The sequence below is a fragment of the Mycobacterium sp. PO1 genome (genome assembly GCF_017312405.1).
GTDB lineage: Bacteria > Actinomycetota > Actinomycetes > Mycobacteriales > Mycobacteriaceae > Mycobacterium.
Genome location: NZ_BLTG01000074.1, coordinates 1 through 56,836 on the forward strand (window position 1 = coordinate 1; position 56,836 = coordinate 56,836).

53 protein-coding genes, 1 tRNA gene and 1 pseudogene (1 of these 55 cut by a window edge) are annotated in these 56,836 nt (G+C 68.8%); 28 read left to right on the top strand and 27 right to left on the bottom strand.

The window, feature by feature from the left end:
• Positions 1-191 precede the first annotated feature (191 nt).
• The 4 genes from J3476_RS21410 to J3476_RS21425 all read right to left on the bottom strand — a co-directional run bounded on the left by J3476_RS21410 (position 192) and on the right by J3476_RS21425 (position 4,157).
• Positions 192-698 carry a methylated-DNA--[protein]-cysteine S-methyltransferase gene (locus J3476_RS21410; protein ID WP_207068368.1) on the bottom strand — a complete coding sequence of 169 codons (507 nt, stop codon included), beginning with the start codon at positions 696-698 and terminating at the stop codon, positions 192-194.
• Positions 695-2,185, bottom strand: coding sequence for a DNA-3-methyladenine glycosylase 2 family protein (locus J3476_RS21415; RefSeq protein WP_207068369.1), 1,491 nt, complete (start codon positions 2,183-2,185; stop codon positions 695-697). The genes J3476_RS21410 and J3476_RS21415 overlap by 4 nt, the downstream gene beginning before the upstream one ends.
• 97 nt (positions 2,186-2,282) lie before the next feature.
• Positions 2,283-3,074: an SDR family oxidoreductase gene (locus tag J3476_RS21420; protein WP_207068370.1), complete on the bottom strand. Its 792-nt coding sequence runs from the start codon at positions 3,072-3,074 to the stop codon at positions 2,283-2,285.
• Between the two features lie 69 nt (positions 3,075-3,143).
• The gene (locus tag J3476_RS21425; RefSeq protein ID WP_207068371.1) at positions 3,144-4,157 is read right to left on the bottom strand and encodes an extracellular solute-binding protein; all 1,014 of its coding nucleotides are present in this window, start codon (positions 4,155-4,157) and stop codon (positions 3,144-3,146) included.
• 250 nt (positions 4,158-4,407) lie between these two features.
• Here J3476_RS21425 and glsA point away from each other — a divergent pair, with 250 nt between their 5' ends.
• Positions 4,408-5,700, top strand: a complete 1,293-nt coding sequence (gene glsA / locus J3476_RS21430; protein ID WP_207068372.1) for a glutaminase A — start codon at positions 4,408-4,410, stop codon at positions 5,698-5,700.
• 2 nt (positions 5,701-5,702) lie between these two features.
• Here glsA and J3476_RS21435 read toward each other — a convergent pair whose 3' ends face one another.
• From J3476_RS21435 to J3476_RS21455, 5 genes are all read right to left on the bottom strand, one after another.
• Entirely contained in the window at positions 5,703-6,632 is a 930-nt protein-coding gene (locus tag J3476_RS21435) for a LysR family transcriptional regulator (RefSeq protein WP_207068373.1), read from the bottom strand.
• A gap of 63 nt (positions 6,633-6,695) precedes the next feature.
• The gene (locus J3476_RS21440) at positions 6,696-9,080 is read right to left on the bottom strand and encodes a CoA transferase (RefSeq protein WP_207068374.1); all 2,385 of its coding nucleotides are present in this window, start codon (positions 9,078-9,080) and stop codon (positions 6,696-6,698) included.
• 5 nt (positions 9,081-9,085) lie between these two features.
• A complete protein-coding gene (locus J3476_RS21445) occupies positions 9,086-10,288 on the bottom strand; it encodes an acyl-CoA dehydrogenase family protein (protein WP_207068375.1) in 1,203 nt (400 codons plus the stop codon).
• Between the two features lies 1 nt (position 10,289).
• On the bottom strand, positions 10,290-11,384 hold the full coding sequence (locus tag J3476_RS21450) for an acyl-CoA dehydrogenase family protein (protein ID WP_207068376.1): 1,095 nt from the start codon (positions 11,382-11,384) through the stop codon (positions 10,290-10,292).
• Between the two features lie 124 nt (positions 11,385-11,508).
• The gene (locus J3476_RS21455; protein WP_207068377.1) at positions 11,509-13,119 is read right to left on the bottom strand and encodes an adenylate/guanylate cyclase domain-containing protein; all 1,611 of its coding nucleotides are present in this window, start codon (positions 13,117-13,119) and stop codon (positions 11,509-11,511) included.
• Between the two features lie 45 nt (positions 13,120-13,164).
• Between J3476_RS21455 and nucS the strand changes: the two genes are divergently transcribed.
• Entirely contained in the window at positions 13,165-13,836 is a 672-nt protein-coding gene (gene nucS / locus J3476_RS21460) for an endonuclease NucS (RefSeq protein ID WP_207068378.1), read from the top strand.
• Positions 13,836-14,150 (top strand): hypothetical protein, encoded by a 315-nt coding sequence (locus J3476_RS21465; RefSeq protein ID WP_286183470.1) that lies wholly within the window; start codon positions 13,836-13,838, stop codon positions 14,148-14,150. The genes nucS and J3476_RS21465 overlap by 1 nt, the downstream gene beginning before the upstream one ends.
• A 42-nt stretch (positions 14,151-14,192) precedes the next feature.
• Here J3476_RS21465 and mce read toward each other — a convergent pair whose 3' ends face one another.
• A complete protein-coding gene (mce, locus tag J3476_RS21470) occupies positions 14,193-14,666 on the bottom strand; it encodes a methylmalonyl-CoA epimerase (RefSeq protein ID WP_207068379.1) in 474 nt (157 codons plus the stop codon).
• Positions 14,667-14,759: 93 nt separating this feature from the next.
• Between mce and J3476_RS21475 the strand changes: the two genes are divergently transcribed.
• The 3 genes from J3476_RS21475 (at position 14,760) to J3476_RS21485 (ending at position 17,316) form a co-directional block, all read left to right on the top strand.
• Complete coding sequence (locus J3476_RS21475; RefSeq protein ID WP_207068380.1) at positions 14,760-15,953, top strand: acetyl-CoA C-acetyltransferase; 1,194 nt, start codon at positions 14,760-14,762, stop codon at positions 15,951-15,953.
• A gap of 63 nt (positions 15,954-16,016) precedes the next feature.
• Positions 16,017-16,400, top strand: a complete 384-nt coding sequence (locus tag J3476_RS21480; RefSeq protein WP_207068381.1) for a DUF3817 domain-containing protein — start codon at positions 16,017-16,019, stop codon at positions 16,398-16,400.
• A 13-nt stretch (positions 16,401-16,413) separates the two neighbouring features.
• Complete coding sequence (locus tag J3476_RS21485; RefSeq protein WP_207068382.1) at positions 16,414-17,316, top strand: tetratricopeptide repeat protein; 903 nt, start codon at positions 16,414-16,416, stop codon at positions 17,314-17,316.
• A 41-nt stretch (positions 17,317-17,357) separates the two neighbouring features.
• Here J3476_RS21485 and glgB read toward each other — a convergent pair whose 3' ends face one another.
• Together glgB and J3476_RS21495 are read right to left on the bottom strand one after the other, a co-directional pair.
• Positions 17,358-19,580: a 1,4-alpha-glucan branching protein GlgB gene (glgB, locus tag J3476_RS21490; RefSeq protein ID WP_207068383.1), complete on the bottom strand. Its 2,223-nt coding sequence runs from the start codon at positions 19,578-19,580 to the stop codon at positions 17,358-17,360.
• A 4-nt stretch (positions 19,581-19,584) separates the two neighbouring features.
• Positions 19,585-21,672 (bottom strand): alpha-1,4-glucan--maltose-1-phosphate maltosyltransferase, encoded by a 2,088-nt coding sequence (locus tag J3476_RS21495; protein ID WP_207068384.1) that lies wholly within the window; start codon positions 21,670-21,672, stop codon positions 19,585-19,587.
• Positions 21,673-21,917: 245 nt separating this feature from the next.
• On the opposite strand from J3476_RS21495, the gene glgP reads away from it, so the two are divergent.
• Both glgP and J3476_RS21505 read left to right on the top strand, forming a co-directional pair.
• Positions 21,918-24,557: an alpha-glucan family phosphorylase gene (gene glgP, locus J3476_RS21500; protein WP_207068385.1), complete on the top strand. Its 2,640-nt coding sequence runs from the start codon at positions 21,918-21,920 to the stop codon at positions 24,555-24,557.
• Positions 24,554-25,399 carry a virginiamycin B lyase gene (locus tag J3476_RS21505; protein ID WP_207068386.1) on the top strand — a complete coding sequence of 282 codons (846 nt, stop codon included), beginning with the start codon at positions 24,554-24,556 and terminating at the stop codon, positions 25,397-25,399. Before glgP ends, J3476_RS21505 begins: the two co-directional genes overlap by 4 nt.
• Here the strand turns inward: J3476_RS21505 and J3476_RS21510 are convergent.
• From J3476_RS21510 to J3476_RS21520, 3 genes are all read right to left on the bottom strand, one after another.
• Positions 25,396-26,841 (bottom strand): peptidase, encoded by a 1,446-nt coding sequence (locus J3476_RS21510; protein ID WP_207068387.1) that lies wholly within the window; start codon positions 26,839-26,841, stop codon positions 25,396-25,398. The genes J3476_RS21505 and J3476_RS21510 overlap by 4 nt on opposite strands.
• 102 nt (positions 26,842-26,943) lie before the next feature.
• On the bottom strand, positions 26,944-29,073 hold the full coding sequence (locus J3476_RS21515) for an ATP-dependent DNA helicase (RefSeq protein WP_207068388.1): 2,130 nt from the start codon (positions 29,071-29,073) through the stop codon (positions 26,944-26,946).
• 4 nt (positions 29,074-29,077) lie between these two features.
• The gene (locus J3476_RS21520) at positions 29,078-30,502 is read right to left on the bottom strand and encodes a nicotinate phosphoribosyltransferase (protein ID WP_207068389.1); all 1,425 of its coding nucleotides are present in this window, start codon (positions 30,500-30,502) and stop codon (positions 29,078-29,080) included.
• Here J3476_RS21520 and clpS point away from each other — a divergent pair.
• From clpS to rdgB, 11 genes are read left to right on the top strand one after another with little or no spacing between them, the layout of a single operon-like run.
• On the top strand, positions 30,501-30,803 hold the full coding sequence (gene clpS / locus J3476_RS21525) for an ATP-dependent Clp protease adapter ClpS (protein WP_207068390.1): 303 nt from the start codon (positions 30,501-30,503) through the stop codon (positions 30,801-30,803). The genes J3476_RS21520 and clpS overlap by 2 nt on opposite strands.
• A gap of 7 nt (positions 30,804-30,810) precedes the next feature.
• Positions 30,811-31,398, top strand: coding sequence for a DUF2017 domain-containing protein (locus J3476_RS21530; RefSeq protein ID WP_207068391.1), 588 nt, complete (start codon positions 30,811-30,813; stop codon positions 31,396-31,398).
• Complete coding sequence (locus tag J3476_RS21535; RefSeq protein ID WP_207068392.1) at positions 31,395-32,417, top strand: P1 family peptidase; 1,023 nt, start codon at positions 31,395-31,397, stop codon at positions 32,415-32,417. Before J3476_RS21530 ends, J3476_RS21535 begins: the two co-directional genes overlap by 4 nt.
• A gap of 42 nt (positions 32,418-32,459) precedes the next feature.
• Positions 32,460-32,873 carry a Mov34/MPN/PAD-1 family protein gene (locus J3476_RS21540; RefSeq protein WP_207068393.1) on the top strand — a complete coding sequence of 138 codons (414 nt, stop codon included), beginning with the start codon at positions 32,460-32,462 and terminating at the stop codon, positions 32,871-32,873.
• A gap of 25 nt (positions 32,874-32,898) precedes the next feature.
• Positions 32,899-33,180, top strand: coding sequence for a MoaD/ThiS family protein (locus tag J3476_RS21545; protein WP_152518047.1), 282 nt, complete (start codon positions 32,899-32,901; stop codon positions 33,178-33,180).
• 11 nt (positions 33,181-33,191) lie between these two features.
• On the top strand, positions 33,192-34,175 hold the full coding sequence (locus tag J3476_RS21550) for a cysteine synthase (RefSeq protein ID WP_207068394.1): 984 nt from the start codon (positions 33,192-33,194) through the stop codon (positions 34,173-34,175).
• Complete coding sequence (locus J3476_RS21555; protein ID WP_179967530.1) at positions 34,166-34,849, top strand: rhomboid family intramembrane serine protease; 684 nt, start codon at positions 34,166-34,168, stop codon at positions 34,847-34,849. The genes J3476_RS21550 and J3476_RS21555 overlap by 10 nt, the downstream gene beginning before the upstream one ends.
• Complete coding sequence (gene murI / locus J3476_RS21560; protein WP_207068395.1) at positions 34,846-35,691, top strand: glutamate racemase; 846 nt, start codon at positions 34,846-34,848, stop codon at positions 35,689-35,691. The genes J3476_RS21555 and murI overlap by 4 nt, the downstream gene beginning before the upstream one ends.
• Positions 35,692-35,749: 58 nt before the next feature.
• Complete coding sequence (locus J3476_RS21565; RefSeq protein WP_152518043.1) at positions 35,750-36,523, top strand: cyclic nucleotide-degrading phosphodiesterase; 774 nt, start codon at positions 35,750-35,752, stop codon at positions 36,521-36,523.
• A gap of 33 nt (positions 36,524-36,556) precedes the next feature.
• On the top strand, positions 36,557-37,339 hold the full coding sequence (rph, locus tag J3476_RS21570; protein ID WP_207068396.1) for a ribonuclease PH: 783 nt from the start codon (positions 36,557-36,559) through the stop codon (positions 37,337-37,339).
• Positions 37,340-37,344: 5 nt separating this feature from the next.
• Complete coding sequence (gene rdgB, locus J3476_RS21575; protein ID WP_322486654.1) at positions 37,345-37,956, top strand: RdgB/HAM1 family non-canonical purine NTP pyrophosphatase; 612 nt, start codon at positions 37,345-37,347, stop codon at positions 37,954-37,956.
• Here the strand turns inward: rdgB and J3476_RS21580 are convergent.
• The 3 genes and pseudogenes from J3476_RS21580 to J3476_RS21590 all read right to left on the bottom strand — a co-directional run.
• A pseudogene (locus J3476_RS21580) lies at positions 37,950-39,113 on the bottom strand (acyltransferase family protein); the annotation flags it as partial. The gene rdgB and the pseudogene J3476_RS21580 sit on opposite strands and share 7 nt — an antisense overlap.
• Before the next feature lie 29 nt (positions 39,114-39,142).
• The gene (locus tag J3476_RS21585) at positions 39,143-39,487 is read right to left on the bottom strand and encodes a DUF3817 domain-containing protein (protein ID WP_152518040.1); all 345 of its coding nucleotides are present in this window, start codon (positions 39,485-39,487) and stop codon (positions 39,143-39,145) included.
• A 13-nt stretch (positions 39,488-39,500) separates the two neighbouring features.
• On the bottom strand, positions 39,501-39,878 hold the full coding sequence (locus tag J3476_RS21590; RefSeq protein WP_207068397.1) for a hypothetical protein: 378 nt from the start codon (positions 39,876-39,878) through the stop codon (positions 39,501-39,503).
• A 36-nt stretch (positions 39,879-39,914) separates the two neighbouring features.
• Here J3476_RS21590 and J3476_RS21595 point away from each other — a divergent pair.
• Positions 39,915-39,997, top strand: a tRNA-Leu gene (locus tag J3476_RS21595).
• Positions 39,998-40,164: 167 nt separating this feature from the next.
• Here J3476_RS21595 and J3476_RS21600 read toward each other — a convergent pair.
• Positions 40,165-40,407, bottom strand: coding sequence for a hypothetical protein (locus J3476_RS21600; protein ID WP_152518038.1), 243 nt, complete (start codon positions 40,405-40,407; stop codon positions 40,165-40,167).
• Between the two features lie 209 nt (positions 40,408-40,616).
• On the opposite strand from J3476_RS21600, the gene J3476_RS21605 reads away from it, so the two are divergent.
• Positions 40,617-41,507 carry an alpha/beta fold hydrolase gene (locus J3476_RS21605; RefSeq protein WP_207068398.1) on the top strand — a complete coding sequence of 297 codons (891 nt, stop codon included), beginning with the start codon at positions 40,617-40,619 and terminating at the stop codon, positions 41,505-41,507.
• A 65-nt stretch (positions 41,508-41,572) separates the two neighbouring features.
• Here the strand turns inward: J3476_RS21605 and J3476_RS21610 are convergent, their stop codons facing one another.
• The gene (locus J3476_RS21610) at positions 41,573-42,424 is read right to left on the bottom strand and encodes a helix-turn-helix transcriptional regulator (RefSeq protein ID WP_207068399.1); all 852 of its coding nucleotides are present in this window, start codon (positions 42,422-42,424) and stop codon (positions 41,573-41,575) included.
• Positions 42,425-42,449: 25 nt separating this feature from the next.
• On the opposite strand from J3476_RS21610, the gene J3476_RS21615 reads away from it, so the two are divergent.
• Positions 42,450-43,712, top strand: a complete 1,263-nt coding sequence (locus J3476_RS21615; RefSeq protein ID WP_207068400.1) for an amidohydrolase family protein — start codon at positions 42,450-42,452, stop codon at positions 43,710-43,712.
• Between the two features lies 1 nt (position 43,713).
• Here the strand turns inward: J3476_RS21615 and J3476_RS21620 are convergent, their stop codons facing one another.
• From J3476_RS21620 to J3476_RS21630, 3 genes are read right to left on the bottom strand one after another with little or no spacing between them, the layout of a single operon-like run.
• Positions 43,714-45,534 (bottom strand): sulfatase-like hydrolase/transferase, encoded by a 1,821-nt coding sequence (locus tag J3476_RS21620; RefSeq protein WP_207068401.1) that lies wholly within the window; start codon positions 45,532-45,534, stop codon positions 43,714-43,716.
• Complete coding sequence (locus J3476_RS21625) at positions 45,531-45,980, bottom strand: SRPBCC family protein (RefSeq protein ID WP_207068402.1); 450 nt, start codon at positions 45,978-45,980, stop codon at positions 45,531-45,533. The genes J3476_RS21620 and J3476_RS21625 overlap by 4 nt, the downstream gene beginning before the upstream one ends.
• A 36-nt stretch (positions 45,981-46,016) precedes the next feature.
• Positions 46,017-46,592, bottom strand: coding sequence for a TetR/AcrR family transcriptional regulator (locus tag J3476_RS21630; protein ID WP_207068403.1), 576 nt, complete (start codon positions 46,590-46,592; stop codon positions 46,017-46,019).
• Positions 46,593-46,697: 105 nt separating this feature from the next.
• Here J3476_RS21630 and J3476_RS21635 point away from each other — a divergent pair, with 105 nt between their 5' ends.
• Genes J3476_RS21635 through J3476_RS21655 form a run of 5 tightly spaced genes read left to right on the top strand, consistent with a single transcriptional unit; the run spans position 46,698 to position 52,041 of the window.
• Positions 46,698-47,717 carry an NAD-dependent epimerase/dehydratase family protein gene (locus J3476_RS21635; RefSeq protein WP_207068404.1) on the top strand — a complete coding sequence of 340 codons (1,020 nt, stop codon included), beginning with the start codon at positions 46,698-46,700 and terminating at the stop codon, positions 47,715-47,717.
• A complete protein-coding gene (locus J3476_RS21640) occupies positions 47,714-49,966 on the top strand; it encodes an acyl-CoA dehydrogenase (protein ID WP_207068405.1) in 2,253 nt (750 codons plus the stop codon). The genes J3476_RS21635 and J3476_RS21640 overlap by 4 nt, the downstream gene beginning before the upstream one ends.
• A 28-nt stretch (positions 49,967-49,994) precedes the next feature.
• Positions 49,995-51,203 (top strand): thiolase family protein, encoded by a 1,209-nt coding sequence (locus tag J3476_RS21645; RefSeq protein ID WP_207068406.1) that lies wholly within the window; start codon positions 49,995-49,997, stop codon positions 51,201-51,203.
• Between the two features lie 14 nt (positions 51,204-51,217).
• A complete protein-coding gene (locus tag J3476_RS21650) occupies positions 51,218-51,631 on the top strand; it encodes a Zn-ribbon domain-containing OB-fold protein (protein ID WP_373889105.1) in 414 nt (137 codons plus the stop codon).
• Entirely contained in the window at positions 51,628-52,041 is a 414-nt protein-coding gene (locus tag J3476_RS21655) for a nuclear transport factor 2 family protein (protein WP_207068407.1), read from the top strand. Before J3476_RS21650 ends, J3476_RS21655 begins: the two co-directional genes overlap by 4 nt.
• Positions 52,042-52,086: 45 nt before the next feature.
• Here J3476_RS21655 and J3476_RS21660 read toward each other — a convergent pair whose 3' ends face one another.
• The 4 genes from J3476_RS21660 to J3476_RS28020 all read right to left on the bottom strand — a co-directional run bounded on the left by J3476_RS21660 (position 52,087) and on the right by J3476_RS28020 (position 56,491).
• A complete protein-coding gene (locus tag J3476_RS21660) occupies positions 52,087-53,580 on the bottom strand; it encodes an adenylate/guanylate cyclase domain-containing protein (protein WP_207068408.1) in 1,494 nt (497 codons plus the stop codon).
• A gap of 84 nt (positions 53,581-53,664) precedes the next feature.
• Entirely contained in the window at positions 53,665-53,967 is a 303-nt protein-coding gene (locus J3476_RS21665) for a hypothetical protein (protein ID WP_152518028.1), read from the bottom strand.
• A complete protein-coding gene (locus J3476_RS21670; RefSeq protein ID WP_207068409.1) occupies positions 53,964-55,472 on the bottom strand; it encodes a fatty acid--CoA ligase family protein in 1,509 nt (502 codons plus the stop codon). The genes J3476_RS21665 and J3476_RS21670 overlap by 4 nt, the downstream gene beginning before the upstream one ends.
• Positions 55,469-56,491 (bottom strand): SDR family oxidoreductase, encoded by a 1,023-nt coding sequence (locus J3476_RS28020; protein ID WP_373889104.1) that lies wholly within the window; start codon positions 56,489-56,491, stop codon positions 55,469-55,471. The genes J3476_RS21670 and J3476_RS28020 overlap by 4 nt, the downstream gene beginning before the upstream one ends.
• Positions 56,492-56,623: 132 nt before the next feature.
• Between J3476_RS28020 and J3476_RS21685 the strand changes: the two genes are divergently transcribed.
• A protein-coding gene (locus J3476_RS21685) for a methylmalonyl-CoA mutase family protein (RefSeq protein ID WP_207068410.1) crosses the window boundary here: on the top strand, positions 56,624-56,836 show its 5' end (the start). The gene runs 1,377 nt beyond the window's last position; the window shows 213 of its 1,590 coding nt (coding positions 1-213); the start codon lies at positions 56,624-56,626; its stop codon lies beyond the right edge, outside the window.

Below are 56,836 nucleotides of genomic sequence, written 5' to 3' on the forward strand. Positions count from 1 at the left end.
GGCACCGGCATTCGTGCATCCCCACACGCCCACGCCCACGGGCCAAAGCGCCACCGGCACAGCCGTTCCCGTTGCCGAGTGACCCGTCGTCTGCATAGCTCATGTGAACGGATGATGGGCGTGTGGTCGCCCCGTCCGAGTGCCGAACCTGAGAGCCGGCGTTGGTCGAACGACGCGGTACGGGCCGGTGTTCAGTCGAACAACGTAGGCAGCGCCGAGGCGTGACGGCGCTCCAGGCCGAGCAACGTCTTCTTCCGCTCCATGCCTCCGCCGTACCCGGTGAGGCTGCCGTTGGCCCCGATGACCCGGTGGCAGGGCACGATGATGCCGATCGGGTTGTGCCCGTTGGCCAAGCCGACCGCACGGAACGCCCCGGGCGCCTCGATCTGCCGGGCGATCTCTCCGTAGGAACGGGTTTCACCGTAGGGAATGGTCAACAGCGCCTCCCAGACCCGGCGTTGAAATGCCGTACCGACCAGGTCCAGGCCGAGGTCGAAGTCCTGTCGTTCGCCGCGGAAGTACTCCTCGAGTTGTGCCACCGCGTCGCCGAAGGCCTCGTCGTCGCGCAGCCAGTTCGACCGGTCCGGTTCGTAGGTCTGATCGGTCATCCGCAAGTGACGCAGACGGCCGTCGCGTCCTGCCAGCGTCAGCGTCCCGACCGGGCTGTCCATGGTTCGATACCGCACGTCGTCGCTCATCGTTTCTCCTTCGGCGGCCACTGATTGACCGCATGATCGAGGGCTGTCCAAAGATGTTGTGTCGCATAGGATCGCCAGGGGCGCCAGGCCCTGGCGTGTTCGCTCAGCGGTTTGGGCGCCGACGGTAGGCCAATGTGCCCAGCGGCGGCGGCCACGCCCAGATCGGTGGCCGGGAAAGCGTCCGGGTCGCCCAGTCCCCGCATGGCGATCATCTCTGAGGTCCACGGGCCGACGCCGGGCAGGGCCAACAGCTGCTGCCGCGCGGCCTGCCAGTCGCATCCCGAGTCGAGCACCACCTCTGCGGTGCTCAACGCGGCGGTCAACCCTGTCAGAGTGCGCTGCCGCGAGGCTGGGAACGCCAGGTGGCGAGTGTCGATGTCGGAAAGCTGGGCCACTGAGGGGAACAGGTGCGTCAGTCCGCCGCCCGGGTCGCTGATCGAGTCGCCATACGCGGTGACGAGTCTCGCGGCGTGGGTGCGTGCGGCGGCGGTGGACACTTGCTGGCCGAGCACCACCCGCACGGCGAGTTCGTGCTCGTCGACAGTGCGCGGGATGCGCTGCCCGGGCGCCTTGGTCACAAGAGGCGCCAGGTGATCGTCGGCGCCGAGGGCTTCGACGACCGCCTCCGGATCGGCGTCGAGGTCGAGCAGCCGCCGGCAGCGGGCGATGGCGGCCGACACGTCGCGAAACTCGTCGACGACCAGCCGGCACCGCACGTGATCCAGGTGAGGGGTGAGGCCAACGACAGCGCTTCCGTGCGGAAGCCGCATCGTCCGGCGATAGGTGCCGTCCCGGACCTCTTCGACCCCGGGCACCGCGGTGGCGGCCAGATGCCCGAACAACCCTTCGTAGGCGAACGGTGTCCGCACCGGCAGCCGCAGCGACATTGCTCCGGCGCCTGCGAGGGTGTCGCCACCGTCGCGGGCGCGGGCGCGCCGACGCAGCATGGTCGGGGACATGTCGCACACCGTGCGCACCGTGTCATTGAATTGGCGGATGCTGGAGAAGCCGGCCGCGAATGCCACATCGCTGATGGGCATCTCGGTCGTCTCGATGAGAACCCGTGCGATCTGCGTGCGTTGCGCTCGGGCCAGCGCGAGCGGAGTGGCTCCCAGCTCGGCCTGCGTGAGGCGCTCGAGCTGGCGTGCGGTGTATCCGAGCCGGGCGGCCAGTCCGGCGACACCTTCGCGGTCGACGACGCCGTCGGCGATCAACCGCATGGTCCGCGCGACGACATCGCCACGCACATTCCACTCCGGAGATCCGGGCGAGGCGTCGGGTCGGCACCTCTTGCACGCGCGGAAGCCGCCCCGCTGCGCAGCCGCCGCCGTGGGGTAGAAGCGCATGTTGCGGGCCAGCGGCGGCCGCACCGGACAGCTGGGGCGGCAGTAGATTCCGGTAGAGAGCACCGCGATGACGAACCACCCGTCGAACCGCGCGTCCTTGGCCTGCACGGCCCGGTAGCAGCGGTCGAAGTCGGTGTGCATGTCACCGACAATGGCACGACGGCGCCGCGAGCACTAGCGGAAAAACGACATGGAGCTGTCCTGCGATGTCAGGGCTCTGGGTAGCCTCGGCCCGGCGTCAGGACCGGTTCAGCGGCACCGAGATCACCCGGCTTCCGAGCGCCTTCACGCGGTCGGGTAGGACCCGGTTCAGCGTACCCATCGCCTTGCTCACCAGCGAGCCGGCCATCACCTTCTGATCGCCGCGCCGCATCGCCCGATAACCCTCGTCGGCGACCCGCGCCGGGTCGTCCTTGGGTGCTTTCCCCACCGGGGTGTTGTCCAGGCCGGCGCGGTGGAAGAAGTTCGTCCCGGTGGGACCGGGCATCAGCGCGGTCACCGTGACATCGCTGCCGTGCAGTTCGTCGTGGATCGCCTCGGCCAGGGACTGCACGTAGGACTTCGTGGCGTTGTACACGTTCTGATAGGAGCCCGGCATCATCGACGCGACCGACGACGTGAGCAGGACCTTTCCGCTGCCCCGCTCGACCATGTCGCGAAGCACCAGTTTGGTCAGGTGGGTGGTCGAGCGCACATTCAGGTCGATCACCGACAGATCGTGCTCGAGATCGCTGTCGACAAACTTTCCGCTGGTGCCGACGCCGGCGTTGATCGCCGCCGCATCGAGGGCGTGGCGCCCCTCGGTCGCCCGCTCATAGAGTTCCGTGACGCCCTCGGGGCTGCGCAGATCGACCTTCACCGGCCGCACGTGGGCACCGTTGTGCGAAAGCTTGCCTGCCGCCGTGGTGATCCCGTCGTCCTCGGCGGCGATGACCAGGTCGTAGCCGTCGTCGGCGAAGCGCTTGGCCAGCTCGAATCCGATGCCGCTGGACGCGCCGGTCACAAGCGCGAGTTTCTTGGTTTCAGCCATTCCGGGCGGCTACCCGCGACACCGCCGGCGAAACCGTGTCGGTTGGCCCACCGTGGCGGGGCAGCGGCGTCAGGTGCCGGTGGCGGTGCGAAACAATTTGGAGTAGACGCCGTTCTCCGGGTGGAAGAATCTCGGACCCACAACATCCCATCCGCCCAGATCCTCGACGGTCCACACCCGGTCCGGTTCGGGAAAGCGCGGGTCGGCCACACCGGCGACCTTGGTGGTGGGGCGGAAGCCGTTGTCGGCCCAGACCTGCTGTCCGCGAGCCGAATACATGTACGCCACGAGTGCTCGTGCGGTCGGCTTCTCGAGTCCGGCGTAGGTCAGCGCGACCGGGAAGTCCATGCGCAATGTCTGACGAGGCACCACGGTCTGCACGGGGTATCCGTCCCGCTGGAGTGTCCTCGCGGCGGCTTCGGACAGGAGCAGGACATCGCCGCGCCCTTCGAGGAAGTTCTCGCGGGCCTCCCACACCGAGGTCGGTCCCAGGGCGATGTGCTCCAGGATCAGCCGCCGCACGTAGTTTCGCCCCGCTTCGGGGTCGGCGCCACCGTTGCTCCCGGCTGCATACGCTGCCAGCAGAGCCAGCCGTCCGGACCCCTCGGTGGCCGGGTTGGGCGTCACGACCTCCAATCCGGGCTGCATCAGGTCCGCCCAGTCGTGGATGTTGCGGGGGTTGCCGGCGCGCACCACCATCGTCACGATCGACACGACCGGTACGCCTCCGGTTCGGCCGTTGTTCCAATCGGCGGGCACGAACTCGTCCCGGACGAGTTCCGTCATGTTCCAGGCGTCGGAGATATGGAGGACGTCGACGTCTTCGCCATGCTGCAGGACGTCCTCGATGGTGCCGAAGGCGCCGTAGACACCCTGCGCTCCGGGCCAGCCTGGCTGGCCGGCGAAGTCGTCCAACGTGGTGTTCCAGGCCGGCATGGTCGTCCGGAACGCGCCGATCCGCACCGCATCCGGACCCAGGGCATCCTCGGACGGAGAGGCGACGTCTTGAGCGCAACCGCCGGTCAGCGCGGCGATGGCGGCAATCGCGGCGAGGCGAGCCCACCAGCGAGCGGCAACGCGCATGGGGAACCTCCTGGTCTGAAACTCCCTGGAACGACGCCGAGTCTAATACGCCCGGGGGCATGATTTCCGGCACGGACGAGTCAAGAGTTCCTCAATTTTCTGTGTCGAAAGCCCTGGACAGGACTGCTCGGCTCCGCCTCGGGTGCTGTCTGCTCGGCTCCGCCTGGGTGATGTCTGCTCGGCTCCGCCTCGGGTGATGTCTGCTCGGCTCCGCCTCGGGTGTCCAACGCGGCGACCTACACTGCAAGCTGTGGCGGGACTGGTGCAGCGCTACCTCGACCGCATCTGGCGCGAGCACGCGGGCTGTGACGACGGACAGCTGGCCGACTACATCCCCGAACTGGCCGATGTCGATCCGGACGGATTCGGCCTGGCGCTGTCGTCGTCGGACGGGTTCATCTACGAAACCGGCGATGCAGCGGTGCAGTTCACCATCCAGTCGATCTCCAAGCCGTTCACCTATGCACTCGCGCTCGAGATGGTCGGCCCCGAGGTCGTCGACGCCTCGATCGGCGTCGAGCCGTCCGGGGAGCCATTCAACGAGATCAGCGTCGACCCTGAGTCCAAGACGCCGAAGAACCCGATGATCAACGCCGGCGCGATCGCCGCCGTCTCGCTGATCCCGGCATCCTCACCCGAAGAGCGCTTCGCGCTGCTGCGCGACTGGTATTCGGCATTCGCCGGCCGGCAGCTCGAGCTGGACGAGCAGGTCTACGCGTCGGAAAAGGCCACCGGCAGCCGCAACCGGGCCATCGGCTACATGCTGCAGAGCTTCGGAGTGCTCGACGACGACCCCGACGCGGTGCTCGACGTGTACTACCGCCAGTGCTCGCTGCGCGTCACCGCCACCGATCTGGCCAAGATGGGCGCCACCCTGGCGCGCGGCGGGGTCAATCCGCAGACCGGCCGCCGGGTCAGCGATGCGGCGGTGGTCAAACGCACCCTGGCCGTCATGGTCACCTGCGGGATGTATGACGGGGCCGGTGACTGGGTCAGTGCCGTCGGTATGCCGGCCAAGAGCGGCGTCGGCGGGGGAATCGTCGCAGTATTGCCCGGACAACTCGGTATCGGCGTGTACTCGCCGCGCCTGGATGCCAAAGGCAACAGCGTGCGCGGCGTGCGGGTGTGTCGCAGCCTGTCCGAACAGCTCGGGCTGCATTTCCTGACGGTGGCGAGGGACTCGCGGGCCACGCTGCGCGCGGTGTACGACCCAGAGCCCGGTATCCGGGTCTACGAGGCACACGGCGATCTGCTGTTCAGCGGCGCAGAACAGGTCATACGAGTCGCCGACCGCGAACGCGACGCGTTTGAGGTCGTCATCCTCGACGTCTCCCGGATCGACGACATCGACGACGCCGCCCGCGCTCTGCTCTCCGGGATGGCCGAAGAGCTGCGCTCAGACGGCAAGGCCGGGTTCGTCGTCGACCCCGACCGATCGGTGATCCGCGCCGACTCCGAACTCGACGCCAGTCGCTTCGTGTCCGTGGCCGACGCTGTCGACGCCGCGCGTCTGTGGTTGGACACTGCACGACGCGGCAGATGAATTCAGGTTCCTCGACGCACCGGTTGCAACCGGCGGGCGATCTGATCGACCATCGATTCGAGTTCGGCCAGCCGTGCCGCTACCCGTTCCGGCGCCCACGCCAGCGCGATTTCGGCAGGCGCCCAGGTGCTTTCATCCACCGGGATCAGTCTGAACTCCGGCGGAGAGAAGATCTTGCCGATGAACGAATCCGGCGCGTAGCTGACCACCGCCACCAGATGCCGGTTGAACACCTGGCTCGCCATCTCGACCTCGCCGCCACGCTGGTTGGTGGTGCGCACGATGCGGTGCACCCCCCTGCGGTTGAGCCCGCGGGTCAACCCCGCCAGCACCACCGGGTTGGGCCGGGCGAAGTCGATCGCCACCTCACGTTCGCGCAGCTCCTCGATCGAGACCGCCTCTCGTTGCGCCAGCGGGTCGTCGAAGCGCACCGCGATGGCGCCCTGATATCGGGCGACCACCCGGTGGCGCAGCCGCGGGTCGGGGGCGGGGAGATGGATCAGACCCAACTCGGCGTGCCCGGCGATGAGCTTCGCGGTGACCTCGGCCGCCGATCCGGGCACCGTGAACTCCACCGGCGCCAAGTCGGTGACGGCCGCCTCGAGCTCGGCGAGCAGATCCGACGGTGCGTAGGCAGTGGCGCTGACCCGGACCGGCGCCGGCCCCGGGCGGCCCTGCGCCGCGACCGCCTTGAACTCCTCGACCTGCGCCAGCACGTCGCGCGCCGGTCCCAGCAGTCGTTGGCCCAGCGGGGTGAGACGGACCTCGTGGTAGCCGCGTTCGAACAGCGGGCCGCCGAGCTCCTTTTCGAGGAGTTTGATCTGCTTGCTCAGCGGGGGCGGCGTGATCATCAACTTCTCGGCAGCCCGCTTGAAGTGGAGTTCCTCGGCGACAGCGACGAAATATCTGAGCCTGGTGAAGTCGATGTCCATTCCTGCCGCATCTCGAACGCCGGTGGCCGGGGCCACCGGCGCCTGTACGGAAATGCTACGAGATCACCGCTGCCCAGCGGTCGGCGTCACGTCGGGGCGGGCGGGTTGCGCCGTCTCCAGCACGCCCCGGGCGTGTAGCTCGGCGATGCGCCTGTCGTCGAGACCGAGGAGCTCGGCGGCGATCTCGGCGGTGTGCTCACCGAGCAGCGGGGCCTGTCCCAGCGGCGGATCGGCCACGTGGTCGGAGTGGATCTGCACGTTCTCCAGCGTGAACGGTGCTTCGGCGTGCGGGTGCAGTTCCTCGCGGAACGCGCGTCGCTGGACGTAGTGATCCCACTCGGGCACTTCCGGTGGGCGCAGAACGGCCCCTGCCGGCACGCCGGCGGCCTGCAGCCGGTCCATGGCCGCCATCCGGCAGCGCTGCGCGGTCCAGGCGCGCAGCGCCTCCTCGATCGAGTCGTCGTCCCCGGTGAACCCGATCACCTCGCGCAGCGCGCACAGATCCGAGTCGTCGCGCACGGTGACGGCGATCCACTGGTCGTCGCCCTGCGCGGGAAACAGACCCCACGGGCCACGGCGGCCCGGCTCGGTGCGGGTGTGGCCGGCACGGTGCAACGCGTCGGCGGCGATGTCGGCAGCCAGATGGCTGAGCATGACCTCGGCCTGCGAGATGCTCGCGGCGCCACCGGTGCCGGTGCGTTCCCGACGCAGCAGCAGCGCGATCGCGGACAGTGCCCCGATGCGCGCCGAGACGTGGTCGGGGTAGACCGTCACGGTGTCACAGAACGTCTCCGGCTCACCGGGATACACCCAGAGGTTGGTGAATCCCGCCGCGGCACGCACCAACGGTCCGTAGCCCAGGCGCTTGGCCCACGGACCTGTGGGGCCGAACGCCGAGCTGTCGACCACCACCAGCCCCGGGTTGATCGCGTGCAGTGTCGCGTGGTCCATGCCGAGCGCTTCGGCAACCCCGGGCTTGAAGTTGGTCAGGACCACGTCGCAGGTGCGTGCGAGCCGGTGGGCCAGCTCCCGGCCCTCGGGATCGGACAGGTCGATGCCGATCGACCGTTTGTTGCGGTGGCCTGCGGCGTACGGCTGGGTCATCGAGTTCAGCCGGCCGACGCGCAGACCGTCGGGGTGCGAGGAGTGCTCGATCTTGACCACGTCGGCACCCAGGTCCCCGAACAACCGGCCGGTGTCGGCGCCGACCACGATGACCCCCAGGTCGAGGACGCGGACCCCCTCCAGCGGGCGTCCCTCGCCGCGCCGTGGCCGACCCGCCAGTATCGGCGCTGCGGTGAGGCGTTCAGTCACACCGTGGCGCGACGGCCCGACGTTCACGGCACTCGCGCGGTGCCCGTCGATCTCGCCGACCCCCGCCGGAACGGGTGCCCTCACACCGGGCGCGAGCTCGGCGTGGACGAAGAAGCCGCGGGCGCGGAAATGCTCGGCGTTGAGCGCTTCGGACAGCGTCAGCACCGCAGCGGTGGGGACGCCGTGGGCCTGCCCGCGCGCTTCCAGCTCGGCGCGGGTCTTGTCGGCGCAGAACCGCTCGATGGCCTCGAGCAGCTGCGGCGAGTGGAATCGCTTGCCCAACTTGTCGAACGAGGGATCGGCGAACTCCTCGGGGCTGCCCATCAGCGAGAACATGCCGCGCCACTGCCGTTTCGACAGGATGCAGATGCGGACGTGGCCGTCCTGGCAGGCGACGATGGGGTAGCGCTGTCGTTCGGCGTTCCAGTCACGGAGCTGGCTGGTGATCGCCACGCCCGCCGACGCACTTCCCGCGGTGCCGAACGGCGGGTCGAGGGCCTGCATCGCGCCGTCGAGCACCGAGAAGTCGATGAGATCCCCCTCCCCGCTGCGCAGCCGGTCTGCGAACACGCTGAGCGTCGTGACCGCGGCTTGCGCGGCGGCCACCTGGTAGGGCAGGTCGGCGGGCGGAATCAAGGGCTCTCGGCCGGGGATGCCCGAGCGGGACAGCTCGCTGGTCAGGGCGTGCAGCACGGGTCCGGTGGCCTGCCAGGCTCGCTGGTCGGTGTCCCGGCCGAAATCGCTGATCGACAGGATCACCAGACCGGGATACCGGGACCGGATGTCGCGAACCGACAGCATCGCCTCGGCCGGGGACCCGGGCCGGGTGTTCTCGATGAAGATGTCGGCGCCGGCCAGCAGATCGGTGAACTGCACCGCGCCGGTCGAGGTCGAGGGGTCGATCTCGACGCCGGCCATGCCGTGCCGGTTGATCGCCGTGGCCACGGGCACCGAATCGACGTGCGGCCCGACCGGTTCGTCGGCGGTGACACCGCGCAACCGCACGACAGTGACCTCGGCGCCCAGATCGGCGAGCAGACGACCGACGGCCGTCATCGGACCCGAACAGGCATCGAGGATCCGGACACCCGCCAGGGGCGGGTCGTAGGCGCCGCGTGCGGCGGCCGCTTGCATCACACTCAACTCCGGCGTGCCTGACGGAACGGGATGTCGCGGTCGACCTCCGGTTCCCTGGGCAGCCCGAGCACACGCTCACCGATGATGTTTCGCTGGATCTGGTCGGTACCCCCGCCGATGGAGGTGAAGAACGCGTTGAGGGTCAGGAAGTTGACGTCGTCGGCCACCGGGTTCTCCGGACCGGCCAGCAGTGCCCGGGCGCCGATCAGCTGAGTCTTCACCGCGGCTTCGGTGTGCAGGATCTTCGACATGGCGAGCTTGCCCAGTGACATCAGCGAACTCGACGTGCCCTGGGTGGCAGCGGCTTTGGCGCGGGCGTTGGTGAGCTTGTTCAGTTCGCGCATGGCCAGGACCGAGGCGAGCTGATGGCGCATCACCGGGTCGTCGAGCTTGCCCTGTTCGCGGGCGAGTTCGAGCAGACTGTCGGCCTGGCTGTTTCGGGATCCCCGCCCGGTGTCGCCCATGATGGAGCGCTCGTATGCCAGCGCGGTCTGCAGCGCACGCCAGCCGTTGCCCTCCCCGCCGAGCAGATAGGCGTCGGGCACGATGGCGTCGCTGAGGAACACTTCGTTGAAATGTGCTTCACCGGTGATCTGCACCAGCGGCCGCACCTCGATGCCGGCCTGTTTCATCGGCAGGATGAACAGGCTCAAGCCCTTGTGTTTGGGCACATCCCAGTCGGTGCGGGCCAGCAGCAGCGCGTAGTCGGCGGTCTGCGCGCCCGATGTCCACACCTTCTGGCCGTTGACGACCCAGTGGTCGGCGTGCCGCACCGCGGTTGTTCGCACAGCGGCCAGGTCCGAACCCGCGCCGGGCTCGGAGTAGAGCAGACAGGTGCGCGACCGCTCGACGAGGAAGTCGCGCAGCAGGTCGTCCTTGAGCGCGGCGGTGCCGAGAGCGAACGTCGTGTTGGCGGCGATGTTGTACTTGTCCTGGCGCGAACCCGGCGCCTTGGCGGCGGCGAACTCCTGCGCGATGACGTTGGCCAAGTCGGCGGGGTAGCCGCGGCCGAACCAGTCGGAAGGGTAGGTCGGTACGGCGAATCCGGCGTCGAGCACCTTTTCCAGCCAGGCGATCCGTTCGGGGGAGGACGTCCACGGGTCGACGCTGCGGGGCAGCGAAGTCCAGTGGTCGCGTAACCAGTTCCGGACTTCAGAGCGCAACTGGTCGGCGGTGGGTAGCGCGGGCAGGGAAGCGTCGGACACGTCAGGCACCTTTCGAGATGAGGTAGCGCTCGCGGTGCAGGCGGGGACCGCCGAACAGCTGCAGTCCGGTCCTCGCCCGGCGCAGGAACAGATGGGCGGGGTGCTCCCAGGTGAAGCCGATCCCGCCGTGCATCTGGATGGCCTGCATCGCGACGTTGTCGTACGCCTCCGCGCAGACGAACCCGGCCAGCGCTATGGGGCCCTCGGCTGTCCGGATGTCCGTGGACACGGCGCGGGCCGCATGCTGTGCGGCCGAGGTCGCCGACTCGACCTCCAGGAGCAGATCGGCGGCCATGTGTTTGAGCGCCTGGAAACTGCCGATCGGGCGGCCGAACTGGATTCGGGTCTTCAGGTACTCGACGGTCATGTCGAAGATCCGCCGAACACCGCCGACCTGCTCGGCAGCGGCGGCGAGGACGGCGTGGTCCAGCGCTGTCTGCACGGCCTCCCATCCGGCGGTGCCGATCCGGCGCGCAGGTGTCGCGGAGAACGTGAAGGTCGACACAGGTGTGGTGGGGTCGAAAACTGTTGCCGCGGTGCGGTGGAACCCAGCGGCCTCCGGGGCCACCTCGAACACCCCGATGCCCTCGGCGGTGCGCGCGACGACGAGTATCACGTCGGCGATCTGCCCCCAGGTCACGTAGTGCGCGCTGCCGGTGAGCGTGCCGTCGGCGTCGGCACGCACCCCGATTCCGGCGGGGACCCAGGAACCGGACTCTCCGGTCACGGCGACCGTCCCGATGGCGGTGCCGTCGGCGAGCGCGGGCAGCAGCCGCTGACGGTCGTCCTCGGAGCCGGCCGCGGCGAGCAGCGTCACGGTGAGCACGGCGCTGGAGATGAACGGGGCAGGCAGTAGCGCCTTCCCGGTTTCCTCGGCGACCGCCTCCAGTTCGAGCGCGCCGAACCCCATTCCCCCGTACCGATCGGCCACGAGCATGCCCGGCACGCCCTGGTCCGCCAACTGGGCCCAGAGGTCGCGGTCGAATCCGTCGCCGGTGGCGATGACCCGCCGCACGTCGTCTTCGGTGCACCGTTGGGCCAGCAGCTCATTGACCGCGGCACGCAGGTCCGCCCGCTCGGCCGCAGTGATCGTCATGTGTCAAACCGCCTCTCTGGCCCGGCCTCCTATGCTCGGTGGTCGCGCTGCAGGTGTCCATCACCGATCCCGACATCGGCGGGTTTCCCGCTGCGACATGAGAAGTGTCGGGCCGGCGCGCCTGTCACGGTTCGGCCGGGACGGCCAGCTCGGTCGGCTCGCGGTAGCCACGCAGCGTCACCGTCTCGCCCTCACACCAGCGCGAGCGTTCTGCTTCGGTCGCGTTGGCGACTGTCTCGGCGGAGGCGACCAGCCGCTGCGGGTAGTCCTTGGCCAGTTCGCACAGCCGGGCCGCTTCGTTGACCGGCTCGCCGATCACGGTGTATTCGAAACGTTCCTGGGCGCCGACGTTGCCGGCCAGCACCGTGCCGGCCGCGACGCCGATCCCGGCCTCGCACTCCGGGACTTCCTCACGCAATCTGCGGCTGATCTGTCTGGCTGCGGCCAGTGATTCGTCCTCGGGATGCTCCAGCGACACCGGAGCGCCGAACACGGCGAGCACCGCGTCGCCCTCGAACTTGTTGACCAGCCCGTGGTGGCGATCCACTTCCTCGACGATCACCGCGAAGAACCTGTTCAGCAATTCGACGACCTCGCCGGCGGGCCGACTGGTCACCAGCTTCGTCGAGCCGATGATGTCGACGAAAACGACTGCCGCGTAGCGGTCCTCACCGCCCAGTTCGGGTCGCTCCTTCTCCGCCAGTGCGGCGACCTCGCGGCCGACGTGTCGACCGAACAGGTCGCGAACCCGTTCGCGCTCTCGTAGGCCGGCCGCCATCGAGTTGAAACCCCGCTGCAGCTGGCCGAGTTCGGTGCCGTCGAAGACGACGACGTTGGTCTCCAGATCACCACGCTCGACCTGGTTCATCCCCGATCGGACCACTCGGACGGGTGTGACCGTCAACCAGGCCAGGATCCACATCAGGATCGCGCCGAACACGAGCGCGAACGCGGCGAGGATCATCACCGCGACGGTGAACTGCGTCGGCGTCAGATTGCGTTGGATGAGCGTGATCAGCGCTGCCAGGAAGATGCCGAGCACCGGCACGCCGGAGCCCAGCGCCCAGACCAGCATCGTGCGGCCCATCAGCCCTTCGGCAAACCGCCGGGGAGGGCGGCCCGCCTCGAGCGCCTGGGCGGCCACGGGACGCAACGCGAACTCGGTGAAAAGGTAACAGCTGGCCGAGACGACGATGCCCGGAAAGCTGACTCCCAGAAGCCATTTGGGGATGTAGTCGGTGTCGTGCCAGCCGTACAGCGCGGTGAGCACCACGGTGCCGAGGCCCCACAGGACCAGCAGCACACGGGTCAGCCGCCACGGGGCCAGGAAGGTGTTGTACTGGTCCTCGGCGGTGGGGGTGCGTTCCTCGACCGCCCAGCGCACGTTGTTCATCACCCGGCGGGTGGCCCAGAACACCCCGACCACCAACGCGGTCGCCAGGTACACCGGCACGACGATGAACGAGATCCAGGCGACATCGGGGGCGAACACGTTGGGGATCGGGAACGCCACGGTGATCACCAGCGTGGCGACACCCATCCCGATCAGATTCGCCACGACCACGAAGGTGGTCAGGATGATTTGGATCCGCACCCGTCGCCGGCGCTGGCTCTCCGAGACCCGGCCCAGAATCCACGACCCGTACTCGGGGGTCGACCCCACTCGCGGGCTCTGGTTGGTCACACGTTCCAACACGCGGCCGAGACGCTGCGCCGCTGTCTTGTTGCCCGTCATGGTGGCGTCAGCCTAACCACCACCCGTGGCGTTTAAGGTGGATCGGTGCGTCTCGTGATCGCCCTGTGCACCGTGGACTACGTCGGCCGGCTCACCGCGCACCTGCCCTCGGCGCGGCGCCTGCTGCTGTTCAAAGCCGACGGGTCGGTGAGCGTGCATGCCGACGACCGCGCCTACAAGCCCTTGAACTGGATGAGCCCACCCTGCTGGGTGGTCGAGGATCCTGACGGTGAATCGCCGGTCTGGGTCGTGGAGAACAAGGCCGGCGAACAGTTGCGCATCACCGTCGAAGAGATCGAGCACGATTCCAGCCACGAGCTCGGGGTCGACCCGGGGCTGGTCAAGGACGGGGTGGAGGCGCATCTGCAGGCGCTGCTGGCCGAACACGTCGAACTTCTCGGCGCCGGGTACACGCTGGTGCGCCGCGAGTACATGACCCCGATCGGACCGGTGGACCTGCTGTGCCGCGACGAGCAGGGCCGGTCGGTGGCGGTGGAGATCAAGCGCCGCGGTGAGATCGACGGCGTCGAACAACTGACCCGCTATCTCGAGCTGCTCAACCGCGACACCGTGCTGGCGCCGGTGGCCGGGGTGTTCGCGGCCCAGCAGATCAAGCCGCAGGCACGCACGCTGGCCACGGACCGCGGAATTCGTTGCCTGACGCTGGACTACGACCAGATGCGCGGCATGGACAGCGACGAGTACCGGTTGTTCTGATGGCCCGGCGACGGCGGGCGGGCGGTACGAGGCGCGGTGGCGGACAGCCAACCCCCGGGCAGGTTCGGTTCCCGTCGTCGCGTCGTGTCGAACCGGGCGCCGACGGCCACGACTACGAGGTGCGCTCGGTCGCTGCGGCGCGTGCGGTGAAGGTCTACCGGTGTCCGGGCTGTGACCACGAGATCAGGCCGGCCACCGCGCACGTCGTGGTGTGGCCGGCGACGGACGCGGCCGGCGTCGAGGACCGTCGGCACTGGCACACGTCGTGTTGGGCCAACCGCGCCACCCGCGGTCCGACCAGGAAGTGGTCGTGAGACCTCGGTGTTGACAGGTCGGGGCGCGAGTCCTCGGTGGACTCAGTGATCGTCGGCGGCGGGTTCGACCAGTTCGATCAGCACCCCGCCGGCATCCTTGGGATGGACGAAGTTGATGCGGGAATTCGCGGTGCCGCGACGCGGTGCGTCGTACAGCAGCCGCACACCCTGCTCGCGCAATCTCTCGGTGAGCGCATCGATGTCGCTGACCCGGTAGGCCAGCTGCTGCAGACCCGGCCCGCGCTTGTCGATGAACTTCGCGATCGTCGAGGACTCGTCGATCGGCGACATCAGCTGCACCTGCGCGCTGCCCATCGGAGCGCCGCGTACGGACAGCATCGCCTCGCGGACGCCCTGCTCCTCGTTGATCTCTTCGTGCAGCACGATCATGCCCAGATGATCGTGATACCACTTGATGGCCACGTCCAGGTCAGGCACGGCGATGCCGACGTGATCGATGGCGGTGACCAGCGCGGTGGCCAGCACAGGACGGGCGTCAGTCTGCTCGGCGGTCATAACGCAAAGGTAACCTAATCAGATCGGTTTCGAATAGCTCGGGTGCAGTGGATAGCCTGTCAGGCGGTCCGTGAAACGCAGTTGGAGGTAGTCATGACGACGTCGGTGATCGTTGCTGGAGCCCGGACGCCGGTAGGCAAGCTGATGGGGTCACTGAAGGACTTCTCCGGCAGCGACCTGGGTGCGGTGGCCATCGCCGGGGCGTTGGACAAAGCGCAGGTTCCCGCCTCGGCGGTGGAGTACGTGATCATGGGCCAGGTGTTGACCGCCGGCGCCGGGCAGATGCCCGCGCGCCAGGCCGCGGTGGCCGCCGGCATCGGCTGGGATGTGGCCTCGCTGACGATCAACAAGATGTGTCTGTCGGGCATCGACGCGATCGCACTGGCCGATCAGCTGATCCGCGCGGGTGAGTTCGACGTCGTGGTCGCCGGCGGTCAGGAGTCCATGACCCAGGCCCCACACCTGTTGATGAACAGCCGCTCCGGCTACAAGTACGGCGATGTGACCGCGCTGGACCACATGGCCTACGACGGTCTGCACGACGTCTTCACCGATCAGCCGATGGGCGCGCTGACCGAACAACGCAACGACACCGACCGGTTCACCCGTGCCCAGCAGGACGAGTTCGCCGCCTCGTCGCACCAGAAGGCCGCCCGCGCGTGGAAGGACGGGGTGTTCGCCGATGAGGTGGTGCCGGTGAAGATCCCGCAGCGCAAGGGCGACCCGGTGGAGTTCACCGAGGACGAGGGGGTTCGCGCCGACACCACCGCGGAATCGCTGTCCGGCCTGCGCCCGGCGTTCCGCAAGGACGGCACCATCACCGCGGGCTCGGCATCCCAGATCTCCGACGGCGCCTGTGCGGTCGTGGTGATGAACAAGGCCAAGGCCGAGGAGATGGGCCTGCAGTGGCTGTGCGAGATCGGCGCCCACGGGGTCGTCGCTGGTCCAGATTCCACGCTGCAGAGCCAGCCCGCCAACGCGATCAAGAAGGCGATCGCCAAGGAAGGCATCTCGGTCGACGATCTCGACGTCATCGAGATCAACGAGGCGTTCGCCGCGGTCGCGCTGGCCTCGACCAAGGAATTGGGCCTCGACGAGGCCACGGTCGAGGCGAAGGTCAACACCGACGGTGGAGCCATCGCGATCGGGCATCCGATCGGGATGTCGGGAGCACGGATCACGCTGCACGCCGCGCTGGAGCTGGCGCGGAAGGGCTCCGGCTATGCCGTCGCCGCGCTGTGCGGCGCCGGCGGCCAGGGCGACGCGCTGGTGCTCCGCAGGCCCTGAACAGGGCGCATGGCCAACGACGCAATGTAGTAGCTGGCGGCGGCGTCGGGCACAATGGCGGCCATGGCGAACCAATCAAGCGCTTACGACATCCGCAGTGCGGCGGGGTGGTTCCGGTTGATCGCGTTGGCGGAGGCGGCCAGCTGGATCGGCCTGCTGATCGGGATGTACTTCAAATACCTCGGCTCACCGCAGACGGAGATCGGGGTGAAGGTGTTCGGGCCCGTCCACGGGGGTGTCTTCGTGGCGTTCCTGGTGGCCGCCGCGGTCGTCGGGATCTCGCACCGCTGGACCGCGGTGACATGGTTGCTGGCGTTGCTGGGCAGCATCGTGCCATTGGGCAGTGTGATCTTCCTCATATGGGCTGATCGGACCGGTCGGATCGGAGCTCCGACGGCGGCGGCGGGTGTCGCGCAGCCGGGTCGGACGGTCCCCGAAACGACGTGACACACTTGAACCCGTGACTCGTCCTGGACCCCGAATCTCGCCTGCCATGGCGGGCGCAGTGGATCTGTCGGCACTCAAACAGCGGGCGGCGACGACCGAGGGCGCCTCATCCGGTCCGCCCGCGGGCCCCGGCGGAGTGGAGATCACCGAGGCCAACCTGGAAGCCGAGGTGCTGGTCCGCTCCAACGAGGTCCCGGTCGTCGTGGTGCTGTGGTCCCCGCGTAGCGACGCCAGTGTCCAGCTCGGCGACGTGCTGGCCGGCCTGTCCGCTCAGGACGGGCCGAAGTGGGCGATGACGACCGTCAATGTCGACACGGTGCCCCGGGTCGCCCAGATGTTCGGCGTGCAGGCGATCCCGACCGTCGTGGCGCTGGCCGCCGGACAGCCGCTGTCCAGCTTCCAGGGGATGCAACCGCCCGAGCAGCTGCGCCGCTGGGTCGATTCACTGCTCGAGGCCACCGCGGGCAAGCTCAGCGGCACCGGTGACGCCGAGGCCCCCGAACAGGTCGACCCCGAGGTCGAACAGGCGCGGACGTTCCTCGACAGCGGCGACTTCGATGCCGCCCGAAGCGCGTATCAGAAGATCCTGGACGCCAACCCGAACCATGCCGAAGCCAAGGGCGCGGTCCGCCAGATCGCCTTCCTGCAGCGCGCCACCGCCCATCGGCGCGACGCCGTCGCCGTGGCCGACGCGGCCCCCGAGGACATCGACGCGGCGTTCGCCGCCGCCGACGTCGAGATCCTCGAACAGCACGTCGAGGCAGCGTTCGCCCGGCTGACCGGTCTGGTCAAGCGCACGACGGGAGACGACCGAACCGCGGTGCGCACCCGGCTGATCGAACTGTTCGATCTGTTCGATCCCGCCGACCCCGCGGTGATCGCCGGGAGGCGCAACCTGGCTAGCGCGCTGTACTGAACCGCAGAAAGCGCGACCTGCCGGACCAGTCTGCGCGTCTCCTACGGGGCTGACTCGGGTTCGAACCACAACGCCGACAGCGGCGGCAGCGTCATCACCGCCGAAGCCGGCCGGCCGTGCCACGGTTCGTCGCTGGCCTCGACGGCACCGTAGTTCCCGATTCCGGAGCCGTGATAGGTGTCCGAGTCGGTGTTGAGCACCTCGCGCCACCTCCCGGCGTGCGGCAGCCCCAGCCGGTAGCGGGCGTGCTCAGAGCCGGAGAAGTTGAACACGCACGCCATCGACGAACCGTCGTCGCCGAAGCGCAGGAAGCTCAGCACGTTGTTGGCCGAGTCGTTCGCGTCGATCCAGGAGTAGCCCTCGGGCTGCGTGTCCCGGGACCACAGCGCCCGGCGGGTGCGGTAGATCTCGTTGGCGTCGGTCAGCAGCCGCAGGATGCCGTCGGAGAACCCGTGCTCGTCGAGCTGGAACCAGTCCACGCCACGCTCCTCGGACCATTCGGCGCGCTGTCCGAATTCCTGCCCCATGAACAGCAGCTGCTTGCCCGGATGCGCCCACTGGTAGGCCAGGAAACCACGGATCCCGGCCGCCTTCATGTGGTCGTTGCCGGGCATGCGGCCCCACAACGTGCCCTTTCCGTGCACCACCTCGTCGTGGCTGATCGGCAGGACATAGTTCTCGCTGAACGCATAGAGCATCGAGAACGTCATCTCGTGATGGTGGTAGGTCCGGTAGATCGGGTCACGCTTGATGAACTCCAGCGTGTCGTTCATCCAGCCCATGTTCCACTTCATCGAGAAGCCCAGCCCGCCGAGGTTCGTCGGGCGGGTCACGCCCGGCCAGGACGTGGACTCCTCGGCGATCGTGACGATGCCGGGGCTGACCTTGTGCACGGTCGCATTCATCTCCTGCAGGAACTGGACCGCCTCGAGGTTCTCCCGCCCCCCGTACTGGTTCGGTGTCCAGCCGCCTTCCGGACGCGAGTAGTCCAGGTAGAGCATCGACGCCACCGCGTCCACACGCAGGCCGTCGACGTGGAACTCCTGCAGCCAGTACAGCGCGTTGGCGACCAGGAAGTTGCGGACCTCGGTGCGGCCGAAGTCGAACACATAGGTACCCCAGTCGAGTTGCTCGCCGCGGCGCGGGTCGGCGTGCTCGTAGAGCGGCGTGCCGTCGAAGCGGCCCAGCGCCCACGCGTCCTTGGGGAAGTGCGCCGGCACCCAGTCGACGAGCACGCCGATCCCGGCCTGGTGCAATGTGTCGACGAGGTGGCGGAACTCGTCCGGCGAACCGAAGCGGGACGACGGCGCATAGTAGGACGTGACCTGGTAACCCCAGGAACCGCCGAACGGGTGCTCGGCCACCGGCAGCATCTCGACATGGGTGAACCCGTGGTCGACGACGTACTTCGTCAGCTGTTCGGCCAGCTCGGTGTAGCTCAGGCCCGGACGCCACGAACCCAGGTGCACCTCATACGTGCTCATCGGCTCGAACACCGGATTGCGCAGGGCACGCTGGGCCATCCAGTCCTCGTCGGCCCAGGTGTAGTCGCTCTGGAACACCCGCGACGCGGTCTGCGGGGGCACCTCGGTGGCGAAGGCCATCGGGTCGGCCCGCTCGGTGACCGCGCCGTCGGCGCCATGGATACGCAGCTTGTAGAGCCCGTCTTCGGGGAAGCCGGGCCAGAACAGCTCCCAGACGCCGGTGGAGCCCAACACGCGCATCTGGGCCTCGTTGCCCCAGTGATTGAAGTCGCCGATCACGCTGACGCCCTTGGCATTGGGTGCCCACACGGCGAACGACACACCGGTGACCTCACCGTCGGGGGTGGTGAAGCTCCGGGGGTGTGCACCCAGCGCCTCCCAGAGACGCTCGTGGCGACCCTCGGCGAACAGGTGCAGGTCGATTTCGCCCAGGGTCGGCAGGAACCGGTAGGCGTCGGCCACTGTGTGGACGAACCCCGACTCGTCCTCGGAGTAGCTGATCTCGAGGCGGTAGTCGACGAGGTCGGTGAACGGCACCGCGACGGCGAACAGCCCGGCCTCGATGTGGGTCAGCGGATGGCGGGCACCGCCGATCAGAGCGTTCACCTTCGCCGCGTGCGGGCGGTACACCCGGATCACCGTGTGGTCGTCGTATTCGTGGGCGCCGAGCACCGAGTGCGGGTCGTGGTGCTCACCGGCCAGCAACCGGTTCAGGTCGGCGGTGTGCGGCCGCAGATGCGGGCTCTCGATCTGGTCGGTCAGGTTGGACGCGTTGGTCATGTGGTCACTCCCTACGCAGAAGGGTCATTCGTTGGTCGGCTGGAATCTGGGGCATGTTGAGCACGTGCGCGACGGCACGGGCCGGCTCGAGTCGCACGTAGTTGCTCTGACCCCACTGGTATTCCTCTCCGGTGATCTCGTCCCGCACCCAGAACCGGTCCTGCTGTTCCATTCCCAGCGCGGCCATGTCCAACCACAAAGTGCCTTCTTCGGGGCCGAACGGGTTCAGCGTCACCACGACGAGCACCTGGTCACCGGTGACCGGGTCGAACTTGCTGTAGGCCAGCAACGCGTCGTTGTCGATGTGGTGGAACGTGATGGTGCGCAACTGGTGCAGAGCCGGATGCACCCGGCGGATCTCGTTGAGCCGGGTGATGAACGGCTCCAATGACTCGCCGTCAGCCAGCGCAGCGTCGAAGTCGCGCGGCCGCAGCTCGTATTTCTCGGAGTTCAGGTACTCCTCGCTGCCCTCACGCACCGCACGGTGCTCGAACAGCTCGTAGCCCGAGTACATGCCCCAGGTCGGGCTCATCGTCGCGGCCATGACAGCGCGAATGGCGAACATTCCGGGGCCGCCGTGCTGCAGGCTCTCGTGCAGGATGTCGGGCGTGTTCGTCCACAGACTCTGCCTGCTGTAGTCGGCGTGCTCGGCGATCGACTCGGCGAACTCGGTGAGCTCCCATTTGGCGGTGCGCCAGGTGAAATACGTGTAGGACTGGGTGAAGCCCAGCTTGGCCAACCCGAACAGGCGCGCCGGGCGGGTGAACGCCTCGGCCAGGAACAGCACATCGGGGTCGGTGTTCTTGACCTCCCCGATCAGCCAGGCCCAGAAGTTCGGCGGTTTGGTGTGCGGGTTGTCGACACGGAACACTTTGACCCCGTGGGAAACCCAGTACCGGACCACCCGCAGCACCTCCTCGTAGAGGCCGGCCGGGTCGTTGTCGAAATTCAGTGGGTAGATGTCCTGATACTTCTTCGGCGGGTTCTCCGCGTAGGCGATGGTGCCGTCGGGAAGGACCGTGAACCACTCGGGGTGCTCACGCGCCCACGGGTGGTCGGGCGCGCACTGCAGCGCCAGGTCCAGCGCCACTTCCAGCCCCTCGCCGCGGGCGGCGGCGACGAATTCGTCGAAATCGTCGATGGTGCCGAGGTCGGGGTGCACGGCGTCATGGCCGCCCTCGTCGCTGCCGATCGCCCACGGCGATCCCACGTCGGAGGGACCGGCGGTGACGCTGTTGTTGCGGCCCTTGCGGTGCACCTTGCCGATCGGGTGGATGGGTGGCAGGTAGACGATGTCGAAGCCCATCCGCGAGACACGCGGCAGCGCCTTGGCGGCAGTCGCGAACGTGCCGTGCACGGGGTGCCCGGAACTGTCCCAGCCGCCGGTCGAGCGGGGGAACAGCTCGTACCACGAACTGAACCGGGCCAGAGGCCGATCCACCCACACGCCGTGTTGCTCGCCGCGGGTGACCAGCTCGCGCAGCGGGTACTGGTCGACGAGTTCGGTCACCTCCGGCGCGAGCGCCGGACCCGCCCGCCAGAACGGGTCGCCGGGCTCGCGCAGCCGCTCGGCCGCCAGGATCAGGGGATAGCGGTCCTGCCGGGGCACCCCGGTCGCGGCCCGCTCTAGCAGCCGGGCGCCCACCATCAGGTCGTTGTCCAGCTCGCCCTCACTCTGGCCGGCGTCGAGCTTGGCGATGACGTGGCTCCGCCATGTCGCGATGGGATCGCCCCACCCGTCCACCCGGTAGGTCCACAGACCGACGGCATCGGGGGTGAACTGGCCGTGGAACACGTCGGGAGTGCGCCCCGTCGCCATCGGGTACGTGGTGGGTCGTATCCGGGACGCGGGCGTCACCACCTCGTCGATCGGCACCGCCTGCGGCCGGGCCAACCCCGCGGGCTCCTCGGCGAGCGGGGGATAGCCGGGTCCGTGATAACGGACCACCAGCGTCGCGGCGACCGCATCGTGTCCTTCCCGCCACACCGTCGCGGTCACCGGCACCACCTCGCCCACCACCGCTTTGGCGGGGAAACGCCCACCGGACACCACAGGTGCAACGTCATCGATCTCGATACGGCCCGCGGTCACTGATCCGTTTCCTCCCACTTCCTGCCGTGGCGCACAACCGGCGCAACCCTGCGCGGAGTGTCGTCGTCGTCCGGTTCGTCGTCGACCGGTTCGTTCACAGATCCCTCAACAGCCCTCTCGCGCCTATACCCACCGTAGTGCGCAGCTCAATCACGCGGAGGGCGAAGCGGGAGCGACCGATCGCCCGATCGGCGACGGCCGCGGGACGCAGGGCGTGTTTGCCGGTCGCCAGTAAGGTGACACGCGTGAAAGCCCTTCGCCGGTTCACCGTCCGCGCTCATCTGCCCGACCGGCTGGCCCCGCTCGAGCGGTTGTCGACGAATCTGCGCTGGTCCTGGGACAAGCCGACGCAGGACCTGTTCCAGTCCATCGACGACGCGCTGTGGCAGGACACCGGAGGCGACCCGGTGGCGATGCTCGGCCACGTCGGTCCCGAGCGACTCGAGCAGCTGGCCGCCGACCCGTCGTTCGTCCAGCGGGTCGAGACGCTGGACGCTGAGCTGGAGGACTATCTCACCCGTCCGCTGTGGTATCAGCAGCGCGCCGCCGAGGTCAGCGACGGCAACGCCCCCGCGGTGGCGTTGCCGCACGGCATCGCGTATTTCTCGATGGAGTTCGGCGTCGCCGAGGTGCTGCCCAACTATTCCGGCGGGCTCGGCATCCTCGCCGGCGACCATCTGAAGTCGGCTTCCGATCTGGGACTGCCGCTGATCGCGGTCGGCCTGCACTACCGCTCCGGATACTTTCGGCAGTCGCTGACCGCCGACGGATGGCAGCACGAGAACTACCCCTCGCTGGATCCGCAGGGGTTGCCGCTGCGTCTGCTCACCGGTGCCGACGGCGAAGCGGTCCTGATCGAGCTCACGTTGCCCGACGACGTGACGCTCTCGGCGCGGATCTGGATCGCCCAGGTGGGTCGGATCCCGTTGCTGCTGCTCGACTCCGACATCCCGGAGAACGACCACGACGTGCGCACCGTCACCGACCGGCTGTACGGCGGCGACCAGGAGCACCGCATCCGGCAGGAGATCCTGGCCGGCATCGGCGGCGTCCGCGCGATCCGTGCGTTCACCGAACTTCGGGGCCTGCCCGGTCCCGAGGTCTTCCACATGAACGAAGGCCATGCCGGCTTCCTCGGTGTCGAGCGGATCCGCGAACTGATCGAGGCCGGGCTCGACTTCGACACGGCGCTGGCCGTCGTCCGCTCGTCGACCGTGTTCACCACCCACACCCCGGTTCCGGCCGGTATCGACCGGTTCCCGCTGGATCTGGTGGAGCGCTATTTCGGTGCGGGGCCGGACGGCCATGGCTCGCGGTTGCTGCCCGGCGTCCCGGTGGACCGGGTGCTGTCGTTCGGCGCCGAAGACGACCCGGCGAAATTCAACATGGCCCACATGGGGCTGCGGCTGGCTCAGCGCGCCAACGGCGTCTCGCTGCTGCACGGACGGGTCAGCCGGGAGATGTTCAGCGAGCTCTGGCCGGGCTTCGACGCGGCCGAGGTGCCGATCGGGTCGATCACCAACGGCGTGCACGGGCCGACGTGGGCCGCGCCGCAGTGGCTGGAGCTCGGCAGGGAGTTGCTCGGCGCCGACGACCTGGCCCAGTTGCGGGAACCGCACGTCTGGGAGCGTCTGCAGAAGGTCGACCCCGGCCATCTGTGGTGGATCCGCGGCCAGTTGCGGGAGGCGCTGATCGACGACGTCCGGCGGCGGCTGCGCCGGTCATGGTTGGAGCGCGGCGCGGCCGAGGCAGAGCTCGGGTGGATCGCCACCGCGTTCGACCCCAACGCACTGACCATCGGGTTCGCGCGGCGGGTGCCCACCTACAAGCGGCTGACACTGATGTTGCGTGACCCCGACCGGTTGGCCCGGCTGCTTCTCGACGACGAGCGACCCCTGCAGTTGATCGTCGCCGGCAAGGCCCACCCGGCCGACGACGGCGGCAAGGCGTTGATCCAGCAGATCGTGCGCTTCGCCGACCGCCACGACGTGCGGCACCGTTTCGCATTCCTGCCCGATTACGACATGTCGATGGCGCGCACGCTCTACCACGGCTGCGACGTGTGGTTGAACAACCCGCTGCGGCCGTTGGAGGCCTGCGGCACGTCGGGGATGAAAAGCGCCCTCAACGGCGGGCTCAATCTGTCGATCCGCGACGGCTGGTGGGACGAGTGGTTCGACGGGGAGAACGGCTGGGAGATCCCCACCGCCGCAGGTCTGGCCGATGACGGCCGTCGCGACGACCTGGAGGCGGCGGCGCTCTACGACCTGCTGGAGCAGGCGGTGGTGCCGAAGTTCTACGACCGGGACGGACACGGGGTACCGAGGCGGTGGGTCGAGATGGTCCGCCACACCCTCCAGGACCTGGGGCCCAAGGTGCTGGCCTCACGCATGGTCGAGGAGTACGCCGAGAAGTACTACTTCCCGGCGGCGCGTTCGCTGCGGCAGACCATCGAGCCGGTGTCGGCGGGGGCCGGTGACTTCGCCGAGCCGTTCGGTGCCGCCCGGGAACTCGCCGCCTACCGGCACCGCGTGGAGCGGTCATGGCCGCGGATCTCGATCGAGGATGTGGACAGCTCCGGGTTGCCGGACACGCCGCTGCTGGGCTCGGAGCTGACGCTGACCGCGCTCGTGCGACTCGACGGACTGCGGGCCACCGATGTCGCGGTGCAGGCGCTGATCGGCCGGGTGGATGCCGGCGCGACGCTGCTGGACCCCGTCACAGTGCCGATGACGCACACCGGACGAACCGATCACGGCGCCGACGTGTTCACCGCGACGATGTCGCTACCGATCACCGGGCCGGTGGGCTACACCGTGCGCGTGCTGCCCCATCATCGTCTGCTTTCGGGCGAGGCGGAGCTGGGCCTGGTCACGCTGGCGTGACGGCGCTGCTCGAGGTACCCGTCGACGGGGGGCCGTATGCGGTGGCGGCCGGTCCCGACGGAGCGATGTGGGTGACGCTCGTCCACGGCGGAGCCGTGGCGCGGGTGACGAACAGCGGTGCGCTGACCACATTCGCGGTGGCCCCGGACAGCCGGCCGTCACTGATCACCGCCGCGCGCGACGGAGCGCTGTGGTTCACCCGCGCCGGTGACGACCGCATCGGCCGCATCACGATCGACGGTGATCAGTCCGCAGTCGAATTGAGCACCGGCAGTGCGCCATTCGGTCTCGCCGTCGGGCCGGACGGCGCACTCTGGTACACCGCGACGGGCAGCGGTGTGGTGGGCCGGCTCGACGACGACGGCACAGTGCAGGAGTGGCCCGTCGGCGGTATGCCGTCGATGATCACCGCGGGCCCGGACGGAGCGCTGTGGTTCACCATGAACCAGGCCGGCGCGATCGGCAGGCTCGACCTCACCGGGCGGTTGACGACGCGCGAGGTGCCGACGCCGAGATCCGGGCCGGTGGGCATCTGCGCCACCCACGACGACTGCGTGTGGTTCACCGCGATCGCGGCCGAGCGCATCGGCCGCATCCCGGTCGACGATGCGATCCAGGAACTCGACCTGCCGGGAAAGCCGCACGCCGTGGTGCCCGACCCGGTCGGCGGTGTGTGGGTGAGCCTGTGGGGCGCCGACCAGATCGCCCGGGTCAGCGCCGACGGCGAGGTCGTGACCATCGACCTGCCGGCAGGCAGCGAACCGCACGGCATGGCCGTCGCCGCCGACAGCGCACTGTGGGTGGCACTGGAGGCGGGTTATGTTCTGCGGCTGCCGGTTTAGGGGAACCGCTGGAAGCACCTGTCGGTGTCGCTGAGCACACCGAGCCGGAACGCGTCGATCCGGGAGAAGCCGGACGGCACGGTTTCGCCGTTCACGTCGCCTGCCGCCAGGCCGTTGGTCAGAATGCCCGACACCGCCTCGTCGATATCGCCCGCGGTCAGCGCCACCGTGTTGCCATCCGGGGTCGTGACCTCCTTCGACATCTTCACCGTCGCCACCCCGGTCAGGCAGGCCGTGCGCAGCGCGGCGCTGGCGTCGTCGAGCGCGACACCGCCACGTTGATGCTGCAGGGCCATCATGTAGCGCGACATCAGCACCGAATAGGCGGTGTTGTCGCCGATGGCCAGCGTCGCGGCGTCCGTCGGATCAGCTTGAGCGCCGAGGTCTTGCAGGGCGGGCAGGTCGACGACGAGGGTGTTGGTCGCCGGACAGTAGGACGCCGGCGGGCTGGGCCGGGCATCGGCGCAGGAGTCGGCCTCGGCCGCATCGAAACTGAGCGCCGGGGGATCGGCGGGCGCGAACAGGATGTCCATCGCCTCGACGATGGAGAACACCGAGTCCTCGGTGACCGGTAGTTCCCCCGTCTGGTCCTCGGGCAGCAGCACGGGCAGATCCCCCCTGCGCTGGCCGATTTCTCGCATGTCGATCGCGGCGCACGCGTTCGGGCCGTCGGTGAAGCCGAATTGGAACGCCGACACGCGCTCGAACGCCGAGCCGTGCTCGTCGTAACCGACATCGGGATCGCCTTCGGTCAGCACGGGGTCGCGGAACGAGATGACGCCGGCCAGCACGTTGTTCAGGCCCTCGCCGGTGTTGAGGGTGAAGCGCGGCGAGCTGTCCTCGGCGACCCAGCGCATGTACGCCCCGGACAGGCAGTCCGCCTGCTGCTCGGACAACAGTGTGGGGGTGTCCTCGTCGGCCATGCCGGACTGCCGGGCCACCGCGTGGCCGTATTCGTGGGCCAGCACCATGACCACACCCATGTCTCCGTGCGCACGCTTCAGCGACGGCAACAGCTCACCGCGGTCCCATCCGATGGACCGGTCCAGATAGCAGAAGCCGGCGTTGACCAGTCCGTAGGTGTCCTCTTCGCAGAACACTCCGTCGAAACCGTTGGCGTCCCAGGAGATCAGGGCGCTGGCGGGACTGAACTCGTCGTCGAAGGTCGCCGGATAGGCGGTCTGCCAGTACTCTTCGATGTCACTGATCGCGCCGCCGGCCAACTCGTCGATCCTGCCGCCGTCGGAACCCTCGATGTCGCGGTCGGGGCCCGACGCGCCCGGCCGAAGGCCGCTGGGACCGTCGGTGGCCGGCATCCCGGCCACGTTGAACGGATCGTGGAACACCGACACCGCCTCACCCTGCACCGCCGTCGAGCAGGCGGTGCCGAGCAGCACCGAGCAGACGGCGACCGTCGCCCCCACCAGCCGTCGTCGACCCATGGCACTCCCTTCGGCGGCGGCGCGGGAGCTGACCGCCCGCAACGGACCCGATGCCAGAATAGTTCGACGCACGGCTCACCGGCGCGGTCGAGACGATCCGGTTCAGCCCGCCCGCAGGCGCTGCAACGCCGCCCGCACGGCTGCGCCGTCGGTGGTCGCCCAGTACGGCGGCAGCGACGCGCGCAGGAATCCCGCGTAGCGTGCGGTGGCCATCCGGGAGTCCAGTACGGCCACCACGCCGCGATCGTCGACCCGGCGCAGCAGGCGGCCGGCACCCTGGGCCAGCAGCAGTGCGGCGTGGGTGGCAGCGACGGCCATGAATCCGTTGCCGCCGCGGGCCGCCACGGCGCGCTGGCGGGCGGTCAGCAGCGGGTCGTCGGGGCGCGGGAACGGGATCCGGTCGATGAGCACCAGCGACAGCGACGGCCCGGGCACATCCACGCCCTGCCACAGTGACAGCGTGCCGAACAGCGAGGTCGGCTCGTCGGCGGCGAAGCGGGCCACCAGTGCCGAGGTGCTGTCGTCGCCTTGGCACAGCACCGGGGTGTCGAGCCGTTCCCGCATGACCTCGGCGGTGGCCTTGGCCGCGCGCATGGAGGAGAACAGTCCCAGGGTCCGTCCGTCGGCGGCCGCGATCAGTGCGGCGATCTCGTCGAGCTGCTCTGCGGTGCCGGTGCTGTCCCGGCCGGGGGGCGGCAGGTGCGCGGCCACGTAGAGGATGCCGGAGCGGGCGTGGTCGAAGGGCGATCCGACATCCAGGCCCCGCCATGCCGCTGCCTTGTCGTCGGTGGCGCTCGCCAGACCCCAGTCGCGGGCCATCGCGTCGAAACTGCCGCCGATGGTCAGGGTCGCCGACGTCAACACTGTGGTGGTGTGGTCGAACAGCCGGTGCCGCAGCAACCCCGCCACCGACAGTGGCGCGACCCGCAGCAACACCCGGGTCCCCGTGCGGGTGTCCTCGATGCGTTCGAGCCACACCACGTCGGTGCGGTCGGGGATCGCGGGCACGAACGAATCCAGGATCCGCGCGGCGGTATCGCTGACGTCGAGCAGCGCTGTGACCGCTTCGGCGCGGGCGGACGCCGACTTCGGATCCGACGGCGAGGTGTCGATGGCGGTGCGCGCCGCGCTCGCCGCGTCCCGCACCGCGGTCACATGGGTGGCGAGCTCGTCGTCGAGGACGTCGATCCGTCCGGGCTCAGCCTCGAAGATCGCCGAGGTGAGTGTCGCCGCAGCGGCGTCGAGCCGTTGCGCCAGTTCGGCGGGCACCACCCGCGCGGCGCGCCGCTGTGCGACACCCAGCGACGTGGCGGACAACTCGGCGGTCGCGACACTGGTCACCCGATCGGTCAGCTCGTGCGCCTCATCGACGATCAGCAGCTCGTGTTCGGGCAGCACGTTGGCGTCGCCCATGGCGTCGATGGCCAGCAGCGCGTGGTTGGTGACGACGACGTCGGCGCGGCCGGCGCGCTCACGGGCCCGCTCGGCGAAACAGTCGGTGCCGAACGGGCACCGGGACACCCCGATGCATTCCCGTGCCGACACGCTGACCTGCGCCCACGACCGGTCGGGGACGCCGGGGCTCAACTCGTCGCGGTCACCGGTCGACGTCGACGACGACCACTCGGTCAGTCGGGCCACATCGCGACCCAGCGCGCTGACCGCGGTCGGGGAGAACAGCTCCTCCTGCGGCCGGTCTTCCGGCTCGCCGCTGCTGCCGTTGTGAATCTTGTTGAGACACAGGTAGTTCCCTCGTCCCTTCAAAAGTGCGAAGTCGGGTCGGCGGGGCAGGGCAGCGGTCAGCGAGTCCGCCAGGCGGGGCAGGTCGCGGTCGACCAGCTGTCGCTGCAGGGCGATCGTCGCCGTCGACACCACCACCGGCCGATTGTCGGTCAGGGCCTGCGCGATCGCGGGCACCAGGTAGGCCAGGGACTTACCGGTGCCGGTGCCCGCCTGCACGGCCAGATGCTCACCGTCGGCGAACGCGCGCGCGACCGCCTCGGCCATCGCGATCTGACCGTCGCGGCGTGCGCCCCCCAGTCCCTCGACGGCCGCGGCCAGCAAGCGGCGGATCTCACTGGTCTCGGTCTCAGCCGGCTCGGAGGCGGCCGACACCGCCGACTCCTCGGCCAATTCAGACACCTGCGACGACTCAGACACCTGCGACGACTCAGACACCTGCGACGACTCGGACACCTGCGACGACTCGGACACCCCGGAGATCTCGGACATCGCGTCAGCCGCGGTGCGCGGCGGGGGCGATCATCCGGGTGGGGACGGCAGGGTCGCCCTTGGACAGTTTCAACCCGTCCCAGGGCAGGCTCCGCAGCCCCTGCGCGACGCGGCGGCGGGCAGCCTCCAGGCTCAGATCCGCCACCGGTTCGCCGTCGCGCACCAGCGGCACAGTCAACGCGCGGGCCGCGAGCCCGTCCGGTGTCTGCGGCGAAGCCCCGACGGGGTGCACCACCTCTTCGACGATCGTGCCCGACGCCTTGGCCAGCCGCGTCGCGTGTTTGCGTCCGCCGTGGGATTCCTTGTGGCTGCTGCGCTTCTCGACGGGGATGCCGTCGACCTCGACGAGCTTGTAGACCATTCCGGCTGTCGGTGCACCCGAACCGGTGACCACCGAGGTGCCCACGCCGTACATGTCGACGGGTTCGGCGCGCAGCGCGGCGATGGCGAACTCGTCGAGGTCGCCGGAGACCACGATGCGAGTCGAGGTGGCGCCCAGGCCGTCGAGCTGTTTGCGAACCTGGCCGGCGAGGATGCCCAGGTCGCCGGAATCGATCCGGACCGCGCCCAGCTGCGGGCCCGCCACCGCGACGGCGTTGGCGACCCCGGCGGTGATGTCGTAGGTGTCGACCAGCAGCGTGGTCTCCACCCCCAGCGCGTCGACCTGGGCGCGGAACGCGGCGCGCTCCCAGTCGGACTGCTGTTGGCCCGCCACGGTGTGCAGCAGGGTGAACGCGTGCGCACTGGTGCCCAACGTCGGCACCCCGTGGCGGCGCTGCGCCTCCAGGTTCGACGACCCGGTGAAACCGGCGAGGTAGGCCGCCCGCGCGGCGGCGACCGCCGCCTGCTCGTGGGCGCGCCGGGAACCCATCTCGATCAGCGGGCGCCCACCGGCCGCGCCGACCATCCGCGCGGCCGCAGAGGCCACCGCGGAGTCGAAGTTGAAGATCGACAGTGCCAGCGTCTCGAGGACCACGCACTCGGCGAAGCTGCCGTGCACCGACAACACCGGCGAGCCCGGGAAGTACAACTCGCCCTCGGGGTAACCGTCCACGTCGCCGGTGAACCGGTAGTCGGCCAGGTACCGCATCGTCTCGTCGTCGCAGAAGCCGGACACCAGATCCAGAGCAGCGTCGTCGAACCTGAACTGCGGCAACGCTTCCAGGAGGCGGGCGGTACCCGCGGTCACGCCGTAACGCCGGCCCGCGGGCAGGCGACGGGCGAACACCTCGAAGGTCGCGCGGCGGTGGGCGGTGCCGTCGCGCAGCGCCGCTGCCAGCATCGTCAGTTCGTACTTGTCGGTCAGCAGCGCGACCGGCAGGCCGGGGACCGAACCGGCAGATCCGCTCGTCGACGAAGTCACCGGCCAACCGTATCGGGTCGGCGTGACTTCGAACCAGCACCGCGTCCCCGGTATTCTCGACGGCATGGTGACGCCGGCGGAGGCACGACCGGGAACGCGCGAGCACGAGGACGTCGTCGAGGACGCCGCGGCAGACGTCCCCTGGGTGACCATCGTCTGGGACGATCCGGTGAACCTGATGACGTACGTGACCTATGTGTTCCAGAAGCTCTTCGGCTACAGCGAACCGCACGCGACGAAACTGATGATGCAGGTGCACCAGGAGGGCAGGGCGGTCGTGTCGGCGGGTACCAGGGAGTCGATGGAGGTCGACGTGTCCAAACTGCACGCCGCGGGGCTGTGGGCAACCTTGCAGCAGGATCGCTGACCGGCCGGTGCGTAAATGGAAACGGGTCGAGGGCCCCGAGGGGCCGCGTTACCGCTCAGCATTGGCCGCCCACGAGGCTGACCTGCTGAGCAGCCTGGTCTCGTCGATGGTCGGGATGCTCGATGACCGTGAGTCGTCGGCGCCGGCCGACGAACTCACCGAGATCACCGGCATGCGCACGGGCAATTCCGTTCCCCCGCAAGATGACACGATGAAGCGGCTGCTGCCCGACTTCTACCGCCAAGCCACCGAGCATCCGGCGGGTTCGGGTACCGCGGAGAGCCTCAACAGCGCTTTGCGCAGCCTGCACGAGCCCGAGATCATCGACGCCAAACGTGAAGCGGCGCAACGGCTGCTCGACACCGTCCCGGCCGGCGGCGGCAAGTTCGAGCTCAGCGAGGACGATGCGCAGGCGTGGGCCTCGGCGGTCAACGACGTCCGGCTGGCGCTGGGCACGATGCTCGACATCGGCCCCGACGGTCCGGACCGGCTGCCCGGTGACCACCCGATGGCCGGCCACCTTGACGTGTACCAGTGGTTGACGGTGCTGCAGGAGTACCTGGTGTTGAGTCTGATGGGAAATCACAGGTCGTGAGCGGAAGCATCACCGACGTCGGCGGCATCCTCGTCGGCCACCACCACCGCATCGACCCCGACGCCCAGCTCGGGTCGGGCTGGGCCACCGGCACGACGGTCGTGCTGACCCCGCCCGGCACCGTCGGCGCGGTGGACGGGCGCGGGGGCGCCCCGGGCACCCGCGAGACCGACCTGCTGGATCCGAGTAACTCGGTGCGGCAAGTCGACGCGGTGGTGCTCACCGGAGGCAGTGCCTACGGGCTGGCCGCCGCCGACGGCGTGATGAGCTGGCTCGAACCCCACGGGCGAGGCGTGGCACTCGACGGTGGTGTGGTGCCCATCGTGCCCGCCGCCGTCATCTTCGACCTGCCGGTCGGGGGCTGGCAGTGCCGCCCGGACGCCCAGTTCGGCTACCGCGCCGCCGAGGCGGCCGGCGTCGAGGTCGGCATCGGCACGGTGGGCGCCGGTGTCGGTGCCCGCGCCGGGGTCCTCAAGGGCGGTGTCGGCACGGCGTCGGTGACCCTGGCGTCCGGCGTCACGGTCGGCGCTCTGGTGGTGGTCAACTCTGCCGGCGACGTCGTCGACCCCGACACCGGGCTGCCGTGGCTGGCCTATCAGATCGAGGAGTTCTCGCTGGTGCCGCCGCCGGCCGATGAGCGTCGGGCCTATGCCGATCGTCACGGCGAGCTCAGTCCCCTGAACACCACGATCGCGGTGGTGGCCACCGACGCGGCGCTCAGCCCGGCGGGCTGCCGCCGGGTGGCGGTCGCGGCGCAGGACGGGCTGGCGCGCACCATCCGCCCGTGCCACACCCCGATGGACGGCGATACGGTGTTCGCACTGGCCACCGGTGCCGTCGAGGTCGTGCCCGATCCGACGACCCCGGCGTCGATGTCGCCGGAGGTGCCGCTGATCACCGCCGTCGGCGCGGCAGCGGCGGACTGCCTGGCCCGCGCCGTGCTGGTCGGTGTTCTGGCTGCTGAGGAGCTCGCTGGAATACCGACCTACCGTGGTCTGTTGCCGGGAGCGTTCGAATGAAAGAGGAAGTGTGAAACAGGGCGGCGCAACGAAGGGGGTCCGGTGCTGACGATCCGTGCCGACCTCGTCGACGCGATGGTCGCGCACGCGCGGGCCGATCATCCCGACGAAGCCTGCGGGGTGATCTCCGGCCCGGAGGGCTCCGATCGGCCGGAGCGCTTCATCGCCATGATCAACGCCGAGCGCTCGCCGACGTTCTACCGGTTCGATTCCGGGGAACAGCTCAAGGTGTGGCGTGAGATGGACAACGCCGACGAAGCCCCGGTCGTGATCTATCACTCGCACACCGCGACCGAGGCCTATCCCAGCCGCACCGACATCTCGTATGCCTCCGAACCCGAAGCCCACTACGTCCTGGTGTCCACCCGCGACCCCGACGCTCACGAACTCCGCAGCTACCGCATCGTCGACGGCGTCGTGACCGAAGAGCCCGTCCAGATCGTCGAGCAGTACTGAACGCGTGAAAGGAACCACCCGATCCATGTCTGTCACCGTGTCGATCCCAACCATCCTGCGCACCCACACCGGCGGGGAGAAGCGTGTCAGCGCCTCCGGTGACACGCTCAGCGCGGTCATCGCCGACCTCGAGGCCAACTACTCCGGTATCTCCGAGCGTCTCGTCGACCCGGCCGATCCGGGCAAGCTGCAACGCTTCGTCAACATCTACGTCAACGACGAGGACGTCCGCTTCTCCGGCGGGTTGGGGACCACCATCTCCGACGGAGACTCGGTGACCATCCTGCCCGCCGTGGCAGGAGGCTGAGACCCGCCGCGATGACCCGGTACGACTCGCTGCTCCAGGCGCTGGGCAACACCCCGCTCGTCGGCCTGCAACGGCTCTCGCCGTTGTGGGACGGCGGGTCCCCTGACTCTGGGGCCGCCCCGCACGTGCGGCTGTGGGCCAAGTTGGAGGACCGCAACCCCACCGGCTCGATCAAGGACCGGCCCGCGCTGCGGATGATCGAGGACGCCGAACGCGAGGGCCGCCTCCGGCCCGGCGCGACCATCCTGGAACCGACCAGTGGCAACACCGGCATCTCGTTGGCCATGGCCGCGATGCTCAAGGGCTACCAGATGGTCTGTGTGATGCCCGAGAACACCTCGATCGAGCGCCGCCAGATCCTGGAGCTCTACGGCGCCCGGATCATCTTCTCGCCCGCCGAGGGCGGCTCCAACACCGCGGTGGCACACGCCAAGGAGCTGGCCGCCGAGCATCCGTCCTGGGTGATGCTCTATCAGTACGGCAACCCGTCCAACACCGCTGCGCACTACGACGGCACCGGGCCCGAGCTGCTGGCCGACCTGCCCGAGATCACGCATTTCGTGGCCGGGCTGGGCACCACCGGCACCCTGATGGGCACCGGACGCTACCTGCGCGAACACGTGCCCGACGTGCAGATCGTCGCCGCCGAGCCGCGCTACGGCGAAGGTGTGTACGCGTTGCGCAACATCGACGAGGGCTTCATCCCCGAGCTCTACGACCCGCGAGTGCTGACCACCCGGTTCGCCGTCGGCGCCTTCGACGCCGTGCGGCGCACCCGGGAGTTGATCCAGGTCGAGGGCATCTTCGCCGGCATTTCCACCGGGGCCATCCTGCACGCCGCGCTGGGCATGGCGGCCAAGGCGGTCAAGGCCGGTGAGCGTGCCGACATCGCGTTCACCGTCTGCGATGCCGGCTGGAAGTATCTGTCGACCGGCGCGTACGCCGGTAGCCTGGATGACGCGGAGGACGCGTTGGAAGGGCAACTATGGGCATGACGGGCGCCGGCGGCTATGCGGGGCCACCGTCGCAGCCCACGAAGCGCCCGGTGTGGCTGGTCGGCGGACTGACCATTGTGTCGTTCGTCGTCCTGCTCTGGCTGGTCGAACTGTTCGACTCGTTGACCGGACACCAGCTCGACCGCAACGGGATCCGCCCGCTGGAGACCGACGGCCTGACCGGGATCTTGTTCGCGCCGCTGTTGCATTCCAACTGGGAGCACCTGATGGCCAACACCGGCCCGGCGCTGGTGCTCGGCTTCCTGATGACGCTTGCGGGGTTGTCCCGCTTCCTGTTCGCCACCGCCATCATCTGGATCGTCGGTGGGTTCGGTACCTGGTTGATCGGCAACGTCGGTGCCCCCTCCTACCGGGGTGTCGTGGTGGAGACCAACCACATCGGCGCGTCGGGCCTGATCTTCGGTTGGTTGACATTCCTGATCCTGTTCGGCTTCTTCACCCGCACGATCTGGGAGATCGTCATCGGCGTCGTGGTGCTGTTCGTCTACGGCAGCATCCTGCTGGGCGTGCTGCCGGGCACCTTCGGGGTGTCCTGGCAGGGTCACCTCAGCGGAGCCCTGGCCGGCGTGCTGGCCGCCTATCTGCTCTCGGGTCCCGAACGGAAGGCGAGGGCGTTGCGTCGACCGGTGCAGCCGCCGTCGCTGGGCCGGTGAGCGCCGACGCGCTGCGCCCGGTCGGCATCTTCGACTCCGGGGTCGGCGGGCTGACGGTGGCGCGGGCGGTGATCGACCAGCTGCCCGACGAGGACATCATCTACGTGGGCGACACCGGCAACGGTCCGTACGGTCCGCTCACCGTGCCCGAGATCCGTGGCCACGCGTTGGCGATCGGCGACGACCTCGCCGCGCGTGGGGTGAAGGCTCTGGTCATCGCGTGCAACAGCGCGTCGTCGGCCTGTCTGCGGGACGCGCGCGAGCGCTATGCGCCGGTACCGGTGGTCGAGGTCATCCTGCCGGCCGTCCGCCGCGCCGTGGCGACCACCCGCAACGGTCGCATCGGCGTCATCGGCACCGCGGCGACGATCGCGTCCGGCGCCTACCAGGACGCCTTCGCCGCGGCGCGCGACACCGAGGTGTTCGCGGTGGCGTGTCCGCGGTTCGTCGACTTCGTCGAGCGCGGCGTGACCAGCGGCCGGCAGGTCCTCGGTCTGGCCGAGGGTTATCTGGAGCCGCTGCAACGCGCTGAGGTGGACACGCTGGTGCTGGGGTGCACCCACTACCCGATGATGTCCGGGCTGATCCAGCTCGCCATGGGCGAGGACGTGACGTTGGTGTCCAGTGCCGAGGAAACCGCCAAGGACCTGCTGCGGGTCCTCACCGAGAGGGATTTGCTGCGTCCGCAGGCCGGCAACGGCCTGCCCGGACCCGCCCGGCCGACCCGGCTGTTCGAGGCCACCGGCGATCCCGAGGCCTTCACCGACCTGGCTGCGCGGTTCCTCGGGCCGACACTCGACGGGGTCCGGCCGGTACGACGTCACGCCGACAGCCGATCATGACGTTCGTCGCCGAAAGCGGCGATGTTTTCGTCACGTCCATGGCGGGCATGGCAAGCTAGTGAACGTGCGAATCACCGTCCTGGGTTGCTCCGGCAGTGTGGTCGGCCCTGATTCGCCGGCGTCGGGATATCTGGTGACCGCACCCGATACGCCACCCTTGGTTCTCGATTTCGGCGGCGGGGTGTTGGGCGCACTGCAACGGCACGCCGACCCCAACTCCGTGCACGTGCTGCTGTCTCATCTGCACGCCGATCACTGCCTGGACCTGCCCGGCTTGTTCGTCTGGCGCCGCTACCATCCCAGCCCGGCGCCGGAGCGAGGACTGGTCTACGGACCGGCCAACACCTGGGCGCGGCTCGGGGCTGCGTCCTCGCCGGAGGGCGGCGAGATCGACGACTTCACCGACATCTTCGACGTGCGGCACTGGGTGGACAACCAGCCGGTCGAGATCGGGGCGTTGACCGTGCTGCCGCGGCTGGTGTGCCATCCCACCGAGTCCTACGGCATGCGGATCACCGACCCGTCCGGCGCCACGCTGGTCTACAGCGGTGACACCGGTTACTGCGATGCGCTGATCGATCTGGCCCGCGACGCCGACGTGTTTCTGTGCGAGGCGTCGTGGACGCATTCGCCGTCGCGGCCGCCCCGGCTGCATCTGTCCGGCACCGAGGCGGGTCGGGCGGCCGCGCGCGCCGGCGTGTCGGAACTGCTGCTGACCCACATCCCGCCGTGGACGTCGCGGGAGGACATCATCAGCGAGGCGAAAGCCGAGTTCGACGGTCCGGTGCACGCCGTGGTGTGCAACGAGACTTTCGCCGTCACCCGCTCCTGAGGCGCGTCGTGGCGAGCCGATAGGGTTGGCCCCGTGTCCAGACGAGAAGACGGCCGACTCGACGACGAACTGCGCCCCGTCACCCTCACCCGTGGGTTCACCACGCATCCGGCGGGATCGGTGCTGGTCGAATTCGGTCAGACCCGGGTGATGTGCACCGCCAGCGTCACCGAAGGCGTGCCGCGCTGGCGCAAGGGCTCCGGGCAGGGCTGGTTGACCGCCGAGTACGCGATGCTGCCCGCCGCCACCCACGACCGCTCCGACCGCGAGTCGGTCAAGGGCCGGGTCGGCGGACGCACCCAGGAGATCAGCCGGTTGGTGGGCAGATCGTTGCGCGCCTGCATCGACCTGGGCGCTCTGGGGGAGAACACGATCGCGATCGACTGCGACGTCCTGCAGGCCGACGGTGGCACCCGGACGGCGGCCATCACCGGCGCCTACGTCGCGTTGGCCGACGCGGTCACCTACCTGTCGGCGGCGGGCCGGCTCACCGATCCGCGGCCGCTGTCTTGTGCGATCGCCGCGGTGAGCGTCGGAGTCGTGGACGGTCGGATCCGCGTCGACCTGCCCTATACCGAGGACTCCCGCGCCGAGGTCGACATGAACGTGGTCGCGACCGACACCGGCACGCTGGTCGAGATCCAGGGCACCGGTGAGGGTGCGACGTTCCCGCGGTCGACACTGGACAAGATGCTCGACGCCGCGATGGCCGCGTGCGACGAGCTGTTCGAGATCCAGAAGACGGCGCTGGAGCTGCCCTATCCCGGCGAGCTGCCGGTGTCCGGTGAACCGCCGAAGAAGGCGTTCGGAAGCTGACCGGAATGACCCGGGTCCTGGTGGCCTCACGCAACCGCAAGAAATTGGCGGAGTTGAACCGGGTGCTCGAGGCGGCCGGGGTGTCAGGGTTGACGCTGCTGTCCCTCGACGACGTCCCGGCGTTCGACGAGGCTCCCGAAACCGGCGCCACATTCGAGGAGAACGCGCTGGCCAAGGCCCGTGATGCGTTTGCCGCCACGGGTATACCCGCCGTCGCCGACGACTCCGGCCTGACCGTCGACGCACTCAACGGGATGCCCGGAGTGCTCAGCGCGCGCTGGTCGGGCCGTCACGGTGACGACGCCGCGAACACGGCACTGCTGCTGGGCCAACTGGCCGACGTCCCCGACGAGCGCCGCGGCGCGGCCTTCGTTTCGGCGTGCGCTCTGGTGACCGGGCCGGCCGAGAGCGACAGCCTCGTGGTGCGCGGTGAATGGGCCGGAAGCATCGTGCGTGCGCCGCGCGGCGCGGGCGGCTTCGGCTACGATCCGGTGTTCCTGCCCGCCGGTTCGGCGGTCACAGCCGCCGAACTCAGCCCTGCGGACAAGGACGCCGTCTCCCATCGCGGGCTGGCGCTGGCGGCGCTCGTCCCCGCGTTGCGGGCCCTGGTTCGCTGAGGCGCGGTGACACGGTGCAGCAGCCAGGCGGCCGGCACCGTCAGCGCCAGCGTCGTGGCAATCAGACCCGGCATCGAGCCGGTGAACAACGGCCAGTCCAGCACCAGGTGCAGTGCCACCGCCATGAGCATCGAGTGCAGCAGGAAGATCTCGTAGGAGATCTCGCCCAGCCACACCATCGGTCTGCTGGCCAGCACCCGTGCGTACCCGCCGCGATCGGCGAGCACCGTCGGCGCGTGGCTTCCGGGCGCCAGCGGCGCGTGGTTACTCAGCGCCAGCGGCGCCACTACCAGCGTCGCGATGACTGCGTACCCGACGGCCTTCACGACCGGTGCGGAGGCGGGATCGGGGCCGCGCAGGGTGCCGCCGAGCGACGTCGACACCAGCAGGAAGAGTGCGAGCGCGAGTGGGATCGCCACCGCTGCGCGGCATCGAACCCCGAGGCAGCGCAACACCGCGAGCACCATGCCGCCGGCGAACCAAGCCAGGTGGGCCGGCAGCCACATGCCCGCCGAATGGGGTAGGAGGTCGGTGGTGGTGACCAGCAGCACCCACACCGGTGTCACCGCGGCCAGCAGCGCCAGCCCGACCAGCACGCGCCGGGGCCGCCAGCCGCGGCGCAGCAGCAGGTAGGCCAGCAGGGGCAGCACGGCGTAGAACGCCACCTCCACCGCCATGCTCCACATCTGTGACAGCCCCGGATGCAGCAGCGTGGTCAGGTAACTGTCGGTGTAGATCTGGGTGAAAGTCAGATAGCGCAGCAACCCGTACCAGGACTGGCCCGGATTGGGCCCGGGGGTGAACACGGTGTACACCGCGAACGTCACGACGACAGCCACCGCGTAGGCCGGCACGATCCGTCGGACCCGGTGGCGCAGGTAGCGCTGCGTCGACGGGCGCCGGGTGGTGTCGGCGGCGGCCTGCGCCCACGGGCTGAACAGCAGGAACCCCGAGAGCACGAAGAACAGCGCGACCCCGATCTCCAGGCGGGCGTAGAGGTTGCCGAGGTAGCCGTGATTCAGGTAGCCGGTGGCGAACGCGGCGTGCGTGGCGACGACGAGAAGCGCGGCAACGGCGCGGATTCCGGTGAGGGCGGGGTCGTGGTGTCCGGCCACCTCAGGTGCGGCGCCAGTGCGCGCCCCGGGGCTGGCTGACACCTCGTCGAGTGTAGCCAGGTCGCGCGGGGTCAGACCCCGAACTGTTCCTTGATGGCCTGGGTCTGGAAGTGCTCGACGATGATGCCGACCAGCGGGATCGTGCCGGCCAGCAGCACCCCGACGGTCTTGGCGATCGGCCACCGCACCTTGACCGCGAGGTTGGCGGTGAACAGCAGATACACGAAGTACACCCAGCCGTGCACGACCGCGATCCAGCCCAGCGAGTCGTCGTTGAAGCCGTACTTCATCACCATCTCGTAGCAGAGCGCGATCAGCCACAGGCCGGTCGCCCACGCCAACACCCGGTAACCGAGCAGAGCCTTGCGGATCTGGTCGACGGGTGTGGTGGGGGCGGGGGAGTCGGGTGCGGTCACGGGCGGCGTCCTGTCATTCTCGGGTCGGGGTGGCGTCGCTGTCGTTCCTGGCGAGTTCGGCCAGGTAGGCGTTGTACTCCTGCAGCGCGGGATCGGCGTCGTCCTGCGGCGCAGCGGTGGGCCGCTCCGGAAGCAGCCCGGCAGGAAGTTCGGTGACCCCGTCCTGGGAGGGACTCGGGGGCGGTGCTTCTTCATAGCGGACGAACTTGAAGTATGCGTACACGCAGAAGCCGGCGAACAGCGGCCACTGCAACGCGTAGCCCAGGTTCTGGAAATCGCCTGCGGTCGATTCGAAGCGGGCCCACTGCCACCAGGCCAGGCCCAGGCAGCCACCGGCCGCGGCGATCACCAACAGGATGAGCGCCGGCCTCCTACGCCGCGTAGTGGACACCGTTCAACGGTACCGCGCTACCATCGTCACGCTGCGGCGCGAGTGTCGGAACTGGCAGACGAGATGGATTTAGGTTCCATTGCCCGATGGGCGTGGGGGTTCGAGTCCCCCCTCGCGCACCTTTGTGAGGAGTCGCGTCCCCGTCGCGCATTCCCGCCGAGTGTGAAGCCATTGCGAAAAGTCGGCCGATTTTTCGCACTGAGCTCACGCTCGGGAACTGATCACACTCGGCGACGGATCACACTCGGCGACGGATCACGCTCGGGGACGGATCACGCTCGGCGAATCAGGCCGCCACCTCGGCTGGAGCCGGGGTCGGCTCGGTCGCTTGCGCCTTGAAGCACAGGATGCTCGACACGAAGCTCAGCAGCGCGACCGCTCCGGCGAAGGCGCCGATGACGGTCTCGGCCATGGTCCAGCTCGCGAGCGCGAACGCAAGCGCGATGATCGCCGTGATCAGCAGGAAGAGTCCCGTGGTGGCGACGGTCTCGTTGAACGGATCATCCGATCCTGCGGCCCGCTCAGCCATGGTCACTCCTTCTCGCGCGGTGCTTGACTGGACCGTAAATACCCCACCCGCGATCGACGAAACCTCGTGTTCGAACCGCCACGGTGCGCTGCCGGTGACCCGGCTCACCACTGACGGCTATTTGTCTCGAGGCCCACCTGGTCCGCGTGGCGGGCACCTCATCTGCCACCATGGCGAGTGATCCGCAATCTACGGGGGACTCCATGCCCATGAGTGAGCTCAAGTATCTGGATCTGCACGGCGACCAGGTGGCCTACCGCGACGTCGGCAGCGGCCCGGAGACCCTGCTGCTTCTGCACGGCATGGCCGGAAGCTCCGACACCTGGCGTGCGGTGTTGCCACAGCTGGCCAAGCGCTACCGGGTCATCGCGCCGGATCTGCTCGGTCACGGCCAGTCCGCCAAGCCCCGCAGCGACTACTCGCTGGGCGCATTCGCGGTGTCGTTGCGCGACCTGCTCGACGAACTCGGTGTCGACCGCGTGACGGTGGTGGGGCAGTCCCTCGGCGGCGGCGTGGCGATGCAGTTCGTGTACCAGCACCCGGACTACTGCCAGCGTCTGGTGTTGATCAGCAGCGGCGGGCTCGGTCAGGACGTCGGGTGGACGCTGCGACTGTTGTCCGCGCCGGGGGCCGAACTGATCATGCCGCTGATCGCGCCGCCACCGGTGGTGCGGGCCGGCGAGAAGCTGCGGAGCTGGTTCTCCGCGGCCAATATCCAGTCGCCGCGCGGTGCGGAGATGTGGAGCGCGTACTCGTCGCTGTCCGATGCCCAGACTCGGCAGGCCTTCCTGCGCACGCTGCGCTCGGTCGTCGACTATCGCGGGCAGGCGGTCAGCGCGTTGAACCGGTTGCATCTGACCGCCGAGACGCCGTTGATGGTGATCTGGGGCGACCAGGACCACATCATCCCCGTCGACCACGGCTACGCGCTCTGCCAGCTGCGCGCAGGTTGCCGCCTCGAGGTGCTGCCGGGCGTCGGCCACTTCCCGCACGTCGAGAAACCCGCCGAGGTGGTCGACCTGCTCGACGACTTCATCGCGACGACCAGCCCCGCCGCGACCAGTCCAGGGAAGACCACGGCCGCGACCCGGCCCCGCTGACCGGCCCGGCCGCTTCACCAAGCCGGCCCCGCTGACCGGCCCGGCCGCTTCACCAAGCCGGCCGTTCAAAGGTCGGATCCGCCGACCCGGCGCCGGTACGCCGATGGCGTCTCGCCGCAGAACTGCGAGAAGGCGCGGGTGAACGAGCTGACGCTGTCGAACCCGACAGCGCCGGCCGTTTCCTGCACGGTCTGTCGCGGCGCGGCCAGCAGCGCCATCGCGCGCAGCATTCGCGCGTGCAGCAGATAGGTGCGCCACGGCAGCCCGAGCGTGTCGGCGAACAGCCGGCGCAGTGTGCGTTCCGACACCGACACCGCGCGGCTGACCTGGTCGCAGGTGACGGTGTCGAGATGCTGTTTGGTGTAGGCCATCGCCGCGGCCACGATCGGGTGCTCGGATGTCGGCAGGCTCAGCGGGGCTTCGTGATCGAGGGCCTCGCAGACCAGCGCCGCCAGCGTGCGGAAGAACCCGTCGGATGTCTCGTCGCCCTGCGCCCGGTCGATCGGCCAGCGCAACGCGTAGATCATCATCTCGCGGATCAGCGGCGACACCGCCAGGATGCGCGCCCGGTCACCGCCGTCGCCGATCAGAGAGCGGTCGAACATCACCGCGACGGTCTTGACGTCGGGGTTCATCACGGCCTGGTGCTCCAGCCCAGCGGGAATCCAGGCAGCCTGCTGCGGCGGCAGCAGATAGTGCGCGCAATCGGTCTCCACCTCGACGACCCCGTGCAGCGCGTACTCGATCTGGTGCACTTCGTGCGAGTGCCACCCGGTGATCAACGCATCCCCCTCGTACAAGTAGCTGCCGCCGAGCGCCCGGCCGCCGCGACGCAGTTCGATGACCCGGCGAGGACCGTGCGGGACGAGGTTGGCCGATTCGGACAAGAGCTTGTCCGACGACGCGGAGTCGGTCACGGTTGTCGACGGTACTACTGGAACCATGCAGACTGACGACCTGATCCTGGTGAGCATCGACGACCACGTGGTGGAGCCGCCGGACATGTTTCTGCGCCACGTCCCGGAGAAGTACAAGGCCGAGGCGCCGATCGTCGTGACCGACGACAAAGGCGTCGACCAGTGGATGTATCAAGGCAGGCCGCAGGGTGTCAGCGGGCTCAACGCGGTGGTGTCGTGGCCGGCGGAGGAGTGGGGCCGTGACCCGGCGGGGTTCGCCGAAATGCGTCCCGGCGTCTACGACGTCCACGAGCGGGTCCGCGACATGAACCGCAACGGCATCCTGGCCTCGATGTGCTTCCCGACGTTCACCGGGTTCTCGGCGCGCCACCTGAACATGCACCGGGAAGAGACCACGCTGGTCATGGTGTCGGCCTACAACGACTGGCACATCGACGAGTGGGCCGGCACGTACCCGGACCGGTTCATCCCCATCGCGATTCTGCCGACCTGGAACCCCGAGGCGATGTGCCGCGAGATCCGTAGGGTGGCGGCCAAAGGCTGCCGGGCGGTCACGATGCCCGAGCTGCCGCACCTCGAGGGCCTGCCGAGCTACCACGACGACGAGTACTGGGGCCCGGTGTTCCGCACGCTGTCGGAGGAGAACGTGGTGATGTGCCTGCACATCGGCACCGGCTTCGGCGCGATCAGCATGGCGCCCAACGCTCCGATCGACAACATGATCATCCTGGCCACCCAGGTGTCGGCGATGTGCGCCCAGGATCTGTTGTGGGGACCGGCGATGCGCAACTACCCGGATCTGAAGTTCGCGTTCTCCGAGGGCGGCATCGGCTGGATCCCGTTCTACCTCGACCGCAGCGACCGGCACTACACCAACCAGAAATGGCTGCGCCGCGACTTCGGCTCTCAACTGCCCAGCGAGGTGTTCCGCGAGCACTCGCTGGCCTGCTACGTCACCGACAAGACGTCGCTGAAGCTGCGTCACGAGATCGGTATCGACATCATCGCCTGGGAGTGCGACTACCCGCATTCGGACTGCTTCTGGCCCGATGCCCCGGAGCAGGTGCTGGCCGAGCTGAATGCCGCGGGCGCGTCGGACTCCGACATCAACAAGATCACCTGGGAGAACTCCTGCCGGTTCTTCGGCTGGGATCCGTTCGAGCTCACCCCGAAGGAGCAGGCGACCGTCGGCGCCCTGCGCGTCAAGGGAGCCGACGTCGACGTGTCGATCCGGCCCAGGGCCGAGTGGGCGCGGCTCTACGACGAGAAGCAGTTCGCGCGAACCTGATTCACCGGGTCAGCAGTCCCCGCAGCATCGTGGTCCACCCGGTGGGCTTCGGAGGTCGGCGGGAGGCATACGGCCACGGCTGATGGCGTTCGGGAACCGACTCGGCGCGCGCCTGCTTCAGGGCTGTTCGCAGATGTGCGCGCACGTGGTGCAGCGTCGGATCGTCCCACCGGTTACGGGCTTCGACCGGATCGTCGCCGAGATCGTAGAGTTCCCACTGATCGTCGAGGGGATCGCTGCGGTACACGGGTCCGCCCATACCGTCGGCGGCCAGATGCCGGACTCCGGGCTCGGTCCACGTGGCAGGGTCGTCGAACGAGCGGACCAGTTTCCACAGATGGTCCGCGCCGCCCGCGGCGGTGCTCTCCCCGACGCGGACCACGAGGCCTTCGAAGTTGGCCGCGGTGTGTGCGGGTACCCGGATGCGCAGCGGCGCAGGAACCTTCGATGTCAGCTTCAGCATCCGGGCGATACCCGAGGCTCCGGTGTCGCCTTCGAGCATGTTGTCGCGGGTCATCAGATACACGGCCCGGTCCTCGTCGGCCGCAGCGCCGTCGACCACCGGCATCAGGTCCCGTCCCGGGAGCGGATGAACCTCGGAGAAGGAGCCGGCGAGCGCCGACGCCGTGGCGCCCACGTCGATCCCGGCGGCCGACAACAGGGTGGGGACCAGATCCACGTGGGACGTCGGGGCCGTCACGGTGCGCGCCGGGGTAGTCCGAGACCCCACCCGCGCGATGACGAACGGCACCCGGGTGGCCTCGTCGTACAGGTTGAACCATTTCTGATGCAGGCCGCCGTGCGCGCCGAGGAGGTCGCCGTGATCGGCGGTGCGCACCAGCACCGTGTCGTCGGGGCCCTCGGCGCAGCCCCCCTCGGTGACCGCGCGGCGCACCCGGTCGATCGGGGCGTCCACCTCGGCGTGCAGCCGGTAGTACAGGTCGCGGTAGGACTGCGCGTTGTGACGATAGGTGCGCTCGATCACCCGCGCCGGGCCGTATCCGGAGTAGTAGGCCTCCCGGAACGCAATCTGCGCAGCGGGTTTGGCGGCCAGGTCCTCGTCTGCGGTCGGTGCGGCCGGCACGTTCGGCGGGTCCAGCGGTGACGGCGTCAGCGGGTTGCGGCGTGACCACGCGGGGAACAGCACGATGTCGTGTGGGTTGACAAAGCTGGCCACCAACAGGAACGGGCGCAGCGCCGCGGGGTCGCCGGCGCGGCGGCGCGCGTAGCGGTCCTCGAGCCAGGCCACCACGCGGTCGGCGATCAGCGGGTCGCGCCGGATGCCGGCATTGGAGAGCGCAGCACCGTGGGGTTCGGGGCCGACCCAGCCCGAGAAACCGTACGGGGCAAGGGGATCGGCGTCCAGGTAGCGACGCACCGCACGGTGGTCGATGACGCCGTCGTCGTCGTTGGTGGCCAGGGACTTGCCGGTTCGGGGGTCGGTCAGGTCGGCGTGCGAGATGTGCCACTTGCCGTCGTAGTGGGTGTCGTAGCCGGCCGCGCGGAACCAGTTGCCGAGGGTGGGAACCTCGCCGGGACGCAACCAGCGCAGCCGGGAGTCGTCGTATGCCTTGCCGATGCCGTCGGTCTGCGTGACACCGTGCAGGTCCGGGTAGTGCCCGGTGAAGATGGTGGGCCTGCTGGGCACACAGGCCAGCGAACCGGTGTAGTGCCGGGTGAAGCTGACCCCATTCTCCTCGAACCACGCTGCGCCGCGCAGAGTTCGGGTCCGCCATTCGGTGACCGCGTGACCTTCGTAGGGCGGGGTCGCGCGTTCCTCGTCGGTCATCACGATGACGATGTCCGGTCGGGTGTCGGTCATACGCTCACTCCTTCTGATGCGCTCGCCAGCGAGGCCAGCAGTGCCCGTGATCGGCGGGCCATGATCCGGGCCAGCACGCCCTCACCGAGCCGGCGCAACGGTCCGCGCGAGGCATGCACTGAACTCGTCAAGGTGACGGCGGTGGTGGTCGTGGAATCAGGGCGCAGAGTCCATCGGTTGTTCGCCGACACCGGCGGCGGCAGACCGGCGATGTCATAGGCGAGCACACGGTTCGCCTGGAAGTCGGTGATCGTCTCGACGAAGGTGTCGCGACCGACCTGGACGCGGCGTGCGGTCCCCACCCCGGGGGAATCGGCGGTGTGACGGAGCAGGCTGCAGTGATCCACGCCGTCGGCCCAGCCGGCCGCGGCGCCGAAGTCGGCCAATACCGCCCAGACGTCCTCTGGGCGTGCCCGGATCACGCGTGAGCAGCTGACCTCGGCCATCCCCTCATCAAACTCGACCTGCACCACGACCGCAGGTCAACGCTCAAAAACACCGCTCAGGACGGTGCGGGCGATCGACTCGGCCCTTCCGGTCTGAAACGATCGTCCCTCGCTGAGGATGGCGTAGACGACGCCACCGACGATGGCGTCGGATGCGTCGCGGGCCGCCTCGCCGGTCCATCCGGCGGCGATCAGCCGGGCGGTGACGGTGTCGCGCAACGGTGTGTTGAAGCCCGCCTGCAGGCGAGCCTGGGTGTCGGGATGCTCGACTCCGGCGATGGTCAGGATGCGCAGCATGGCGTGTCCGCGTGAGGTGGTCAGTGCCGTGGCCAGTGTCACTGTCCACCGGCACACGTCAGCGGTGACGTCGTCGGTCGTGACGATCGGTCGCAGGATCCGGTCGGCGTCTTCGAGGATGACGTCGGCGACCAGCGCGTGCCTGCTCGGCCACCAACGGTAGATGGTCTGCTTGCCGACACCCGCGCGGGCGGCCACGGCCTCGATGCTGAGTTTGTCGAAGCCGCGTTCCAGCAGCAGGTCCCTGGTGGCGCCGACGATCGCGACGCGGGACTTCTCGCTGCGCCGTCTCGGGGTGGTGACCTCGGTGGTCATCAGCCGACCCGTGCCGGGCGCGGCTTTACACGCTGGAGCATCGCCCGTAGTGTGCCACGAGACGAGACGTTGCGTCTCGTGAATCGGTGTGGAGGTCTGACGGCGATGGCGGCAACCAAGCTGGTGATCGGCGCCAGTGGGTTCCTGGGGTCGCACGTCACACGGCAGCTCGTCGCACGCGGAGACAGCGATGTTCGGGTGATGATCCGCACCACCAGTTCGACGCGGGGTATCGCTGACCTGCCCGTGGGCATCCACCACGGTGACATCTTCGACACGGATGCCTTACGTACCGCGATGAGCGGATGCGACGTCGTCTACTACTGCGTGGTCGACGCCCGGCCGTGGCTGCGTGATCCCCGCCCGCTGTGGCGCACCAACGTCGACGGCCTCCGGCACGTCCTCGACGTCGCCGCACAAGCCGACCTGGACCGCTTTGTGTTCACCAGTTCGATCGGCACCATCGGCAGGAACCCTCACGGACTGGCCGATGAGGACACACCGCACGACTGGCTCGATGTCGGCGGTGACTACATCCGCTCGCGGGTGGCCGCCGAGGATCTGCTGATGCGTTACTGCTCCGACGCCGGGCTGCCCGGTGTGGCCATGTGCGTGGCCAACACGTACGGACCCGGTGACTGGCTGCCCACCCCGCACGGCGGCATGCTCGCCGCCGCCGTCCGGGGCGCACTGCCCTTCGCCATCGACGGCTACGAGAGCGAGGTCGTGGGCATCGAGGATGCGGCGACGGCGCTGCTACTGGCCGGTGAACGCGGCCGCGTGGGTGAACGCTACATCGTCTCCGAGCAGTACATGGCCACCCGTGAGATTCACGAGATCGGTTGTGCTGCAGTAGGTGTGAAACCGCCGCGGTTCAGTGTTCCGATCGGGGTGCTGTCCGCGGCGAGTTACCTCGGTAGCGCGCTGGCGCACGTCCGTCGAAAGGACACCATGCTCACCCCGCTGAACGTTCGTCTCATGCACATCATGACCCCTCTCGATCACTCCAAGGCCGTCACCGAGCTCGGCTGGAACCCACGCCCGACCCCGAACGCCATCGAGGAGGCCGCGGAGTTCTTCCACGACACCCGCCGGCCCGCAGCGCCGGTCGGGGGTCCTCGGTGACGATCGCGCTGACTCCCGAACAGCAGCAGCTGGCCGAAGCCGTGGCGCAGTTCGCGCAGCGTCACGCGCCGATCGACAAGACCCGCGAGACATTCGAGGCGGTGGCCCGCGGCGAACTACCGCAGTGGTGGGATGAGTTCGTCGTCAACGGGTTTCACGCGGTTCACCTGCCCGATGAGCTCGGCGGGCAAGGCGGTTCGCTGCTGGACTGCGCCTGCGTGCTGGAGGCCGCCGCCACCGCGATGCTGCCGGGCCCGCTGGTGTCGACGGTCCTCGCCGGCGCGCTCGCCCAACTCGCCGACGAGACCGAGGCGAAGAGCGCGGTGTTGACGCGGCTGGCCCACGGTGAGCCGTCATCGGTACTGCTGCCGGATTCTCGTCGCGTCACGGTCCGGCCGGCGGAGACAGGCTGGATGATCACCGGAACCGCGACGCCGGCACCGGGGGTGTGCGCGGCCGACATGCTTCTGGTCGCTGCCGCCCGCGAAGCGGCCACCGACACCGAGGACGAGGTCCTCTGGTTCGTGGTCGATCCCACCGGCCCCGGCGTGCGGATCGACGCGCTCGAGAGCACGGACAAGACCGTCGATGTCGGCGTCGTGCATTTCGACGGGTATGTCGCCGAACCCGATTCACTGCTCGCCGGGATCGACGCGGTGCGGGCCCGGTGCCTTTCCGTGGCGCTGACGGCCTGCGCGGCGGTGGGCGCCATCCGCTGGTGCGTGGACGCCGTCACCGACCATCTGCGTACCCGCGAGCAGTTCGGCAAGCCCATCGGGGCCTTCCAGGCGTTACAGCATCAGGCCGCCATGCTGCTGGTGAACTGTGAACTGGCCACGTCGGCGGCGTGGGACGCCGTGCGCGCGGCCGACGAAGACCGGGTGCAGCACGAGATCGCGGCGGCGGGGGCGGCGCTGATGGCCGTCAGTCCGGCGCCGGAGCTGGTCCTCGACACCCTGACGATGTTCGGCGCCATCGGCTTCACCTGGGAGCACGATCTCCACCTCTACTGGCGAAAAGCCACCAGTCTGGCTGCGTCGATCGGACCGGCGGGACGTTACGCGCACGCTCTCGGTGAACTGAGCCGTACCCACGACCGCGACGTGTCGGTGAAGTTGGGTGATCTGGACCGCGAGTTCCGCACGCACGTAGCGGCCGTCCTCGACGAGGCGGCCACGCTGCGCAACGACAAGCCGGGCCGCCAGGGCGACTACCCGAACCTGGCCACCGGCCCGCAGCGCACGTTGCTCGCCGAGGCCGGGCTGATCGCCCCGCACTGGCCCCGTCCGTGGGGCGTGAACGCCACGCCGCGCCAACAACTGATCCTCGACGAGGAATTCGCCAAGCGGCCGGACCTCGTCCGGCCGTCGCTGAACATCGCCGAATGGATTCTGCCCAGCGTGATCAGCGCCGCGCCGGAACATCTGCAGCAGCGGTTCATTCCCGCCACCCAGCGAGGCGAGCTGGGCTGGTGTCAGTTGTTCAGCGAGCCCGGCGCCGGGTCGGATCTGGCGTCGCTGAGCACCCGGGCGACCAAGGTCGACGGCGGCTGGCGCATCAACGGACACAAGATCTGGACCTCGTCGGCGCACACCGCGGACTATGGTGCGCTGCTGGCCCGCACGGATCCCGACGCCGCGAAGCACCGCGGTCTGGGTTATTTCATCGTCGACATGCGCGCCGACGGCATCGAACTGCAGCCCATCCGGCAGGCCAACGGCGAGGCCCACTTCAACGAGGTCTTCCTCGACGACGTGTTCGTGCCCGACGAGATGCTGCTGGGCGGGCCGACCGACGGCTGGGGCCTGGCCATCGCCACCATGGCCCAGGAGCGGGTGGCGATCAGCGGCTACGTCAACACCGACCGGGCAGAGATCCTGCGGAGGCTGGCCAACGACGGGGGACCGGACCACGACCGGGTGCTGTCGGCTCTAGGCGAAGCCGATGCGTACGCCAACGCGATCAAGGTGCTGGCGGTACGTGAGGTGATCCGGTTGCTCGACGGACAGCCGGCCGGCCGGGCCTCCAGCGTCGCCAAGGTGGCGATGAACGTCATGCTGCGACGCACGTTCAAGGCCACTCTGGAGCTCACCGCTCCAGCGGCGTTGACGGAGAAGGCATCAGCCGCGGACCCGCCGTCGGTGGTCGAACCGTACTTCCATCTGCCCGCCGAACTCATCGGTGGCGGGACGAAGGAGATTCAGCTCAACATCATCGCGCAGATGATTCTCGGGCTGCCCCGCCGGTGATGGCGGCCACCGACCAAGGGAGTGACACATGGGATTACGCGGCGACGCCGCGATCGTCGGCTACGTGGAGTTGCCGCCTGAGCGGATGAACAAGGCGACGGTCGCGCCGTTCACACTCGAACAGTGGGCCGAGCTGTCGGCCGCGGCGCTGGCCGACGCGGGGCTCTCCGCGGAGCTCGTCAACGGCATCACCACGTCCCCGCTCGCCGAATCGGAGATCTTCGTTCCCTCGACCGTGGCCGAATACCTCGGCGTGGACGCCAACTTCGCCGAGCATGTCGACCTGGGGGGTGCGACGGCGGCGGCCATGGTGTGGCGGGCGGCCGCGGCGATCGAGTTGGGCATCTGCGACGTGGTGCTGTGCGCGATCCCCGCCCGGTACATCACCCACACGTCGGAGAAGAAACCCAAGCCGCTCTCGGATGCGGTCTTCTTCGGCGCGTCCAGCAACCAATTCGGCTCCCCACAAGCCGAATTCGAGATCCCGTACGGCAACCTCGGTCAGAACGGGCCGTACGGACAGGTGGCCCAGCGCTACGCCGCCGTCTACGGCTACGACGAGCGCGCGATGGCCAAGATCGTCGTCGACCAGCGGGTCAACGCCAACCACACCGAGGGAGCGATCTGGCAGCACACGCCGCTGACCGTCGAGGAGGTGCTGGCGAGCCCGGTCATCGCCGACCCGCTGCACATGCTCGAGATCGTCATGCCGTGCGTGGGCGGCGCGGCCGTGGTGGTCGCCAGCGCCGAGGTGGCGGGGCGAGCCAAGAACCGTCCGGTGTGGATCAAGGGTTTCGGGGAGCACGTGCCGTTCAAGACGCCGACCTACGCCGCCGATCTGCTGCACACTCCCATCACCCGCGCGGCTGACACGGCGTTCGCGATGTCTGGTTTGACGCGGGAGCAGATGGACATGGTCTCGATCTACGACTGCTACACCATCACCGTTCTGCTCAGTCTCGAGGACGCGGGCTTCTGCGCCAAGGGCACGGGCATGGAGTTCGTCGCCACCCGCGACCTGACCTTCCGCGGTGACTTCCCGCTCAACACCGCGGGCGGCCAGCTCGGTTTCGGTCAGGCTGGCAACGCGGGCGGCATGCACCACGTCTGTGACGCCACCCGTCAGATCATGGGGCGTGCGGGGCCTGCTCAGGTCGCCGGCTGTGATCGGGCCTTCGTGTCGGGCAACGGCGGCATACTTTCCGAGCAGACCACCCTCGTGCTGGAAGGGGACTGAACGTGGACCTGTCGATGTTGCAGCGCCCGATGCCGGTCAAGACGCCGACCACCGCGCCGTTCTGGGATGCCCTGGCGCAACATCGGGTCGTGATCCAGTATTCACCGTCGTCGGGCTCGTATGTGTTCTACCCCCGGGTGCGGGCACCGCGCACACTGGCCGACGACCTGGAGTGGCGGGAGATCTCCGGGATGGGCACGGTGTATTCGTTCACGGTGGCCCGCCGGCCCGTCGGGCCGCATTTCGCGGATGCGGTGCCCCAGTTGCTGGCCATCGTGGAATGGGACGAAGGGCCCAGGGTGACCACGGAATTGGTCAACGTCGAACCCGGCGACATCACCGTGGGCATGCGGGTGCGGCCGGTCTTCTGCGACTACCCCGAGCACGATGTGACGATGCTGCGCTACGAGCCTGCGGATCCACGATGACCGACCGCACCGACGAAGAGCAGATCGGCGACGTGCTGGTGCGGTATGCGACCGGGATCGATCGACGTGACTGGGACCTGTTCCGGACGGTGTTCACCGAGGACTGCGAGCTCGACTACGGCGACATCGGAGTGTGGCGCGGTGTCGACGCCGTGGTCGACTTCATGGTCACCGCCCACGACATGGCCGGACACACCCTGCACCGGATCACGAACACGACGGTTTCGGTCGACAGGGACACCGCCACCGCGCGCGCCTACGTCGACGCTCTGATCATGTCTCAGGACAACAGTTCCGGCGTCAATGCCGCTGGCTTCTACGACGACGAACTCGCGCGTACCCCGGCCGGCTGGCGCATCGCGCGGCGACGGTTCACCACCGTTCTGGTCAGGACCGTGACCCCCGGATGACCTCGCGCAGATCTTCGCACGCGCCGACGCCGTCCGGATGATCGCTCAGGCCGTCGACGCCGCAACGGGAGACGGTTGCGGCGATTTCGACGGCCGCGGGGCGAACAGATCTGTGGCGGTGCTCCGTCCGCGCAGCGTGGTCTGTCCGGCGGCAGTCCAGCGCACTCGCTCGGCGGTCGCGGCGACGGACCTCGCGGCGCCGGAACACAATGTGCGGGTAGCGAATTGCTTGGCGTGATCAGCCAGCCGCGCCGCCTCGTTCACCGCGTCGCCGACGACGGTGTACTCGTAGCGGTTCTCGGCACCGATGTTGCCGGCGAAAACCGGACCGGCCGATACCCCGATGCCGAAATCGAGCGGCAAGCTGCGCAGTTCGTCGGCCAGTGCGCGGGCTGTGGACAACGCCGCGGTTGCGGGTTCGTCGACGCGCAGCGGCGCGCCGAACACCGCCAGCGCGGCGTCGCCCTGGAACTTGTTGATGAGTCCGTGGTGCGCGTCGACCTGTGCCACGACGATGCGGAAGAAGTCGTTCAGCACCTCGGCGACCTCATGGGGCTCGCGGTCGACGGCGAGTTGGGTGGAGTCGACGAGATCGATGAACAACACCGCGACGTCGCGTTCGTCTCCGGTCGATGTCTCCTCGGCGGCGACGGCGTGGCGGGCGACTTCCTCACCGACGTGCCGGCCGAACAGGTCTCGGAGTCGATCGCGTTCCCGCAGCCCGGCGACCATGCTGTTGAAGCCGCTCTGCAACCGGCCGATCTCGGACCATTCGTAGACGTCGACGGAACGGTCGATGTGGCCGCGCTCGACGTCGGCCATCGCCTCGATCACCTGGTTGACCGGATCGGAGATCGACATCGACACCAGGATCATGGCCCGCAGGCCGAGCAGCACGGCCACCAGCGCCAACACCAACAGAGCCAGGTCGATCGACGTCGACTCGTCGATGAGCCAACTGTTGGACCGCATGACCAGCAGCAGCGCGATCGCCGATCCGGGCAGCGCCGTGCACACCAGCCACATGATCAACAACCGCGATCGAACCCCCGGCACCGAACGCCGATACCGGCCTGGCGAGACACCCGCCAGGATGGGGCGAAGGGTGCGCAGGGTGAACAGGAAGCCGGTGCTGACGGTGGCCACCGCGCCGAACAGCATGGTCGACGCGATCACCATGAGGGCGGCCGGCCCCGCGGTGTGGTTGAGCGGTATCAGGATCGCGGTCGCCAACAGCCACGGTGCCAAGGTGATCGCTGCTTGCCGTCGGGTGATCCTCGAGGCGCTACGAACCTGTTTGTCCGTCGGAGGTGACTCGCTGCCTAGCCAGCGCAGGGTGGGCCGCACCGTCAGCGTGGCGCCGACGGCCACCAGGGTGGTGCCCGCGACGACCTGGACGGCCAGGATGACCAGGCCCTGCGCATTCCACGTGCTCCGCCCACCCAGCGACATGACGATCGCCACGACCTCGGCCAGCGTCAGAAGGTAGGCCCACGACAGGCCCGCGACGTAGCGCATCAGCAGCCGACGAGGCCTCACACGGCCGAAGGTATCAGCCGGCGGCCACGAGGGTTCGCCTTCATTGCGGCGCGCCGAGACCCAGCGGGGGCCCGGCTTGCGGTGTCAGTCGCTGGCGGGCAGCGGCTTTGCCTCCTTGAGTGACAGGGGAGTCGACCCGATGCTCAGTGTGCCCTTGCCGGCCTTGGTCACCAGGACCTCGGCGCCGGTGTCGTCGACGTAGCGCTTACCCATCAGCGTGCCGTCGGACATCGAGTCGTCGATCGTGAGTGAGGTGTCGGCCTCGCCACCGATCGGGACCATCGGTGCGCCGCCTGCGCGCAGGTCATCGAGGCTGTCGGCGCTGCGCACAACGATCACCTGGGTGTCACAGACTTGGCTTTGCAGCCGTGTGCCGTTCTTGATCATGCGGGCTCCTTCGACTGGGCGTTGAGTTCGTCGACGAGGTCGCGGCGTAGCACCTTGCCGGTCGCGTTGGTCGGCAGTTCGTTCCGGAACACGACCCGGTCGGGGGTACGCGATCCGCGCAGCTGTGAGCGAACGTAGCTGCGGAGGTCTTCGATATCGGGTTCGGTGCCAGGGCGGGGTACCACGACCGCGACGATGATCTGGCCCCATCCGCGGTCGTCGGCACCGACGACGGCGCACTCACGGACGTGGGGATGCTCGACCAGGACGTCCTCGATCTCGGCGGGCGCGATGTTCTCGCCACCCCGGATGATCGTGTCGTCGGAGCGTCCCCCGATGAACAGATAACCCTGCTCGTCGAGGAACGCGACGTCTCGGGTCGGGAACCAGCCCTGCTCGTCGAGCACCGAGCCGATGTCGGTGTACTTGCCGGATACCTGTTCACCGCGGACGAACAGTTCGCCGGGTTCGCCTGCACCACACACGGTGCCGTCCTCGCGGCGGATCTCGACCTCGATTCCCGGCACCGGCCGGCCCACCGACCCGAGCCGGCGGACGACGGCCGGGTCGTCGGCGGCCAGCGCGTCGCGGTGGTCGTCGGGGGTGAGCACTGCGATGGTGGAACTGGTCTCGGTGAGTCCGTAGGCGTTGACGAAGCCCACGTCGGGCAGCAGCTCCAGCGCCCTACGGACCAGCGGCAGCGCGACCTTCGATCCGCCGTAGGCCAGTGTGCGCAGGTGGGGCAGCGTGACGCCCCGCGAGTCGAGCACGGTGACGATGCGGTCCAACATCGTGGGCACCACGGTCGCCGACGTGACACCCTCGTCGAGCACCAGCTGTACCCACTTGTCGGCGTCGAAGTGTCGCAGGTACACCATCTTCCGACCTGCGTACAGGTTGGACAGCGCCGCGCTGACGCCGGCGATGTGATACGGCGGCACGCAGATCAACGCAGCATCACCGGGTTCGGCGGAGGCGAACTCGACGGTGCCGGTGATGTAACTGGTCAGATTCGTGTGGGTGAGCTCGACCGCCTTCGGCTTCGACGTGGTTCCCGAGGTGAACAGCACCACGCCCACTGCGTCAGGGTCGGCGAACTCCGCGGCCGGTTCGGCGGTCCGTGCCGACTCGAGGAACTCGGCGGAGCCGATGGTCCGGTAGCCCTCTCCCACGGCGTCGCGATACTCGTCGTCGACGACCACCAGGGGGTCGGGCAGGCGATCCAGCAGTGCGCGCAGGCCGTCGGCCGACAACCGGTAGTTCAGCGGGGTGAGCGGAACTGCGGCGCGGGCCGAGGCGAACAACAGCAGCGGCAGCATCGCGCCGCCGGTGCCGACATAGGCGACATGGCGAGCACCCGACGCCGCGATGACGCCGGCCCCGCCGTCGGCCAGCGTGCTCAGTTCCTCGGTGGTGAGCCGGATATCGTCGTCGACCACCGCCGTCTGCTCAGCGTCGGCCGACGCGGCCTCCTGGGCCATCTCCAGCAGCAACGAAATGCTCATGATTTGTCCACGAAGATATCCCCCATCGGGTCCTCGCCACCGCCGTAACGCGACAGATCGGTCATGCCCGCGGCGGTGAGCACGTCGGCGTCGATGTAACACTGCCCGTTCGCCTCGGCCGCGGGCTTGTCGAAGATCTCGACGGCGGCGTCAGCCATGATGTCGGGGTGCCTCGACGCCTTCACCAGGTCGTCGCCGGCGGCGAGGTTGGACACGGCCGAGGTCGCGATGTACGTCTGCGGCCACAGGCAGCTGAATGCGATTCCGGCGTCGCGGTATTCGGCCGCCCAGCCCAGCGAGAGCAGCGTCATCCCGTACTTGGACAGCGTGTAGGAGGGATGCGCACCCAGCCAGTGCGGGTTCATGTTCAGCGGCGGCGAGAGCGTCATGACATGGGCTGAGAGCTCGTTTACTCCTTGCGTGCGCAGGGTTTGATTTGCTCCTTGCGTGCGCAGGGCCTCCTTTGCTCCTTGCGTGCGCAGGGCCTCCTTTGCTCCTTGCGTGCGCAGGGCCTCATTCGCTCCTTGCGTGCGCAGTGCCGACTTCCGCAGGTGCGGCAGCGCCGCCTTGGTGAGCAGGAACGTGCCGCGGACGTTGATGTCCATCATCAGGTCGAACTTCTTGGTGGGGAGGGTCTCGGTCGGTTCAGTGGCGATCGCGCTGGCGTTGTTCACCACGATGTCGATGCCGCCGAAGCGCTCGATGGCGGTGTCGACGGCACGAACGACGTCGTCTTCGTTGCGCACGTCCCCGACGACGGCAACTCCCTTACCTCCGGCCGCGTCGACCTCGGCGACAGCGGTGTGCACCGTGCCGGGCAACTTCGGATGTGGTTCGGCGGTCTTGGCCAGCAGGACGACGTTGGCGCCCCGTCGGGCCGCCCCCAGCGCGATGGCGAGCCCGATACCCCGGCTGCCTCCCGAGACCACCACGGTGCGGTCGGTGAGCGCTGTGTTCGACGATGGCGATCGGGCCAACTCGGCTCTCCTCGATGCAGGAACAGATAGTGTCGTTCTCATTTTACGGGAACCAGATAATCGCCGTGTACCGGGGTTTCGGTCACTGGCTAGGGTTGTGTGGACCCAGCTTGGCGTGCGGCTTTCCCACAAGCGGTATTGGCATTCTCATTTTTTGCAAGTACGTTATCCTCGATGTCTCAGCCAGTCGATCCCACCGTGCAGACTCCCTCCGGGATTCCGCTGGAACCGGTGTACGGTCCGGCGCAGCGGGCCGCGGACCCCCCACCACCGGGGACGTATCCATTCACGCGCGGGAACTTCGCCTCGGGCTACCGGGGCAAGACCTGGACGTTTCGGCAGTACTCCGGTTTCGGCACCGCCGAGGAGTCCAACCGTCGGTACCGC

What these genes read in the sequence shown, in the direction of transcription:
- J3476_RS21425 (WP_207068371.1), bottom strand. Translation starts at nt 4,157, where the DNA reads ATGCGCGTTGCCGCTCGCTGGTGGGCTCGCCTCGCCGCGATTGCCGCC.
- J3476_RS21465 (WP_286183470.1), top strand. Translation starts at nt 13,836, where the DNA reads ATGGCCCGGCGACGGCGGGCGGGCGGTACGAGGCGCGGTGGCGGACAG.
- rdgB (WP_322486654.1), top strand. Translation starts at nt 37,345, where the DNA reads ATGACCCGGGTCCTGGTGGCCTCACGCAACCGCAAGAAATTGGCGGAG.
- J3476_RS21440 (WP_207068374.1), bottom strand. Translation starts at nt 9,080, where the DNA reads ATGCAAGCGGCCGCCGCACGCGGCGCCTACGACCCGCCCCTGGCGGGT.
- J3476_RS21605 (WP_207068398.1), top strand. Translation starts at nt 40,617, where the DNA reads ATGAGTGAGCTCAAGTATCTGGATCTGCACGGCGACCAGGTGGCCTAC.
- J3476_RS21550 (WP_207068394.1), top strand. Translation starts at nt 33,192, where the DNA reads ATGACCCGGTACGACTCGCTGCTCCAGGCGCTGGGCAACACCCCGCTC.
- J3476_RS21515 (WP_207068388.1), bottom strand. Translation starts at nt 29,073, where the DNA reads ATGTCCGAGATCTCCGGGGTGTCCGAGTCGTCGCAGGTGTCCGAGTCG.
- J3476_RS21615 (WP_207068400.1), top strand. Translation starts at nt 42,450, where the DNA reads ATGCAGACTGACGACCTGATCCTGGTGAGCATCGACGACCACGTGGTG.
- J3476_RS21415 (WP_207068369.1), bottom strand. Translation starts at nt 2,185, where the DNA reads ATGCACACCGACTTCGACCGCTGCTACCGGGCCGTGCAGGCCAAGGAC.
- glgB (WP_207068383.1), bottom strand. Translation starts at nt 19,580, where the DNA reads ATGACCAACGCGTCCAACCTGACCGACCAGATCGAGAGCCCGCATCTG.
- J3476_RS21450 (WP_207068376.1), bottom strand. Translation starts at nt 11,384, where the DNA reads ATGACGATCACTGCGGCCGAGCGGGCGGACCTGCGTGCCGCGGTCAAT.
- J3476_RS21520 (WP_207068389.1), bottom strand. Translation starts at nt 30,502, where the DNA reads ATGCCGTCGAGAATACCGGGGACGCGGTGCTGGTTCGAAGTCACGCCG.
- J3476_RS21645 (WP_207068406.1), top strand. Translation starts at nt 49,995, where the DNA reads ATGGGATTACGCGGCGACGCCGCGATCGTCGGCTACGTGGAGTTGCCG.
- J3476_RS21555 (WP_179967530.1), top strand. Translation starts at nt 34,166, where the DNA reads ATGGGCATGACGGGCGCCGGCGGCTATGCGGGGCCACCGTCGCAGCCC.
- J3476_RS21475 (WP_207068380.1), top strand. Translation starts at nt 14,760, where the DNA reads ATGACGACGTCGGTGATCGTTGCTGGAGCCCGGACGCCGGTAGGCAAG.
- J3476_RS21650 (WP_373889105.1), top strand. Translation starts at nt 51,218, where the DNA reads ATGTTGCAGCGCCCGATGCCGGTCAAGACGCCGACCACCGCGCCGTTC.
- J3476_RS21510 (WP_207068387.1), bottom strand. Translation starts at nt 26,841, where the DNA reads ATGGGTCGACGACGGCTGGTGGGGGCGACGGTCGCCGTCTGCTCGGTG.
- J3476_RS21635 (WP_207068404.1), top strand. Translation starts at nt 46,698, where the DNA reads ATGGCGGCAACCAAGCTGGTGATCGGCGCCAGTGGGTTCCTGGGGTCG.
- J3476_RS21620 (WP_207068401.1), bottom strand. Translation starts at nt 45,534, where the DNA reads ATGACCGACACCCGACCGGACATCGTCATCGTGATGACCGACGAGGAA.
- J3476_RS21435 (WP_207068373.1), bottom strand. Translation starts at nt 6,632, where the DNA reads ATGGACATCGACTTCACCAGGCTCAGATATTTCGTCGCTGTCGCCGAG.
- clpS (WP_207068390.1), top strand. Translation starts at nt 30,501, where the DNA reads ATGGTGACGCCGGCGGAGGCACGACCGGGAACGCGCGAGCACGAGGAC.
- J3476_RS21665 (WP_152518028.1), bottom strand. Translation starts at nt 53,967, where the DNA reads ATGATCAAGAACGGCACACGGCTGCAAAGCCAAGTCTGTGACACCCAG.
- J3476_RS21420 (WP_207068370.1), bottom strand. Translation starts at nt 3,074, where the DNA reads ATGGCTGAAACCAAGAAACTCGCGCTTGTGACCGGCGCGTCCAGCGGC.
- J3476_RS21670 (WP_207068409.1), bottom strand. Translation starts at nt 55,472, where the DNA reads ATGAGCATTTCGTTGCTGCTGGAGATGGCCCAGGAGGCCGCGTCGGCC.
- J3476_RS21655 (WP_207068407.1), top strand. Translation starts at nt 51,628, where the DNA reads ATGACCGACCGCACCGACGAAGAGCAGATCGGCGACGTGCTGGTGCGG.
- J3476_RS21600 (WP_152518038.1), bottom strand. Translation starts at nt 40,407, where the DNA reads ATGGCTGAGCGGGCCGCAGGATCGGATGATCCGTTCAACGAGACCGTC.
- J3476_RS28020 (WP_373889104.1), bottom strand. Translation starts at nt 56,491, where the DNA reads ATGAGAACGACACTATCTGTTCCTGCATCGAGGAGAGCCGAGTTGGCC.
- J3476_RS21630 (WP_207068403.1), bottom strand. Translation starts at nt 46,592, where the DNA reads ATGACCACCGAGGTCACCACCCCGAGACGGCGCAGCGAGAAGTCCCGC.
- J3476_RS21410 (WP_207068368.1), bottom strand. Translation starts at nt 698, where the DNA reads ATGAGCGACGACGTGCGGTATCGAACCATGGACAGCCCGGTCGGGACG.
- J3476_RS21545 (WP_152518047.1), top strand. Translation starts at nt 32,899, where the DNA reads ATGTCTGTCACCGTGTCGATCCCAACCATCCTGCGCACCCACACCGGC.
- J3476_RS21480 (WP_207068381.1), top strand. Translation starts at nt 16,017, where the DNA reads ATGGCGAACCAATCAAGCGCTTACGACATCCGCAGTGCGGCGGGGTGG.
- J3476_RS21625 (WP_207068402.1), bottom strand. Translation starts at nt 45,980, where the DNA reads ATGGCCGAGGTCAGCTGCTCACGCGTGATCCGGGCACGCCCAGAGGAC.
- mce (WP_207068379.1), bottom strand. Translation starts at nt 14,666, where the DNA reads ATGACCGCCGAGCAGACTGACGCCCGTCCTGTGCTGGCCACCGCGCTG.
- J3476_RS21455 (WP_207068377.1), bottom strand. Translation starts at nt 13,119, where the DNA reads ATGACGGGCAACAAGACAGCGGCGCAGCGTCTCGGCCGCGTGTTGGAA.